Raw genomic sequence first — 57,671 nt, forward strand, 5'->3', positions numbered from 1 at the left:
ATATCGAAAAACTTTTATGAATCGTCGGTTGACACTCTTAACGAGTGCCCACACAGATTGTCTTGTTATAAATTTTTAAAGAACAATTGCTAACCTCGGCTAGCTGCTTCAGCGTTTCTCCCTGAAGCGGGACGCGCATTCTACGCGTTTCGTTTTCAGTGTCAACATCTTTTTGAAATTTAATTTCTCAAGTGTTTTCAGTGAAAACCGTTATAAATAACCATTATTAAGTTCTTATAACGACTTCTTCGTGGTTCGTCTGACGTTCCCCGTCGAAGTGGTGCGCATTCTACGCATCAGAGATTTTTCGTCAACCCCTTTTTTATCCTTTTTGACCTTTTTCTTCGAATTCGAACTCAAACGCCTGGTTTTCCAACAAAAGTCTATTTTTTATTGGTCTTTCGTCTACTATTTCATCAGACCATTGTTCAATTTGTTACAAATGAGTAAACTATGAACAGCCTCCAACGTTTCACTAAAATAATTAAAGGTAGGTTTATGAAAGTAGGCTTTATTCAATGCGCAGTAATTAGCGCGGTATTCGCAATCGCAGGTTATCTCATCGTTTCTTCCGCTAGTCTGGAAGCGAGTCTTCCTGTCACCGTTGCAGTGTCTTTGCTTATTAGCGGTATCGTTACACCCTGGCTTGCATCTCTGCTGAGTTCGTCTTCAACGTCCTCTTCAGTGAATGCTGATGTGACTTCTGATACTTCCGGAGAAACAGCCACTTTATATGTAGGTAATCTTCCATATAAAGCGAACGAAGATGCAGTGAAAGAATATTTCAAGGATTACATCGAAGTTCAGAGTGTTCGTCTTATGAAGGACCGTCGTACTGGAAAACGTAAAGGGTATGGATTTATCGAAGTCATTACCCGCGACGTAGATTCAGCTATTACGGAACTAAACGATAAAGTATTTCTGGAAAGAACATTGAAAGTACGTGCTGCAAGGGAGAAAGGAGAAACCGAGTAGTCGTACTACACAAACATAAAAGAACCCCGGCATGCCGGGGTTCTTTTTTATCTGAATATTGAATTGGGCATCACTACTTTATTAGTCCGCCCGTATCTTTCAGCTTTCGCTTGCCGGAGGATCTACAGGCTGAGTTTTCTGCTGCTCGCCCGGCATTGCGTCAAGTAAACGCTGATTGAAACTATGGAAACGATTTATAGCTGTGACTAAATCCGGTACCTGTACATCCTTCATTTCGTTGATCAGGCCATTTATCAGAGTGTTGAAGTCTTCACCTGAAGCCAGTTGTTGTCTCGCCGATTCAAAGACGTTAAGCATCTTATTCAGATATTGTGCAACAGGCTTCGCTTCATCGCCGTGGGAACCGGACTCGCTGCCGTCACGATAATGCTGAATTGCACCGTAAGTTTTCACAACTTCCGTTTGCTGCGTTCTGTTAAGTTGCAATGCGTAACCCGTAAGTTCTTGATCATCAAAACCCAGTTCCAGCGCTTTCTCAAACGCCTTATCCAGATCGCCACCGAAGAACGTATCAGCCAGATCGTTAACAGATTCCACTAAATCTGCAATGGCCGTTAATTCACCTTCATCCAGCTCACCTTTCAGAGAGAAACTGATCCCCTGACGATCAAAGTACGAGTAAGAGGTGCTGTCTGTAGCGACGACATTCTGATAACCATTACCTTCACCACCCTGTCCCTGTTCAGTCGTATAAGCGACGGTTTGCTGGCTGGCATATTGATAAGCCCTCAGACTCTCAAAGCTCAACTGCACTTCATCACCATCTCTGGTACGAATTGTCAGACTGGCAGATTCTGAGTTGCTGCTGTTAACGTTCAAAGCTGACGCAACACCGCCAGCAGCAAGTTGATCTTCATTCTGAATACCAAGCAGATCAGCCTCCAGTGCATTAATGCGGTTTTCGATGAGACTGCGGCTCCTGTCGATGCCTGTTGATATATCATCATTCATCAGGCCTCCCAGATCTCTTTCTGCCATGGCAATTCCCCGGGAAACCCCTTCTCTCGCCTGCGAAAAAAGATTACCGAGTTTCTCTTCATCCACACCACCTCTTGCAGCGCCCTGGATGACACCACCGACAAAACGCATAACGTTTTTTGCTACTTCCTCAAAATCAAATAAAGAGGTTTCCTTCTCTTTATCTGACGTATCATCTTTTGCAAACTTACCACGCTGTCCGTCAACGGTAACCTGTTGCTCCATTGACGAACTGTAGACTTTCAGGCCAATGGTCGTCTGCGAACTACTGACGCTTACCATTGCGGTTTGCCGCTGTTGAAATTCAGCAGCCTGACGAAGCCCATCCTGCTGTAACTGCTTTTTGATTGCTTTGTTAGGGTCTTCAGGTGCCTTCTGTTCTGCAACAGCCGGCTTCTGCTCACTAACAAATGCCTTAATTTCACCCACGTTCATAATGTTGTCCTCACTAACCTCACATTAGTTATCGGCAGACTTAACGAATTGTTTAATTTTAATGCAATCTCAGAACAGTGTTTGCACAAATAATTTAAGACACTACAATGCGCAGCCCGGCAATCAAGATGAAGCTATTACCATGACAACTCAGACACACAGTCAGCAATATACCGCGCAGTTAGACGAAAAGATCTCGCGACTGTCACAACTACTTGATCAATATGGTCAAACTGAGATGTCTGTGTTTGCCTCAGAAGAAACCGGCTACCGCATGCGGGCAGAATTTCGGGTATGGCATGATGGCGATGACTTGTATCACATCATGTTCAACAGCGAGACGAAAGAAAAGTATCGCGTTGACACCTTCCCGCCGGCAAGCGATACCATCAATGCCGCTATGCAAATTTTAATGACAGAACTTCGTTCAAGCCCGGTACTGAGAAAGAAGTTATTTCAGATTGATTATCTGAGCGGACTGTCGGGTGAACTGGTGATAAGCCTTCTGTATCACCGTCAGCTGGATGATGAATGGGAAACGGCTGCCAGGGCACTGCAAGATACGTTGTCAGACACCTTCGGCACAGTGAATGTTATCGGCCGGGCACGTAAGCAGAAGAAAATTCTGGGCAATGACTTTATCGTCGAATCGCTGCCGGTAAACGGACGACACTATCAATTCAGGCATATCGAAAACAGCTTTACCCAGCCGAATGCAAAAGTGAACTGCCGCATGATCGAATGGGCATTGTCTGTGTGTGAAAACACCAGCGGCGATCTGCTTGAAATGTACTGCGGAGCCGGTAATTTCTCACTGCCTATGGCCAGCCAGTTTCGCAAAGTCATCGGCACTGAAATCGCCAAACCTTCGGTTAACGCTGCGCAATTTAACATTGAAGTGAACAACATAGACAATGTGGAGATTGTTCGTCTGTCTGCTGAAGAGTTTACGGATGCATTAAGAACAGGACGTCAGTTTTCCCGCCTCAACGGCATTGATTTATCAGGCTACAACTTTACGACTGTGCTGGTTGACCCGCCAAGAGCCGGTCTTGATGAAGAATCACTGAAGATGATTCAGGACTATCCGGAAATTATTTATATTTCCTGTAATCCCGATACGCTGGCAGCGAACCTGGCGACATTGTCGCAAACCCACGATCTGGTGGCGTCTGCCTTGTTCGATCAATTCCCTTTTACGCACCACATTGAAGCTGGCGTAAAACTGGTTAAGAAAAACCGTTAATTACTCACTTTTGACTTTCCGGGGGCGATAGACTTTTGCCCCCAACTGTACAAAACGCAATTGCGCTTTTACCCTGTGACCAATTTCCTGCCTCAACGGCACATCCACTTCTAATGCTTCAGCTCCGGCACTGAATACAAGCCGGACCATGGCTTCTGCCTGAAGACTTGCCAGTTGATGCTCTGCCCCCTGACTTTCAACAATATAATCAGCCAGTTCTTCAATAAAATGCTGAATTTCCCTCAGTACTGCCATCCGGTAAGCAGTTGAGGTGCCGGTGTGTTCACGGAGCAGTAATCTGAACACGTTAGTATTGGCGGTAATAAATTCCATGAAGGTATCAACCGACGTATCGATAACCCCGCCGCCACTGGCGATACGGCGTCTTGCCTGACGCATCAGTTGACGGAGTGCAAGACCAGCCTCGTCCACCAGCGTCAGACCGAGTTCGTCCATATCTTTGAAGTGACGGTAAAAAGAAGTCGGCGCAATACCGGCTGCACGGGAGACTTCACGTAAACTGATAGCAGACAAACTGCGCTGCTCATCAAGCAAACCAAAAGCAGCATTGATAATATTCTGGCGGGTTTTTAATTTTTGCTCCTGACGACTCACCGCCAACTCCTTCTTTTCATTCCGGATACCTGTAAAACGGTAACGATTGTACCTTACCCCGGCGATGACGGCACATCAGTTTCACAAAATCTGCACTATACTTAAAGCTGAAAATGTCGCTTTTCCCTTGCCTGCGCCCGGTGAAAACGATAAATTAGCGTACAGTTGTAAGCCGAGTTGTTATCATGAAAAAACCACCAATTATCCTGACCAATGTTCTGGTATTTATTATTACCGGTGCAATTGCGTTACTGGCAGTGCCCCTTTGGGCGGTCACCATGGGATTCGACACCACGGAAGTGGTGACGGCTGTCGTATTATTTTATTTCACCGGTATGTCTATTACTGCCGGCTATCACCGTCTGTGGTCTCATAAAACCTATGACGCTAATATTGTTGTACGGGTCATTCTCGCCATCGGCGGTGCAATGGCATTGCAAAACAGTATCCTGCACTGGTCTTCCGATCACCGTATCCATCACCGTCATGTGGATCAAAACGACAAAGACCCGTACTCAGCCAAAAAGGGCCTTTGGTTCGCCCATATTGGCTGGATGCTGAGAGAATATCAGTCTCATCGCTATGACGATTACAGCAACTGCCGGGATTTACAGAAAGATCCGGTGGTTATGTGGCAACATAAGTATTACCTGCCTATCGTGCTTGTCGCAAACTTCGGGATCACAGGTTTGCTGGGCTGGTTGAACGGCGATGTACTGAGTATGATTCTTTTTGCCGGTGTATTCCGTTTATTCATGGTCCACCATGTCACTTTCTTTATTAACTCGCTTGCTCATTTCTGGGGCAGTCAGCCTTATACCGATAAAAACACAGCCCGTGATAACGGTATCCTGGCATTTTTTACTTTCGGAGAGGGGTATCATAACTACCATCATATTTTTGAATATGATTACCGCAACGGTATTTACTGGTGGCAGTTCGATCCGACCAAGTGGCTGATCCGTGGCCTGTCTTATATGGGACTGGCTACAAATCTGCGCCGGGTTCCGGAAGAGCGTATTGAAAAAGCCCGCGCAGCCATGCAACTTCAGCAAGCCAATGCCAGACTTGCCGCTCTGCCGGATGCCGATGAGTTATTACAAAAAGTGCAGGCCGAGTACGAGTTGTTAGTGCAGAAGATGTCTGCCTATTATGCCGCGAAAAAACGTCTTATGAATGTACGTAAACGGTGCCTGAAGCGCTCGGTTGAGCGACTGGAAATTGACTTTCATTATAAGGAACTCAAACACGCACTGGCCCTTCAGAAAGAAAAGTGGCTCCAGTTACAGACACTTTCACCACAGCTGGCCTGAACTCAGCCCGAAACGCCGCTATTTAGCGGCGTTTCTGTTTCTCCTTCTTGCAAAATCAATAATATAGGCAACACTTAGGTGATGGATTGCTCTTGCTGTTTTCTCTGTATTTTTTGAAATAAGACTCCTCGCTTTTCCTTTATCAGTACGGACGGATGCATGAGTGATGAACAGCTTTTTACCTTTTCCCCGGAACCTGAACCGGACGACAGTAATACTCAGTCAGGAGAATGGTTAGTTCTTAGTGTTGAAGACGATTTGGGCTATCAGCAATCCCTCAAACTGGGCTTAAGCGGCCTTAAGGTCCGGGGCAAACCGCTTAAGTTTCTGACCGCTAATTCTGCAGCTCAGGCCTCAACCATTCTGGCAGAAACCGACGATATTGCGGTGATCCTGCTGGATGTTGTGATGGAGCAGGATAACGCAGGCCTGTTTCTGGTAAATACCATCAGAACCGTGTTAGGTAATTCCCGCGTGCGGATTATCCTGCTCACCGGCCAGCCCGGTATGGCTCCCCGTCAGGACACATTTAAAGAATACGATATTGATGAGTACTGGAACAAAGTTGAGCTGACAGAAGAAAAGCTGAGAGGCATTGTTTCCAGTAACATTAAAACCTGGTCTAATCTGAATGAATTGTACGTGGCCAAGCGCGGACTGCAGATGATTGTGGATGCCTCCAGAGCCCTGACGTCAAAGCAGGATGTGGGCGAGTTTACGTACACCGTGCTCAATGAAGTATCCCGTGTCATTGGCATTCCTGAAACTGGTGGTGTGGTGTGCGCCTACCGTCCGACCATGGCGTCAATGGAACAATGCGAAGTGGTAGCATCAAGTGGTGACTTCAGTCGTTCTGATGCCACTATGCTTTCAGACTTATTAGGTGAATATCAGGCTCACGCGAGTTCCGGATTGCTGAAGGCCATCGACACCGCTCTGCACACCCATGAGCATCAATTTTATGAAACCTGGTCAATTCTCTATTTCAATACGGCAGATGTAGACAACAATCACTATCTTGTCATCGTCCAGTCCCCCATGCCTCTGGAGCAAAGCCACATTACACTGCTGATGGTGTACAGCGAAAACATCGGTAATGGTTTCGTTAACCTGGCATTGCTCAACAAACTGTCCATGCTGGCTTATTTTGACGAAACTCTGCAAATTCCGAACAAAAACTGGCTGCACCGCGAAATCGTCAATATGTCACTGTCTGACTTGCATTCAACCTCACTGGTGCTGGTGAATATGACGGATTTCTCAACCAGTGAAATCACACTGGGCACAGATTTCAGCCATGCCCTGCTTGCCGGCTGTCTGAACGAAATGAAAAAGCGCTGTCAGAAAGCGATGACAATTTGTTATCTGGGAGATGGTTTTTTTGCGCTGCTGTATAAAACGGAAAAAGTGTCTCAGGAACCTTCACTGAGTCAGTTAGCTGAGCTGTCGGTGTATGTCGATAATGTTGAGCAACGGGTCACGAATCGTATCAGCCATCTGGCAGTGAAAGATTTAGAGCTGGATGATTTACGTAAGTCGTTGAAGACGGCGCAACTGGTGCATAACTCACGGAAACGGCGGGACCATTCCGTACAGACCATTTCACGACAATTGCTGGACGAAATGGGCACCCGCCACAAGCTGCTGAAATCTTTGTCTGATGCCATTGCCGACTCTCACCCGTTCTTTCTGGTTTTCCAGCCGAAAGTGGATCTGAAAACCGGTGTGACAACCGGACTGGAAGCGCTTATCCGCTGGCGCACCGGAAGTAACGAAATCATTCCGCCGAATGTGTTCATCCCTCTTGCCGAAGCATCCGGGTTAATCACCCGTCTGGACAGCCTGGTGATGGAGCTTGCTGTCTACGCTGCAAAAGTGCTGAAAGAGTCTGGGCATAACTTCTCCGTGGCGTTTAATGTAACCCATGCCGATGTGATAGCACCCAACTTCATTCCTGCACTGGAAAACGCGCTGGCTACCCATAATGTGCAGCCGGAGCAGGTAGAGATAGAAATCACTGAAACTCAGGCCATGGAAGATTATGAGGATATCAACCCGATACTCAATACGTTGATGAAAATGGGGATCAAAGTCAGTATTGATGATTTCGGCACCGGCTATTCTTCACTGGCTCACCTTAGTACATTATCGGCCTCAGCACTGAAAGTGGATAAGAGCTTTGTCGATACACTAAATACCGTCATCCCGAATTCTCCAGATCATATTCTGGATATGGTACACAGGCTATCTGAACAATGTCATTTTCAGGTTGTTGCTGAGGGCATTGAAACTGAAGGACAGCGGGAAGCGTTGTTAAGTAAAGGGTATGAAACCGGACAAGGTTTTCTGTTTGCCCGCCCCATGGCATTACCCGACCTTATCGACTGGCTTAACGGACAAAGGCGATGAGTGAGAAAAAACACTGGCAAAGGGCCTGCTGGTTATATCTGTGCAATTTTATTTTGTCTGTACTGACTGGGTCACTGGTGTACCAATGGTTCTATAACCAGTCGATGCAGTCACTGAGTGTTGAACATGCGTCCGTCATATCATCGGTCAACACCGCTTTCAGTCAGGAACTGGGTGATATTACCAATGTCGCCAGGCTGGCTAACGAGCACCTGGTAGATATTATGTCTGCCGGGCTACAGGATGAAACGGAAGCTCAATTGTTTCTGCGCATTGGCCGTGTGCTTAATAATGTATCCCAAATGCGATGGCTGAACCCCGAAGGGGTTGAAACGGTACGGGTTAATTTTCTTGCCGACGGTGTTCAGATTGTCCCGACGGAACAGCTACAGGATAAGTCCACCCGATATTACTTTAAGCAGGCTCAGCAAAAGCCGGCCGGGATCATGACGCTTTCTTCCATCGATCTGAATATGGAAAATGGTGTGCTGGTCACGCCCTTTCAGCCGACCGTGCGGGCAATCCTGCACACATTTCCTTCTCATCCTCTTGGAGAAGGTTTCCTGGTGATTAATTTTGACCTGACGTCTTTATTCGACCACCTGAAAACCTTTGAAGAAACGCAAACGCAGCTTTTGATTTCCGAAGGTGCCATTCAATGGATGCTGCACCCTGATGCAGAAAAAGAATGGACCGCCAGCCGCGGGGTCACGCCTGCGAACATTAAGCTGGCTCAACCTGATATTCTCGGGAAACTAAAAAACAACAAAGCTGTTTCCCTGGTCTCCGGAGAAGAAGATGCGTTGTTCAGCGGTGCAGCCTTGCAGTTAAGAATGAAGCATACGCACACGGTTGACCCGTACTTCATTCTCACCCGCACACCCGCCGATTACTACAGTTTGCTGGTAAAAGACGCGCTGTTACCGGGATTAATCTCCTTCGTTTGTTGCTTTTTTATTGCCGGCTTACTGATTACCCGGGACCTGAAACAGCTGTCCCATGTTACCCATCTGACAGATCAGCTGTTAATGGAGAAACAGGATTTGAAATCCGCTCTGGATAAGCAAACCCGCCTCCGTGACGAACTGGTCGAGTCAGAGAAAATGGCGTCTCTGGGCATGCTGGTAGCCGGTGTTGCCCATGAGCTGAGCACCCCCATTGGCGGAACAACCATGTGCGTATCGGCCATTGATAACCAACTCTACGCGCTGGAAAAGAAAATCAGTACAGGACTGACCCGCTCAGATCTCGATGCTTATGTAGCATATACCAGGGAAAGTGTGGCCCTGTCTAAGCATAACCTTGAACGTGTAACCGAGCTCATTAAACGGTTTAAACGGCTTGCGGTGGACCGCGGAAGCGAAACGCCGGTGAAGTTTTCTCTGCACAGAGTGGTGGGTGATCTGGTCCGCACACTGGAAGCTCAGGCCAGCGCCAAACGGGTAAAACTGACAGTAGACATACCGGAAACGCTGGAAATTGTGAGCTTCCCCGGCCTTTACTCTCAAATATTACAGAACCTTATCACCAATGCCTTTGAGCATGCTTTTGCGAATAAACGTCATGGGGAAGTATGCATCACCGCCTGTGAGAAGGGGAACAGTTTCGAAGTTAGAGTCAGAGACGATGGCTGCGGCATTCTGGATGAAATTCAGCACACTATATTCGAGCCTTTTGTGACTTCAGCCCGCAACAAGGGCAATACCGGTCTTGGTATGCACCTCGTTCACCAGTGGGTCACTAATTTGCTCGGCGGCAGGATTGTGTTTACGTCGAAAGAAGGCAACGGCACAGAATTTATCATGACGTTTCCGATGGCGCTGCCCGACGCTAAAAATGCATGATGAAACCGGAAATGGACAACGGAAGCTTTGTCTTTCTTATCAGAATGTTGCTAGACTTTGCATGACACTATTCCAGTCCAGCAACGTATCTACCGGTTCCCGCCGGTACAGCAACCATTGAGTATTTTCGACCATGACAAAGAAAACAGCGAAAGTCGCAGAACCTTCTTATCAGTTTGACGCCATTGTGATCGGCACCGGACCCGGTGGTGAAGGTGTGGCCATGCAGCTTGCCAAAGCCGGTCAGAAAGTCGCCGTTATTGAACGCTACGAAGCCGTCGGCGGTGGCTGTACTCACTGGGGCACAATTCCGTCAAAAGCTCTACGTCACTCAGTCAGCCGTTTGATTGAATATAATACCACTTCACTGTTTTCGGAAAATCAGGTTGCCCGCCACGTTACTTTTCAGGACATCATGAGTCATGCAAGCGGCGTGATTAAGAAGCAATCCCGTTTGCGTACATCATTTTATGACAGAAACCGGGTAAGCCTGATCCACGGTGAAGCCAGCTTTGTTGATAAAAATACAATACAAATTGTGCGTCCCGACGGCTCAAAGGATCTCATTACTGCACGTCAGGTTGCCCTGGCAACCGGTTCACGCCCTTACTCACCTAAGGACATAGATTTTAATCACCCCCGGATTTATAACTCAGACACCATTTTGTCGCTTAAGCATGAGCCGCAGAACATCATTATTTATGGTGCCGGAGTAATCGGTTCTGAATACGCCAGTATTTTCCGGGGTATGGGTGTGAAAGTGGATCTGGTGAATATGCGGGATCGTCTGCTGTCATTCCTTGATGCAGAGATTTCAGACGCCCTGAGCTATCACCTGTGGAACAACGGTGTGGTCATCCGTCACACTGAAACCTATAAGAGCGTACAAGGCCATGACGACTGTGTGATCATGGAACTGGAGTCTGGTAAACGCATGAAAGCAGACTGTCTGCTGTTTGCTAACGGCCGTACCGGTAATACTGACATGCTCAATCTCGATGCGGTTGGGCTCAAAGCCGACTCTCGGGGACAATTGCGGGTAGATGAGAATTACCGTACCGAAATCGATAACATCTTCGCGGTCGGTGATGTGATTGGTTACCCGAGTCTGGCTTCGGCAGCTTACAATCAGGGCCGCTCTGCCGCAGAAGCCATGATTTCCGGTAAAGCAGACTCTGGCCTGGTTGAAGATATACCTACCGGTATATATACAATTCCTGAAATCAGCTCTGTGGGTAAAAATGAGCAGGAACTGACTGCTTTAAAAGTGCCTTATGAAGTAGGCCGTGCCCAGTTTAAGCACCTTGCCCGCGCGCAAATTGCATCCACCACCGTGGGCAGCCTTAAAATACTCTTCCACCGTGAAACCAAAGAAGTATTGGGTATTCACTGCTTCGGAGAGCGGGCTTCTGAAATCGTGCACATCGGCCAGGCAATCATGCAGCAAAAAGATGGCGGGAATACGATTGATTACTTTGTAAATACCACCTTCAATTACCCTACCATGGCAGAAGCATACCGGGTGGCAGCATTAAACGGTCTCAACCGGATTTTCTGAATCCGGTTTCCTAACACATCAGCCCGCTTTTGCGGGCACAAAAAAACCGGCTTCAAAAAGCCGGTTTTTCAATTCAGAACAAATTAGCGGTTCATTGCTAAGCTATTTTTAACCTGAAGCGCGTCTCTGTGAGCTACGATATCGATTTGCATTTTTTCAGCATCGAAAGTCATTGTAGCAATGGCGTAGTCGCCAAAGTTTTCGCTCGCCTGCTCTGTTACTTGTTGTTGTGCATCGCGGTAACGAATGTTGTTGCTGATTTGATCAGTCATACATTGGTTATTCATTTCGAATGTTTTCGCATCCATACAATCGAAAAGCTGGCTTTCACCAGACTCCGCATGCGCAACACCAAACGACGTTAAGAGCGCGAGGCCAATAATTGTTTTACGCATGTGATTACTCCTGTGATACAGTGGATACTGTTATGATAAAGCATACTGTATAAACGGTGGTCAGTCAAATTCAGATCACATCAATATGACAGTAATGTGACACAATGAAATATTTCCGGATGTAATTAGAAGTATCAGGGGGATCCCCCGGTGGTACTGCGTTCAGCTATCGCCTGAGAAGCCTGAAGAGCAGCAAAAACAGACATCTGATAACATTATAATCACAATGTGATAAACCCGCATAAACGAAGATTAGCCGGCCCCAACCTTTTCAGAAGTGATAACCAGCCATTTCCACTCATTATTTAGTATTAATCTGAATACCAAAAATAGCGAAAATATACGTAATTTATCGTGTCACACCGGGACGATGCTATTCATCGTCACTTTCATTATTTTTAGCAATCAGAAATGCTTTCAGATCATCAAAGGGCATAGGTTTGGCAAACAAAAAGCCCTGAGCCTCGTCGCAACCAAGCTTAATCATAAAGCTGGCCTGCTCACGCTTCTCCACGCCCTCAGCAATAGTCACCAGACCAAGCTTGTTACCCAGTGTCACTATAGTCTCTGCAATGACTGCATTTTCGCCTGGCTTAATGTCTTTCACAAATGAGCGGTCGACTTTAAGCCGGTCCAGCGGCAGTTTTTGCAAATAACTCATGGAGGAGAAACCGGTACCGAAATCGTCAATTGCAATGGCAACGCCGAACTCCTTAAGCAGTGTCAGTGCGTCTATGACAATTTGCGGTTCATCCATCACCACGCTTTCAGTGATCTCCAACTCCAGTCGTTTAGGTGAACAGCCATAGCGTGTCAGTGCACTTTTCACCTTCTCTACAAACAGACGGTCTCTGAACTGAGGGATAGACACATTGACCGCTACGCGGATATCATCGAAACCACTGTCCGTCAGCTCTTTTATGCGCCGGCATGACTCTTCTACCACCCAGTGACCGATATCGACAATTAAACCGGAATACTCAGCCATTGGCACGAACTCGGCCGGCGAAATATATCCGCCCTTTCCGTCAGGCCAGCGTAGCAGGCCTTCAACACCGATGACCTTTTCACTGACCAGGTCCACCTGAGGCTGAAACCACAATTGCAACACGCGATTCTGAAAATCGGTGCGTAATTGCCTGATCATATTTAACTGGCGGGTTGTTCGCTGTTCAAACTCAGGCTGATAATACTCAAAGTTGTCTGCCAGCTTTTTCTTCGCCCGGTTGAGGGCAATATTGGTTCTCTTCAGCGTATCGATACCAATGCTCTTGTCAGAGCCAATCCGGTAGAGACCGATGGTCACATTGACAGGTAAAGTATGGTCGCCGGCGGTGAAGCTTTCAGAGAACACAGCGTTTATCGCCTGCGGTGTGACCTGCAATTCAGAACCAATTAAACCGAAAACATCTCCCCCGATACGGCTTTTAATCACCCGCTCGTCAAAACCCGCTTCCAGTCTTTCACCAATGGCCTTCAGCAGCATGTTGCCCGCTTCCTGACCCAAACCGTCGTTGATGTCTGAAAAGTGATTTACATCTACCAGCGCCACACACAGATCGGCAGCACCGGATACAGAAGGCCGGTCCAGCATGTTGATAAATTCATTCCGGTTGGGCAACCGGGTAAGCCAGTCACGGAAGGCTGCATTTCTTAATTCGTGGAAGAGGTTCACGTTCTCATAGCCCACCGAAATACTGGAAAGAAACACCTCGAGCAGTTGCCGGTCGACCTGAGTCAGCTCCTTATTCATATTCATATAAACAGCCGCTTCAAAACCCGAGCTGTTCAGATACAAAATAGAACTGTGATTTTCAAGAATGTGTTTTTTAAGGCGTAAACTGCGATTGATATTCTCAACAATGGCAGGGTCTTCAATGGTTTCTACAGGCTCATTGATAAAGCAGGCAAAGTTACCCGCTGCACCGAGTATGTAGACACCATTGTCGTCTCTGTCGAGCACTGAGCCCGCCCTCGCGCACACCACACCTTCAGCTTCCAGTCCGAGCAAAGAACTGATTTGGGTTACGATTCCCTCACAGAACCCCTTCACTGAGTGTTCTTCAAGCAAGTTGGAAGCAGAGGCGATGATTTTCTGCAAGCCCAGACGGCTTTGGCTGATGGTCAGAATTTGCTGGTACGAGCGGACTGAAGACAAAACGGTAGTGAGCAGCTTACTGCGGGTCAGCTCTGTTTTCGTTTTATAATCGTTGATGTCATAGGTGCGGATCACGTGCTCTTCAGGGGCGTACCCGGGCTGTCCTGTGCGGAGTATTATGCGGGGCTCCGGAAGATCAAGATTTTCACGGAGATATTGCACAACCTGCAAACCGGCATCATCGGTTTCCATTACCACATCCAGCAGGATAATGGCCACGTCCCTGCCATGTTCTTCAAGTAACGCTTTAGCCTGCTCACCGGAATAGGCGTGCATAAAATTCAGCTTTCTGTCACTGACAATCAAATCTGCCAGCGCCAGTCTTGTGACTGTATGAATTTCCTCATCGTCATCGACAATAAGTACATTCCACACCTTGTGGATCTGAGGCTCTAACTCCGGATGTGCTTCTTCATCTAAGAAAATAAGCTCATCATTTTCATAACCAGCCGATGACATCGAATATCTATCCTTATATATCGCCTCATTTAATCGTACTCGCTGGCTGTCTTTTTGCAAGTTATTCGACAAGTTGCTTAACCTTTGCGGCGGGCGTACAGTACCAGCAGACTTTACAAGAACGCTATCTCTATGAAAGTAACGGATTCCGGTCAATCTCCCCCGGTTCAGCCGGCTGTCACGGTGAAAACTGAAAAGCCCGGCAGAACGCAGGCAGAACCCCGTAAAAGCAGCACGGCTTCACGCTCTGCCAGTGACAATGCGCAACGTATACAGTCGCTGTTTGCCCGTGCAGGCATAGGTCACAACATGATTCTGCCGGATGAAGCTGCCCGTCAGCAGGCGATAAAACGCAGAAATGATATTCTGGCGTTGTCGCGCATAAAAAACCTGCAAGCCATCATGGATGTTGCATTGAGTGTCAGCTTAACGGAGACCAGCAATGAACCGGTTGATCCCGACTGGTTTTATGCATTTTCCCGTCTGGCAGAGAATATTCACTCCCCTGCGATGCAGGGACTATGGGGAAAAATTTTTGCTGTTGAAGTCAGTAAGCCCGGCGCGTTTTCACTGCGTACACTGGAAACACTAAAAGTGCTGACCCAACGGGATGCAGCAATGTTTACCCGAGCAGCCTCTTTGTCCTGCTTACGTCAGGGAGATACCGTGCCCCGCCTGATTACCGGCTATCACCGTAAGCCCGGTTTCTGGCGTTTATTTGGTCACCGGCAGCCCGAGCCTGTAAACCTGGCTGCCTATGGCTTGAGTTATCCGGATCTACTTGCCCTTATCGACATGAAACTGATATTCGCCAGTGAGATTGAAAGTGGTGAATTACCGGTGTCTGAAAGTATCAAATGGCGTTGCGGTAACGACACGTTTACTGTAACCCCATCCGGTCAGGGACTTGCCTTTGTATACTATAAATTTACCAGTACCGGTGCAGAGCTTGCCAGACTCGTAACCAGACATAATGCATCGGCATATGTGGATGCACTTAAGCAACGCCTCAGCCAGGCTTTCATTATTGAATAACCGGGTAAATAAAAAAGGCGGCATACCAGCTGACAGCCGCCCTTCCTGATCATCTGTCAACAATCAGATACCGTCACCGAATTCGTGCAGGCCACATTCCCGCTTCAATCCGAAGAAGCGTGTATCCTGCTCACTCATGCCTTCTTGCAGAGACTGAGTAGTATGCCAGTCACCAATGGACACATAGCCTTCTTCCCATAACGGGTGATACGGCAAATCGTTATCTTTCAGATAGTAGTGCAAATCTTTATTCGACCAGTCGATGATCGGATAAACCTTGAACTGATTGCCAACTTTCTGCAGTACGGGTAACTTTTCCCGGGTATCAGACTGACTTCTGCGTAAACCGGCAAACCATGTACCCGCACCGAGCTCTTTCAGCGCCCGTTGCATCGGTTCAACTTTGTTCATCCGGTTGTATTTCTCAATGCCTTCGACACCCTGTTCCCACAAACGGCCAAATCGGGCTTCCTGCCAGGCGGAGGTCATGTCAGAACGATAAACCTTAAGGTTCAGATTGAGCTTTTCGGTAAGCTCATCAATAAACTTATAGGTTTCCGGAAAAAGATAACCGGTATCCGTCAGAACCACGGGAATATCCGGCATTGCTTTAGTCAGCAAATGCAGCATCACCGCAGACTGTGCGCCAAAACTGGAAGACAAAATCGCGTTGCCGGGCAGCATTTTCAGTGCCCGGGCAATACGGCCAGCCGCATCCATGCCTTCCAGCTCTGTATTAATTGCTGCAATCTCCGCCGCACTGGTGTCCAGTGACAGCGGTGATGTGGTGTCGATTAAGGTATCAGTCATAGAAATCTCTTGCTGAGTCAACAACAGGCGCAATGATGCCTGCTCTGACGACGTAGTCACCGAACGCTTCACCGCTTTCACGTTCTTTCGCCCAGCGACCAATCAATGTATCAAGTTCCGAGAAGATCTCATCTTCACTGATGTTCTCCTGATACATTTTCGGAATACGCGTACCTTCACGGTTACCGCCCAGGTGCAGGTTATATTTACCCGGACCTTTACCCACAAGGCCAATTTCGGCCAGCATGGCGCGGCCACACCCGTTAGGACATCCGGTAATACGGAAGATAATGCTGTCATCTGCAACGCCATGTTGTGATAACAGTCCTTCCATGCGGTCAACCGCTTCCGGCAGATAACGCTCAGCTTCAGCCATCGCCAGCGGGCAGGTTGGCAACGACACACAAGCCATGGAGTCGAGCTTCTGGTTAGATGTATCGTCTTCAATCAGCTTGTGAGCGCGGGCGATTTTTTCAATCACAGCTTTCTGATCCGCTGGTACACCTGCAACAATCAGGTTCTGATTTGCGGTCATCCGGAAGTCGCCTTTGTGGATCTTCGCGATTTCCTTACAACCGGTTTTCAGCGGACGGCCCGGGAAGTCAAGAATACGGCCATTCTCGATGAACAGAGTCAGGTGGTACTTACCATCGATACCTTCAACCCAGCCAAAGCTGTCACCACGGGTAGTAAATTCATACGGGCGGCTGTCAGCAAAGCTCACACCTGCACGTTTTTCCACTTCCGCTTTGAAGTTTTCAACGCCCACACGCTCAAGGGTGTATTTGGTTTTCGCGTTCTTACGGTTAACACGGTTACCCCAGTCACGCTGAGTGGTTACCACTGCTGCCGCTACATCCAGCGTATTTTCCAACGGGATGAAACCAAAATCAGTCGCTTTACGGGGATACGTAGACTTGTCACCGTGGGTCATTGCCAGACCACCGCCAACAAGCACATTAAAGCCCACCAGCTTGCCGTTTTCAGCAATAGCGACAAAATTCAGATCGTTAGCGTGAACATCCACATCGTTTTGCGGTGGAATCACAACGGTAGTTTTGAACTTACGTGGCAGATAGTTATCACCTAAAATCGGCTCAACCGGCTTCTCAGTAGATTCAACTTTCTCGCCATCCAGCCAGATCTCGGCATAAGCACGGGTTTTCGGCAACAGGTGCTCGGAAATCTTCTTCGCCCACTCATAAGCTTCTACGTGAAGCTGAGACTCTACCGGATTGGAAGTACACAGTACGTTACGGTTCACATCACCGGCAGTAGCAATAGAGTCGATACCGGTACTGTTCAGCGTCTGGTGCATCAGCTTGATATGCGGCTTCAGTACACCGTGAAACTGGAACGTCTGACGGGTAGTAAGGCGAATACTGCCGTACATGGTGTGCTCTTCAGCAAACTTGTCGATAACCAGCCACTGCTCAGGAGAAATAATACCGCCGGGTAAACGGGCACGCAGCATCACGTTATGCAGCGGCTCAAGCTTCTGTTTTGCGCGCTCAGGACGAATATCGCGGTCATCCTGCTGGTACATACCGTGGAAGCGGATCAGCTGAAAGTTATCAGCCGTGAAGCCACCGGTGAGATCGTCTTTCAAATCCTGCTCAATGGTGCCACGTAAATTATTACTTTCACGCTTCAAACGTTCGTTGTCGGCCAGTTTGCCTTCAACAATAAAAGGAGACTTTTCGTTACTCATTAATAAACATCCTTCTGATAACGTTTCGCTTTGCGCATGGCAACTAAATACTCTTTGGCGTCGTCTTCAGACTTGCCGCCGTGCTGCTGAATAATTGATAACAATGCAGCTTCAACATCTTTTGCCATGTGGGTTGCATCACCACACACATAGAAATGTGCGCCAGCTTCTAACCATTCGAATACGTCTTTACCGTTTTCGATCAGACGGTGTTGCACATAAATCTTTTCTTTCTGGTCGCGGGAGAATGCCAGTGTGATCTTGTCAACCAGACCCGATTTCACGTAGCCCTGCCACTCAACCTGATAGAGGAAATCCTGAGTAAAATTAGGATTACCGAAGAACAACCAGTTCTTACCGTCTGCACCTTGTGCGTCACGCTCTTGCATAAAGGCACGGAACGGCGCAATACCGGTGCCCGGCCCAACCATAATAACTGGCGTATCCGGGTTTTCTGGCAAACGGAAGTTGTCATTTTTCTCAATGTACACTTCCACTTCTGCGCCTTCTTCCAGACGTTCACACAGGAAGCCGGATGCGCCGCCCTGATGGCGTTTGCCAAAGGCTTCATAATCAACATGAGCGATGGTCAGATGCACTTCGTCTTCCACTTCATCCTGACTGGAAGCAATGGAATATAAACGGGGCGTCAGCGGACGTAATGCATCAGCCAGTACCTGCGCATCAATTTTTGCAGGGTGTTCCCGTACGATATCGATGATCTGACGCTCAGCCAGATAGGTCCGTAACTGAGCAGGATCTTCAATCAGCGCAGCCAGAGCATCAGAGCCGGTAGCCTGCTGATACGCCTTGACGAAAGTCGGATAACTCAGCGTCAGTTCCAGCTTCCCGGCGAGGGCATCTGCGATAGTCGTTGTGCCATCTGCCACTTTAACTTCTTCACTGCCGCTTAGGCCGGTGAGCGATAACATCTCTTCAACCAGTGCCGGAGCGTTTTTAAACCACACGCCAAGCGCGTCACCAGCACGGTACTGAATACCGGAATCTTCCAGGCTGATTTCAACATGACGGATGTCTTTAACAGAATCGCGGCCGGTAATTTTTTGCGACTCGATAAGCGTAGCCGCAAACGGTGCCTTCTTGGTATAGGTCTGCTCCGCACTACCAGCTACTGCCGAACCTGACTGAACAGCAACCGCGGCGCCTGCCGGTGCACCGGCGAAGTCGTCTTTCAACGCAGCAATTAATTGCTCACCCCAGCTCTTTGCTGACTCTTCGTAATCAACATCACAGTCCTGACGTGCAACAACAGCCGAACCGCCAAGCTTGCCTAATCGCTCATCAAAGTCTTTGCCTGTCTGACAGAAGAACTCGTAGCTGCTGTCACCCAGACCCAATACCGCATATTTCAGACCATCCAGCTTAGGTGCCTTTTTGCCACCCAGAAATTCGTGGAATTCCACTGCATCATCAGGGGCATCACCTTCACCATGTGTGCTGACAAAAACAGCCACGTGGGTTTCAGCTTTGATCTGACGGGGCTTGTAATCAGCCATGCTAATCAGTTTACTGGTATACCCTGCCGCTTCGGCCTGCGCCTGAAACTGCTGGGCAACACCTTTTGCATTACCCGTTTGCGAGCCATAGAGAATGGTGAGCACCGGGGCATTGCCCGCTGCCGCCGGCGCTGCTAACTGAGGTGCAACAGCACCCCCCTGCGCGGCTGCCATTCCTGCTGCGTAACCACTTACCCAGGTAAGCTGATCACGGTTTAAGCCTGCAATGGCCTGCGTAATCGCATTCCATTGTTGCTCATTGAGCACCGCACCGGGTGCCTGATTTTGATTCGAATTCGCTGACATAACTCATAAGCCTTATTGAGATAGCGTAAAGGTATCGACTTTTTTTGAGAAGAGAAAAGAATAAATCACACTTTTTTATGCTCTAAAGTTTTTAAAAAGCACTCTTGAAATGTGATCACCCTCTAAAAGACAACTGCCGCAAGCAATGCTTACGGCAGTTTTACAATCGCAGATTAGTCCGGCGGTTTTATCTGACCAGCCGGTCAGCGGGATTAGAAGTGGATTTCAATACCCGCAAACGGACCATCCCAGCTCATATCAGCATAGGCACCGTCAAGATCATCCAGATCCACTTCCACATTCCGGTAACCAGCCTGAATCGTCATGTCTACTGCCAGGCTTTCAATAAAGGAATACGTCAGCGCAATCTGATAATCACTGAAGGTATGATCGCCAACCGACAGATAATTCCCTTCGGCATAAGCGCCCAGACCGGTAAACGGCAGGCCTACAGCAACCCGTGAATAAGCCATGGGGATAACACCGGAAAAAGGCAGCTCGCCGCTGGTCTGTGTATCAGCATCATTGACAAACAATGTACCGTCGATGTATTTGCCTGTCAGACCCAAATCAAAACTGACCAGGTCGTTGTCAAACAGCTCGTAATACAGTGTCAGATCGGTGGTGGACATTTCTACCTGCGTATAAATATCACTGCCGGTGGTGTACAAGTCGCCATCAAAGGTGAAACTGGTTTGCAGCGCAGTGGTGCCATCTGAGTCCAGCGTAGTGTAGTTCACCTTCACGTTTGGCAAAAACGGCACCGGATGTTCAACAGCGATATATAAGGAAGAGTTTGCCTGACTGTCAAAGTTGAAGTCAGCCATCGTACTATCATTGGAAAATGTGCCGTCATCAGCGAAGCCGCCTGACGTACTTGTGCGCCATCCCTGACCACCGAGATAAAGACCGGCCAGTGTGTCTGCCATTACAGGCGATGCAGATAAAGCTGCAGCGGTTGCTACTGCCATAATGCATTTTTTCATGAATTATCCTTGATTGAGAAGTTCAGTCAGTTCGATTAGTGCTGCATTAGCACGGGAAATATAATTCGCCATTACCAGAGAATGGTTCGCCATCATACCGAAACCATCCCCGTTTAAAATCATCGGACTCCACACTGTTTGTTGTGTAGCTTCCAGCTCACGGATAATTTGACGCAAACTGACCAGCGCGTTTTTGTCTTCCAGTACATCCGCAAACTCAATTTCCACCGCTTTTAAGAAGTGTAGCATTGCCCAGGTAGCACCGCGGGCCTCATAGAAATTATCGTCCAGCTTCCACCAGCTGGTTTTCACCACTTTTTCATTCACTGTCGGGGTAGATTGTCTGGCATTTTTATCACCGGCAAGGTCTGTATTCATCCGCGACGAACCTACACTGGCGCTCAGACGCTGTGAGTAAGAACCCAGACGTTTTTCAACTTGTTTCAACCAGTCCCGCAGGTTATCGGCGCGGGTATAGAACTGACCGTCGCCGCGGGTCGGGTCTACCAGTTCTGCTCTGTAGGCTTTTAATGCCTTGATACCGTTACGGTAAGATGACTCTGCAGACGGTAACGCCCAGCTCCGGCTGTTTACGTTAAATTCCGGCTGTGCTTTTGTCAGATTCGGGCTTTCAATAGACTGGGACTGAGAACGGCTGAAATCCTTACGCATGGACAACGACAAATCACGGATCATTTCCAGCGCCCCGTATTCCCAGGCAGGCATGTTGTCTAAAAAGAGGCCGGGGGGCATAACATCATTTGACAGATACCCGCCGGGCTTATCCAGCATATGTTCAGTTACCAGAATCAACGTGGTCGTTACAGTGTATCCGGGCACTTCAGTTTGAGTGGGGTTTTCTGCCGTTGCAGCGACAGACTGTCTTACATCAAATGTGTCAGGCTCGACACTCCAATACACGCCAATTAACCAAAAGAGTAAAAACAGGATCAGCACGGCTGCTGAGATCGTTTTGGTGTTTAAGTATTGTTTAATGCTCAACGTTAATATCCTTTTCTAATGACAAAATGGGCGTTGTAAACGCCCATTTATTACCATGTACCTGCACTTTAGCATCATGACGGCGAATTTTCGCCTTAATTTACTTCGCTTTTCCATCACTTAATGATTCGGATACACCGTTCGGGATTGACGGGGACGGCGGAACAGCCAGATGACGGCTGCCACCAGTAACACCGGCCATAGTGCACTCAGCCCCGTCACCAGCAGCGCTGCTACACAGGCAAAGACAGCCAGAGCAAGCGTCCCGAACACACTCAGTGCGACAATGAACCCGATTGCAACAAACACCAGACCCACCGCCGATGCTGCGGCAAAATTCTCTAACGGCGACATCATATCGTCACCCATCATCAAATGAATACCCCACCAGTCGTTAAACAGATTGCCAAAGGCGTAAACAAGGATCAGTGCAATGATGACAGCCATAAATGCATTTTTCATTACGCCCACCTTGGTAACAGAAATGTTGCTGCGATATAAGCTATTAATACCGGCACATGAAACAGGATCAATCCGGTAACAGCGGCGACTCTTACCCAGGTCGCATCCACATCAAGGTATTTTGCCAGGCCTGCACAGACGCCACTTATCACGCTGTTGCTGGTATCGCGGTAGATTCGTTTATCAGTTTGCGGAAATTTCATCATATTCTCCTGTATGGCCGGTACGCGCCATCCGGCGCATAGCCGTATCAATTTCAGTTATCTTTCAGGCAGCGCGTTTTTTCTTCATGGCTGCCAGTTCAGCATCTATGGCATCACTGGTTTCCAGCGCTTTAAACTGAGCTTCCAGAGACTGCCCGCTGCCATCGGTGACATCATAGGCATCAACCTGCGCTTCCAGGTGCTCAATACGCTGTTCGTAGCTGTCGAAACGCGCCATTGCCGATTCAATTTGCTCGCTGTGAGTAACACTGCGGGCTTTCAGACGCACGCCGGCATTCTGTTTTCTTGCCACCAGACTCTTTTGCTTCTGACGGGCTTCAGCCAGTTTTGCGTGCAGACGACCGGTGTCTTCCTGAATACCGCTTAACATTTCAGTTAACTGCACTTTTTGCGATTCAATGGCTGCCAGCTTGTCGCTGAAAGCGTTTTTCTGTACCAGCGCTGCCCGCGCCAGATCATCCTTGCCTTTATCCATCGCCAGCTCAGCTTTTGCCATCCAACCGTCAACATCCTTCTGAAGCTTTTCAGCCTGACGGTCGAGATACTTTTCTTCAGCCAGATACTTCGCAGCCACGGAGCGCATTTCCACCAGCGTTTCTTCCATTTCCTGAATGATCAGGCGAATAACCTTCTCAGGATCTTCCGCCTTATCTAACATGGCATTGATGTTCGCCTGTACGATATCTGACATTCTTGAAAACATACCCATTGTGTTTCTCCTTTAACTGTCTTGTTTGTTCGGTTACACAATAGTTATTACAATGCCCGTGCCAGATATTTAAGATGTTGTTTTAAATGAGATTTTATTATTCCACGAAGGATTGGAGAGGTGCTCGGCACGGTCGTATATAAATATTTAGTCATTTTGACCAGCCAGATTGGTTAAAATGACGATCTTCAAATTTCGATTTTCAATTTCACATAAAAAAACAGGCAACCGTTTAAGATTGCCTGCAACTTCGCACTGATAATGTTTGATGCTGAATTCGCATCTTACAGCAAGCCATAAGCTTACTCTTCTTCAGATTCAGCGTGTTCAGATTTTGATTGTGTCCCGCTTGCAGCAAGATCAGTCACACTCACTGAACCCGTCTTTGTTTCATCCGGCAAACTGAAATTATACGATGCGTTTGCAACAGACTGGCGTACGCCGTTACTGATTTCTTCGCCCGCCATAGACACGGCCTGATCAATCATGCGGCCAAGGAACGATTCAACAGCACTTTCCTGCGCCATCGCCTGTGAACTTAACATCGCAGCAGTTAATACAAGGCTGGTTAATAGTGTTTTCGCTTTCATGGTGTTTCCCTCTGGTAATGTTTTAAATAAAGCCGTACTCACTGCGACGACAAGTTACCTGAGAGATAGCGAGAGACGTGCCAACCTCTAAAAACTTTTTATGCCACTGATTTATATGGATTTAAACTAATCATCGAAAAAAACCGGCAAGCTCAAAAAACGAACAGCACTACAAGTTAGCGAAATAAACCACCTACGTTGGTCTATTCCGCTACCCGTTCTGACAGAGATTCAATATCTCTGTCACCAGGGCTTATTGCTGGAAACCGGAGTTAAGCGATTCGCTTACCGGCCATATTCTGAAGCATGTCAGGATGGCTTTTTAAATATGCCGGGCGCTGCCGCAAACGGGAGATATAAGCTTGTACCTTAAGAGACGGAGTAAACCACCCCACTTTAGATGCAAAGTCCAGCAAACCGCCAAAGATCACATCAGCCGCAGTAAATTGCTCACCGGTTGCCCAGTCAGAATCTGGCGTTAATGCTTCGATTGTATCGATGATCCTCGGCATGTCACCCCAGCCGGCCATTGAAGCATCGGGATACTCAATATTTGCAGCGGCCAGCGTAAACGCCGGTTCAATAGCGCTGCCTGAAATAAACAGGATCCGGTAATACAATCCGCGTTCAGCAGACCCGGCAACCGGCGCCATATCCTTCTGCGGATATTTATCCGCCAGGTAAGCGCAAATAGCAGCGGCTTCTGTAACAACAGTATCGCCATCAACCAGTACAGGCAGTTTCTTCATCGGATTGATACGGTGCAGCTCATCCAGTTGCGAATTCTGTATGCCAAAATCAATACAAACCCGCTCGTGCTTAACGCCCAGTTCTGCAAGCATCCAGTCGGTTATGGCACTTCTGCTTCTTGAATTATAAAAATGTTTCATGATTTACCTTCCCTATAATGTGATTAAACGGCTACCAAACTCTGGCCTCATTACGCGGCCTGAAGGCCCCGCACTCGCCATACCGGAAAGTGTATGGATAATTGTGCCGTTAAATGGCATATTAAAAATATGACGAATAAAAGCTTCACAAACCGGACAGACAGGCGGAGCCGCTTAATTGGCTTATTGCAGTCTGAGGAATACTGGAAAACCGCAGACTTACGGGAACAATTGGGGGTCAGTCAGCGCACGCTTATGCGGGAACTGTCTGAACTCAGGGATGCCGGTTACCCGGTGGAATCTGACCGCGGACGGGGCGGCGGTATACGGCTGTCTGGTCGCTGGGGCATAGACAGGCTGAATCTGACTCACCGTGAAGTCATTGAACTTATCCTCGCGCTGGCCATTATGGAGAACCTTCAGTCGCCATTGCTCACAGGAAATTTAAAACACATCAAACAAAAGCTGTTTCAGGCGTTTCCGCAAAAGCAGCGCCATGTAGTCAGTGATATCCGCAAAAGAATTATGGTGGGAAACAACGCAGCAGCTAATATTGCGACGCATTATGGCGCACCGGCGCCTGACATGTCGGAAGAAATAGCAGAAGGGTTCCTTGGTCGTCACTTACTGGAAATCGACTATCAGGCTGAAAGCAGCGACATGACCAGGCGGGTTATTGAAATCCACTACGTTCTGCTGAACTGGCCAATCTGGTACATCATCGCCTGGGATCATTTAAGGGATGCCACCCGTGTATTCCGCATCGACCGGATAAAACGGGCCGGCATTGTAAAAGGTCATTTCAGGCCCCGACCGAAGGATACCTTCGCGACCATTTACGCGCCGTTTTTTAAAACCATTTAGTACTACTATTCCGTAACACGGGAATCATTAAAGGCTTTCGCGTTGGCTTGCGCCTGCTCTACCTGCTCCAGCGCATTCATAAGAAGATTAGGATCACGCTCTTTACCGGTGCCATTCTGGCTTAAGTAACGACGCCAGATACGCCCGCCAGCTTGTCCCTGATACAAACCCAGCATATGGCGGGCAACGTGCCAGGGTTTAAACCACTCATCGGTTTGACGTTCAATGTACTGCTGCATGATGTGAACAATTTCGCTGCGGGATTTCACCTGTGCGTCGTCACCAAACACCAGTTTATCAACCGATGAAAGCAAATAGGGATTCGAGTAGGCTTCCCGCCCCATCATCACGCCATCAACTTTGTTTAAGTGATCCAGAGTATCGTTCAGGGTTTTCACCCCGCCGTTAATGCTGATATTCAGATTGGGGTGTGTTTCTTTAAGCTGATAAACACGAGGGTAATTCAGCGGTGGAATTTCACGGTTTTCCTTGGGGCTCAATCCCTGCAGCCAGGCTTTACGGGCGTGCACAATAAAGGTATCACAGCCTGCATCTGCAACAATATCAACAAACTTGGCAAAACCTTCGTATTCGTCCATATCGTCTATACCAATACGGCATTTAACCGTTACCGGAATATCCACTGCCGCCTGCATGGCTTTTACGCAATCTGCCACCACTTCAGGTTGCGCCATCAGGCACGCGCCGAACGCACCGTTCTTAACCCGGTCAGACGGACAGCCTACGTTAATATTGACCTCATCATAGCCACGTGCCTGTGCCATTTCAGAACACCGTGCCATATCGGAAGGATCACACCCACCCAGCTGCAGCGCCACCGGATGCTCTTCTTCGTTAAACGCAAGATAGTCGCCTTTACCGTAAATCAATGCACCGGTAGTGACCATCTCGGTGTACAGCAAGCTGTGTTTTGAGATCTGACGCAGGAAGTACCGGCAATGTTGATCAGTCCAGTCGAGCATGGGTGCAATTGAAAACCGGCGGTGGGTAGAAAGCATAGAAAAACCTGTAATCTTTTAACGAATATAGAACTGGTTTTTCAGCGGTCCTGCACTCCAAACCATCAATAAGCCCTTTGCTAACTCAGAAGTTCTCACGGAGAACCGTCGCACGGACCGGATGGCTGTGATTTTATCACAGAATCACGCCCTGTGAACAAAGCGGATATAATGACAATCCGGAGAAACCTACGATTCGAACACCCGTTCAGCCGGCATAACCGTTTTCTTTCTGCGTTTAGATTGCCCCAGCACCACACCACTAAGAATAAGGCCACAGGCCATTAGTTGGGTTTGTGTGAGGGTTTCGTCCAGCAACCAGTAAGCAAAGCCAATGGTATAAACGGGAATGAGGTTACTGAAAATGGTGGCCTTGCTTAAATCCATTTTGGTAATAGCGATGTTATACAGCAGATAAGCACCTAAGGTCACGCATACGCCGAGGAAAACGATAGCGTAAAGCGCAGGGCCGGCATGTAATGGCGGCACATCCTGACTGAATGCCAGTGGCATAAAGAATATGGCACCGGAAAACGCCTGTAAGGACGTCAGTACCAGCGGAGAGTAGCGGGTGGACAGTTTCTTCACACAAACACAGTACACAGCAGAACATGCCATTGCAGCCAGCTCAAGGGTATTGCCCAGCACAGGATTACTGGCGTGAGCATTTTCTTCAGCCGCCCAGCTAAGCCAGACTAAACCGGCAAAAGCTACCACAAAACCTGCCTGAGCCGTGATAGTCATGCGCTCTTTTAAAAAGATAAACGCCAGTGCTGCCGCCATAGGCGGTAAAACCGCTGTGACCATACCGGCCTGTGCAGCCGAGGTGTACTGTAATGCCATGGCTTCAAAAACGAAGTACAAACAAGGCTCTGCGGCAGACATCAGCAGCAGTAACTTCCAGTCGCCTTTCTGATAAGTGAATCGGCTCAGGCCCTTCCAAATCAGCAGAAAACAAATGCTTGCCACCACCATACGCAGAAAAATAACCCACATAGGTGAGTATTCGGCAAACGCGATTTTCAGCGCAATGAAAGAGCTACCCCACAACATGGTAGCAATGAGCAGCAGAATAAAAGGAAGCATAGAGAAACGGTCCGGTAAAAACAGCGGCAAGTTTAACAGAGGACGGCAATAAAACCTCTACCCGGACCGCAAATATTAGCAGTAAACAGTTAAGGTTTCTGTGTCAGCCGGAACTGCATATTCACCTGCAAACCACCTTTATCTGACAAGCTGAATGACATATTGCCGTCGTTCAGACGAACAGCTTCTGCGGCAATAGCGAGGCCAAGACCCAAGCCGCCGGTGTCGCTGTTACGGGCGCTGTCAGTGCGGTAGAACGCATTGGTCAGTTTTGATAAATCTGCCGGTTCCACACCCGGCCCGTCATCTTCGATTACGATAGTCAGTTGACTACCGGCAACAGTGCAAGCCAGGGAAACGGACGAGTTTGCGTATTTAAATGCGTTTCGCACCACATTCTCAATGGCGGTGAGGAATGGCTCTTCGTAAATACTGAGCGTGCCGTCTGCAAGAGTATGTTGCCAGGCGATCCCCAGTTGTTGCGCCTCAAATGCAGCATCTTCACACAAGTCATCCAGTAATGCTTTTACAGTAATGCCTGCTTTGCCCTGCGAGATAGCCCGGGATTCCATGGTGGTGAGATCGGATAAACGCTTAATATGCAGGTTGAGCAGCTCATTTTCTTTTTCTGCCCGTTCCAGCAGCGGGATCAACGAGGGGTCCGCGCATTTTCGGCGTACCAGTGCCAGTGTCATTTGCAGGCGGGTAAGCGGCGTGCGCAATTCATGAGAAATGTCGGCGCTCTGACGTTTCTGATTCTGAATGAGCGCTGCTATTTTACCGGTCATATCATTGAACTGGGCAAACAAGCGTGTAAAAGGTGATTCCCCGCTGCGACGGCCACCTTTGTCTGCAGACTGACTATATTCGATGCGGTGATTTAACTGTCCCTGGCCCACCGCGGTGAATGCGTCACCCAGCCGGTTCAGCGGACGGGCAATAGAACGTACCAGTAACCAGCTCATCAAACTGGTCACTACCATAAAAATACCCAGCATCAGCCACCACGGTACGGCTCTGAAAACATCCAGAGGCCGTGGTCGTTCCGGACGCCACAACACCAGTTTCCAATCTGGCCTGGCGGTCAGAGAGACCGGACCTACTAGCCGGGTCCACTCCAGATTAATTTCCCTTTGCTGTTCTTTTTGAATGAAATACCAGAAGCGCTTGCTGTTGAATTCTTCGGTGAGGGAGCGCCGCAAAGGCATACTGCTTTGCACCACGTTAAGCTGTTTATCAACAATGAGCCATTGATAAGATGTGCGGGTTTCAAGTTGTTCCAGTTGCCGGGGGATACCATGAGGATCTGCCGGGCGGCTGAGAAGAATGGCATCAATTCTCTGTGCCACATTATTCAGCAAACGACTGTCCCTGCCGGACAGGGGCTCGTTTTCATTGATTTCCTGCAGGATAAACGCCGGTATTGCAATGGACAGAATACATACCAGCAGAGTAAGCCAGAACCAGCCCAGTACTTTCAGATTAAAATTGCGGACAGCACCGGTCATCAGGCAAAAATCCCGTAACCGCGCCCGCGCTGACTTTTAATGTCTACCAGTGAATTTGCGGCAGTGAGCTTTTTACGCAGGTTACTGATGTGGGTGTCGATACTGCGGTCGAAGGCCTGCAGGCGTCGTCCCAGACAAGCCTCGGAGAGCTCTTCTTTAGTGATGAGTTCTCCGGGCTGCAAGCACAGATGCTTCAGTAATGCATATTCGCTGCCGGTGAGATCCAACACTTGCGACTGACAGGTCACCACCATTTTCTGCACATCAATGCTGATATCGCCAATCGGGATAACAGACTTTTTCGACAAACTGGCCGGTTCGTCTGTTGCGGCTTTATCGCCGGTACGACGGATAATTGCCCGGATACGTGCCAGTAATTCGCGGTCGTTAAACGGTTTCGCCAGATAATCGTCAGCACCCAGTTCCAGCCCGAGTACTTTATCAAGGTCGTCCCCCCGTGCTGTCAGCATGAGCACCGGTAATTCACTTTTCTGGCGGATGGCTTTAAGTACGTCCAGCCCGTTGAGGCCGGGCAGCATTACATCCAGCAAAACCAGCTCGATATCGCTGCGGGCCAGAGCTTCCGCAAGACCAGACTCGCCATCAGCACAGTGAGTTACGTCGTAGCCGGACATGCCGAGAAACTCAGTGAGTAACTCTGCCAGCCCTTTATCGTCTTCGATTAATAGAATGCTCATGTCAATACGTCGTCTGTCAATGCTATGTCAACTTGCTTATTACAGGGTCAATAATGCCTGACTTTTCATATGTTCACACCAGATTTGCACTTCTTAACGTTACGTGACATTCAGCGCGATAGTATGTATTCGTCCTCATTGTGAGGTAGCAGATTTTCAGGAGAACTTTATGAAACGTTCGATTAAAAAATTAAGCATTGTAGGCGTTGCCGCTCTTTTCATTGGTGCGGGTGTAACAGGCTTCGCGTTAGCAGCAACCGACGCAGCAGCAAAAACTGAGCGAATGGAGAAAATGGATCCCCCGCTGGTACCGCCGCAAATGCACAGAATGATGAAAGATGTCGAGTTAACGGCTGATCAGGAAGCAAAACTTGAAGCGCTGAAAGAAAAGCAGAAAGCATTGCGTGATGAATTCTGGGCTGTATTCACAGAAGAACAGAAAACACAGATGCTGCAGGATATGATGCACAGACCACATAAAGACATGCGCGGACCCCGTGGCGACAAACGTGGTAGTGACAAGTTTGACAGAGGCGACCGTAAAAAACGTGGCGAAGGTAAAGAGGTTGAAGCACCGGCAGAGCCGCAATAATTCCCCCCCTTCATCATGTATTGAGAGGTCGCAGTTGCGACCTCTTTCATTTCAACTTTCTTAAATAAGAATTATTCTCAACCTTTCACTTCATGCCCGGTGCAGGTAAACTGCATGTTCTTCATTTACAGAGTCCCGCCACTGACATGGAAAAAATCTTTATTATCGCAGCGCGCATTGAAGCATTTACCTGGTTCGGTCTGATCACCGGTATGTACTTCAAATACAATCTTGAAGTCACCGACCTGGGTGTCTGGTTATTCGGCCGTCTCCACGGTATCGCCTTTCTGATTTATTTTGTGGTTGCCATTGTTGCAGCGGCCCGCCTTCGCTGGAGCGCGTGGCACAGTATCCTGGCTATTCTTGCTGCTATTCCGCCACTGGCGACTTTGCCACTGGAAGTCTGGTTTACAAAAAAGGGCATTTTATCCGTACCTATAGCAGAAGATCAGGCCACATAATTCGGGTATCATTTCGTACCAACCCTTTTTCACAACGGTACAAGTTCAATTTCCAGTCTTTGGTTCTCTTCCGAAATGCGATGCCAACTGCGTTTCGTATGGTATCCGTTTGCACTGACTTCAATTTCATAGTTACCGGGGGCCAACAACATTTTTTCCCGGTATATCGGTTTGATATTCATGATACGGATTTTTGCTCCCGCTACATTCGATACAATTGTCAGAGTAACCGGTGTATTCGTTGCATCTGAAGACAATTGCTTAGCGGCTCCATGCACTATTGGCAACTTTACATCTAGTGCTGCAAGTTTGTGGGTTAACGGTTCGACGTTTCTATAAATGCCGGTATTCGTTTCAAACGCCAGCCCCAAAGGATGAAGAACAGGTTGAGCATGTAATGTCCATCGTAAGGCCATTGATATAACGGGATTACTATTAGTTTCGACCTTTTCGAGAAAATAGTTAACCGGACTGTCGGAACTGGCAGTAAATTGGCTTTGCACCAGAAGAAAAGGTAAAGTACATAGCAAGAAAACAGGCATACTTTTGATGCCAATCCTAACCAATAACGACTTATTTTTCTGCCAATCCGGCCTCAAAACTTCGTAAGTCTTGATGGGTAATTTTATTATGGTTAGACAGATTAAAAACAAACTCAAAAACATCGAAATTGGCGGTATGAGTACTGAACGCAGCGCTTGTTTACCTGCTTCAGCATATTGACGACCATCTTCAAAGTGTACTCTTGCGCCTGAAATCATATCAAGGTAACGAAGCGTTCTTTTTTCTATATTTGGATCGAGCACATATTGTTTAAAATTTGCCTGGCTCCAATCAGCTTGTACGTTATTAACATACATATCTCCCATTTTATCAGCAATCTTTCTTTGAACACTGGGGTGAAGCTGAAAATCATGCCATTGTAAATTAACCGGAACTGAAAGCCCTTCGCGCTGCATCGCTTCGTTCCAACTTGCATCAGCTTCAGTTTTAACTTTATTAAAAACGGCTTGAGAAAATGCTAAACGTTGCTCAACCCGCCATTCCTCAGAGAGCACTAACCCTTTAACTTTAAGAGAATTTCGGACTCGTTGTTGTGTTTCATCATGATTCCGAAATGCTTCCAAGTCCTGTATATCCATAGGATATCCAGTATCTTTTTGGAACTGAGTCTGAAAATTAGGATGTGCAAGTATTAATCGCTGGTAATGAGAGGGATCATCAGTATATTTATAGCGTTTATTCCTTATTCCTCCATCTCCCCCTGTAGCCCAGCTCAGCAATTGCAAAGCCGTAGAAACGCCCCCAGTGATAACACCAGCGATAGCTGTATTAGCCGCATTTTCAAGTCCGCTAACATCTTCTTCAATGAGCCAGTAACCAGGCTCGACATATCCCAGTCCGGCTTTGTCCATTTCAGATTTATATCGTACATGTAACCGATCAACACACTGGACTCTGCGTTCTTTTTGTGAAGATTTCTGAAAGCGCTCCTGGCAGCCATTTACCTGTTTATGATATTTAAAAATCCCAGGCCCATATTTCTGTGCTCTGGCCTCGGCACGAGCAATATATGATTTCGTTGCTTGCTGATAATCTTGCCAGCCCTGATTGATTTTTTGTTCTATTGCTTGCCAGTACTCCAGCTCTTGTTTTGGAATGTCAGCCAGTTTTTGATTATAGGTATTTGAACCTTTTGCGTAGTCTTTGTAACTCTCCGACAATTGTACATACAGGCTCGAAAAGTCCTGATAATGTCGATCAAAATCCTTATAAGCTTTTTTTTGTACAAACTGCTTAACAATCTGATGTTTGTAGCTCTCTAAATTACCCGCTAGTTTATCGTCGGCATACAGCAGGCCTCCAAATAACGCTAAAAAAGTAAGGTTTTCAGAACTGTCCTGTATCGCGGTATCGTATTCAAGACCTGCCACGGCAACAGCATTTAACGCCAATGCGTCCCTTAAAGCGGCACTAAGCACAGCATGTTCACGTTCTTCCGGTGAAGATGACGCGATATATCTCTCTACAATTATTTTTTGACCGAAATAGACCGTTGGCCATACGAAACAAGCTACACAGACTAACGTCATTAAACCTCGTCCGGCTGAACAATAGAATCTACCGGGAAGCAGGTCAGCCAGCAATAAAGTAGCACCAATTCCTGAAATAGCACGACCATACACTTCTAATTGTTCTAACTGGCTATCTTGAGGTGTACCAAGGCCTATCAGGGAAACAAGTTGCGCGTTGAAGATTGCTTCCGGAACTAAATAGGCTGCACTTAAAATGAGTAAGAATAGCCGCCACGGCTTGGGTTTATAAGAAGGGTGCATCATTTGAATCCCTTAGCTCAACTTCAATTGCCCTGTCAGTTTTCAGATTGACTTCGCGCTCCCGCTCTTTAGGGCCAGCTTCAAGATTCAACATAACAGGGATGAAGGCAGGGCTTGTCACATTTTTATCTATATTTTTAAGCAGACCACCCAACGCGGGATAAAGACCGTTGTCAAAGTATGTATCCACTTCGTCAAGGCGCTCTAAATCAAGATCTACAGGCAAGATTGCGATACGTTTGGTTGAGGCAGTTGAACCGGTATATGCCCGCATATCCGGCAATCCATATTGGGTACAAAACCCATAAAGAGTATCATCAATAATGACTGAATCGGGCCTTGACCTTGCCTCTACTTTTAACAGTGCATTTGCATGATATACGTGATCATTGATCGTATATGTAGCGACGGGTATCTGGTAGCCAGTAACTAAAGGTTTGATGCGACCAGCCTGACCAATGTACTGGCGAATATCAATTGCCATTCCGAAATTTCTTTTAAGCGCTTTTCTAAGAGTATTAATCCCTGCGTGAGAATCGTAGCGCTTCTCTTTGTAGCGACGAAAAGCAAACCCCGCGATGTTCTCAATCCTTTCCTGATTATCCTGATAGAGGTTATCACTCGACGCCCCCTTTTCGATTTGAGCTTTTAAAAGCTTCACTGATTGTTCTGCCGGACTCTGGATAAAAGATAAAAAAACCTGAGAATTGATATTGCGCATCCGTTCGAGGGTTCTGAGTGACAAACTGGAATAGTAGTAGCGACCTTGCCCGATTGTTGTAAATGCCAGATAATCCAGCATTTCCAAATCTCCCGATGAGGCATCGGATTTAATTTCAATATTCAGTTTCTTTCCTGGACCTGCATTTGATGCAAAAGCTTTAGACATAGCACGAAAATCAGGCGGTACTGTATCTGATAACTGTCCCGAATTTAGATCACGGGTGCGCAGGTAGCCCCATTCTTTTGAATAACGTATACGTTCAATTTTCCTTTGAACATTATCTACAGTTCCCGTTTCTCTTCCGGTCCGTTTGTCATGATGAACAACCCAAACCCCATCCCGGGTAACCTGAACATCAATTTCGACAACGTCAAACCCGTTATCTAAAGCATCGACAACTGCGTTTATTGAATTTTCAGGATACCGTACCGATCCACGGTGACTCTGCAACTGATAGTTACCGCATTGCTTTACATTGAGATAATTAATGTTATTAGCAGAAGATAAATAAAAACCGCGAGCCTCAAATACCTCATTAAGGGCTATTCTCTCAGAACTTACGGTTTTTGTGTCGTGAGATAGTGCAGGTGGAGTACTGTTACAACCACTCAGAAATATTATAAAAATGTTGACAACAAATATAAATTTGCGGCTGATAAAGTCCATTTTGAGTCGCAATACTACAGAAAAGAGGAATTTATAACAGAAACATAAGGGAAAATGCAATTAAATCTTACATTTATACCTTTCTAATCATTTGGTGCAATTACTCAAATTACCATCTCAGAAAAAAGCCAGCTCCTGATATGAACAAAAAAGCCCCGGAGGATATCCGTTCGTCTGAGAAGAAAAAAATAGCCGCATAAAAGCGGCTACATAAAATATGGCATTTATATTGTCCGCTGAAATCAGCCTTTAGCGACCCGCTCAGCGTCGAAAATTTCAATCCAGTATCCGTCCGGATCTTTAATGAACGCGATATTGTTCATCTTTCCGTCAGACAACCGCTTCTGAAACGCAACACCCAGTGACTCAAAACGCTCGCAGGCAGCCTCCAGATCCGGTACGTGAAAGCCTATATGACCAAAACCGCGGGGATCGCTATTACCATTGTGATAGGTGGTTTCTCCGGCGGTGTCGCCCCAGTTGTGTGTCAGTTCGAGCATGGCCGGACGACCGAAAGTTTGTGCTGTGCGTCTGGTGTCATCCTCGCTGATATCAGAGAAGTCTTCCCCGTGGGTCAGGAAGTACAGACTGAACTCCATGTCAGGGAAATCGAGCTTTTTGAGTAAAGTCATACCCATAACGCGGGTATAAAAGTCCAGCGAACGGACCGGATCCGCGATGCGCAACATGGTCTGATTAAATACAAATCCGTCAGTTGCGGGATCTTTGCGTTCACACAATCCGTCAGCCTGTTCGAAATGTCGGCTCATAGCAGTATCCTTAATTTACCGGTAATTGAAGTATTCAAAAGTGGGGCTGCGACACGGTTTACCAAGGGGCAGTCACCGCAATTTCATGTGCATTCAGCATCACCACTACTTACTGGTTTACGGGATAACTGGCCAGCAGTTCACCTACGAGTTCGGTCAGGGATTGCTGAATAGAAATACTGTCACTTTTCTCCAGTTCGACGCTGCCGGTGGCGCTGTAAATAAACTGCCCGTCTTTAATCACATCAATCTGCAAATTCTGATAAACAGACACCTGTTCACCTACAGGCACAGTAAAAATACTGCCCAGGGATATTCCTCCTGAACGGCCAAACGAACCGGTTCCCAATCCGAAACTTACAGACTTACCGTCCTCCTTTCTGGCTGTGGAAGGCAGAAATGCGACTTTGACGTCAGCTTCATCCGGGCTCGCCGGTGTCAGCCCCTTTGCGGTCATCACATCAGTAATAGTGGTACGCAGATAATTCTCTATGGTGGGATTCACAGTGTTCAGCGGCGGTTCAACAGAAAAAGTGCGGATAGCAGAAAAGTTCTGCTCTTCGTCCATGTTGATTTGCGGTTTATTGGATGCACACCCCGACACCAGAAATACAAAAGCGGCACAAAGTAGTAAATGAAGTGCCGCATAACGACTTATTAAGGATTTATCCATATGGACTCTGCCAGTTAACCATTTTAAATTTTAACGTGTGCGGTATAAAAACCGATCGCTTTTACAACCCGCTTTGCCGGCAGTTGACTTAACACCGCCAGACGAAATCAAACAGAAACAAGACGAACGGTATTCGCTGCCCCGCGTGATGCTGTATGTTTTCATTAGCCCGGCAGACAACGAGCATCAGGCTTGAACAGTTGCCGGTATAATCATAAGAACGACAAGGAACTCACTATGCTCATTCGTCCATTCGCTCTCGCAGGCGGCCTGGTTTCGGCGTTGACCTTTACTGCACATGCAGCGCAACTGCCCGACACACTGCAATACAAAGACACCTTCAATCTTGAATACGCAGCGTCTCCGTTTTTCAGCAAAGACGGTAAGTCAGTTTACTACGAACGCCGTGCTATGGATATTATGAAGGACCGCACACACAGCACACTGTGGGAGGTCAGCACGGACGGTACAAAGCATCGTCCGGTGATTGCCGGCAGCGCGAATGTGCGTCAGGTTACATTGTCCCCTGACGGCACCATGCTGGCTTATCTTTCAGATGAAGATGGCAGCAATCAGCTTTATGTGCGCTATCTCGACTCCGGCCAGCAGGCCAGACTCACAGAAGTATCAAAGGCCCCCGGTAACCTTACCTGGTCCCATGACAGCAAACATCTGGCGTTTACTCTATTCACACCGGTAAAAACCAAACCGCTGTTTACTGCTATGCCGGAAAAACCCAAAGGTGCAGACTGGGCGCCAGCCGCCAGCATCATTCAGAAAACAGGATACCGTGCTGACGGCAAGGGGTATTTACCGGACGGATTCAATCAGATTTATATTCTGCCGGTATCCGGCGGCACGCCCCGCCAGCTGACTACGGGCAATTACCCTAATGACGGTCGTCTGGCATTCACCCCTGACGACTCGGGGATCTATTTTTCTGCCAACCGTTCAGAAGACTATGAATTGTCTCCTTTTGACAGCGACATATACCGTGTTGATATTCAGTCTGCTGACGTCACAGCGGTTACTGATATGGCCGGGCCGGAAGAGTCACCCATCCTCAGCCCCGACGGTAAATATCTGGCCTTCAAACAAATTAATGATAATAAAAAAGCTTACCAGTTCAGCGACATTGTAGTTTTGAATCTGGAAAGCGGAAAACTGAGCCGTCTGACGGGCTCTCTTGACCGTTCAGTACAACAGGTCGAATGGGCAGATAACAGCAGGTCACTGTATTTCTCTTACCTTGATCACGGCGAAACCCGCCTGGCCAGTGTCAGTCTGAAAGGTGATGTTACCCGTTTCGATGCCACCACCGGCGGTCAGTCTCTTGGCAGACCCTACACGTCAGGAGAATTTGCTGTTTCTGCCAACGGAGAGCTGGCGTTTACTCAGGATGACCCGTTAAAACCGGCGGATCTGGCACTGCTTAAGAAGAAAAAAATCACCACCCTGACTAATCTGAACGATGATGCGCTGGGACATCTGAAGCTGGCGCAGGTAGAGGCATTACCGGTGAAATCATCTGCTGATGGCCGTGATATTGATGCCTGGATTGCATTACCTCCGGGTTTCGATGCAACCCAATCTTATCCGCTGATCCTCGAAATTCACGGTGGCCCCCACGCCGCTTACGGCCCGCACTTCTCAATGGAAATCCAGCTCATGGCAGCGCAGGGTTACGTTGTTGTATGGTCGAATCCCCGTGGAAGTTCGTCTTACGGTGCAGAGTTCGGAAACCTGATTCATCACGACTACCCGTCTGACGACTTTACTGATCTGATGGATGTCACTGATGCTGCAATCGCAAAAGGCTTTATTGATGAAAAGAACCTCTTCATCACCGGTGGCTCCGGCGGCGGTGTACTCACGGCATGGTCAGTAGGAAAAACCGATCGCTTTGCTGCAGCCGTGGTGGCCAAGCCGGTGATCAACTGGATCAGTTTCGGCCTGACTGCTGACGCGTATCCGTATTTCACTCAGTACTGGATGCCGGGCAAACCCTGGGAAGCATTTGACCATTTATGGGCACATTCACCGTTGTCTCTGGTTGGCAACGTAAAAACCCCCACTATGCTGCTTACCGGCGAATCAGACTATCGTACGCCAATCAGTGAATCAGAGCAGTTTTACCAGGCACTGCGCCTGCAAGGTGTAGACTCTGCGATGGTCAGGTTACCGGGGGCATCTCACGGCATCGCTTCCCGTCCTTCACGCCTGATCCAGAAAGTGGGTAACATTCTGGCCTGGTTCGACAAATACCGTAGCGGCAAACCTCAGGAATAAACGCCTGCGATTAACGGTTAATCACGCCCGGCTCGCCGGGCTTTTTTGTCTTTTTTAGCCGCTTTTAAAGAACAATTTAACGTGAAATCACGTATTGTTACGTCTGATAGTCATACTGATTATTTATAAAGATTTATTACATTGATATAAAACATAGATTTAGTTAAATTCTGTGATACCCGACGTTTTCCTTTTTAGCCTCTGAGAGCACCATGGCAGCAACAAAAGACTTACGCCGCACCAAAACGCTTCTGTTTGATATTTTAAAGCCGGAAGCAGGCTTTTTTTACCTGGCTATCGCATATGGCCTGATGATTGGTTTACTGACCCTCGCCGTACCGTTTGCAGTACAAACCCTTATCAACACCGTGGTTTATACCGCTTCAGTCAGCGCGGTTCTGGTGATCAGTACAATCCTTTTCTGTACCTTGCTGCTGTACGGATTATTCAGTGCCCTGAGAACACGGGTTATGGAATATTATGAGCGCCGGATCTATAGCCGGCTGACTGCCGATCTTGTACTGAAAACCATTCAGGCCCCTCATCAGTTTTTTGAAGGCCGGAAAAACAGCACGATAACTCACCGTTTTTTTGAGGTAATGACCTTTCAGAAAAATATGCCATCACTGATGGTAGACGGTTTCGCATTTCTGCTTCAGATGCTGGTAGGTATCACACTGGTTTCTTTCTATCACCCGTTTTTGTTTGTCTTTAATGTGGTGATTATCATTTCTATGTACTTTATCTGGCGGATGTTGAGTACGCCTGCGAAAAATACAGCCATCGACTTGTCTGATTCTAAATATGCCACCGCAAAATGGCTCAGCGAAATTTCCTCTGCTCACGTATTTTTCAAATCCAGCCGGCATCTTGACCATGCTGCTGAGAAAACGGAGGCCATCATCAGTCGTTATGTGAATTGTCACGCCGGACATTTCACTTTTACCTTTTCCCAGACCGTACTCTTCCTGATTGTCTATGCGCTGGCCAGCTCCGCCCTTCTGGGACTGGGTGGTGTACTGGTTGTGCAGGAGCAATTATCTGTCGGTCAGCTTGTTGCAGCCGAACTGATCATGTCTGCGGTGTTTCTTGGTATTTCACGGTTCAGTGTATACCTGAACCTGTATTATGAATTGTATGGTGCGGCAGAGAAGCTCAATGCCGCACTGAATATACCTCAGGAAGATGTACAGTCTTCCGATAACGAAACCTTTACCCGTAACGATCTCCACTTCCGTCAGACTGTGCTGGTTCAGCAAAACGAGTCTGTGGAAATTGATATGGCCTTGCGGGAAAACGGAAAATACTACGTCGTCACCGGGCAGGCATGGCAACAACGAAAACTGATGACGGTACTTAAACGTTATGAAACGCCGGAGTCTGGCTGGGTAGAACTGGGAGGCCTTGCATTAACGGATTACCAGACCAGCGAGCTGCGTCAGGCCATTGCCATTGTTGACCGCTCTCTCATTATTGAGTGTTCAATTCTTGAATATTTGCGCATGGATGCGCCGGATGCTTCCGAAAAAGCGATTCGGGAAATCTTTCGCGAACTGCAACTGGAGCCGACACTGGCGAGACTGGAAGACGACTTGCAAACCAGTCTGTCGCAGTTGGGCCATCCCCTTCAGCCCATGGAGTTTTTGTTATTGAAACTGGCTGCCGCCCTGTTGTCGAAACCGGGGGTAATTGTGCTGAACCAGCACTTTGATGCCATTCCTGAAGCATACAGATATAAAATTCTGAAATACCTCGATACCCAGCCGGTCACGGTGATGTACTTTACCAGCAGTCCGATTCAGGAAGTCTTTGATGCCACCATTGTGTTAAATGGTGATTCACAGCTGCTTTCCCATGATGTGCTCGCTGACAAGGAGGAATTGTGATGAATTACTCTGATCAGCAGGAATTCATGAGTAAAATGAAGACGCTTTCGCAACAGACTGTGCCGACCTGGTACAGAAAAGTGGCGTATATGCTCTTTCTTCTTATCGCAGTCACCGCCGCAATATTGTACTTTGCGCCCTGGCAACAAACGGCTTACGGTACGGGAACTGTAAGCACGCTTAATCCGGCTGACCGCGCTCAGCCCATATCCGCACTGGTCCCCGGGCAAATAAAAACCTGGCACGTGCGGGAAGGACAAAAAGTAAAAGAAGGCGATCCCATTGTAACCCTGGTCGACACAGATAAAGCGCTGGTTGAACGCCTTCAGGCCCAGGTAAAAGCCGCGGAGCTGAAACTGGATGCTGACCTGATGGCTGTGGAAAATGCCCGCATAAACCTGGATCGTCAGAAACGGTTGAATAAAGAAGGTCTGGTTTCGGTCCGCGACATTGAAGTGGCGGAAAATACGTTACAGGAAAGACTGGCGACAGCCGCTCAGTCTGAGCAAAGCCGGAACTCGCTGAACTCGTCGCTGGCAAGGCAATCTACTCAGACCAAGTACGCACCTCAGGATGGTACTGTGACCCAGTTGCACTCCGGTGGTTTATCCACGCTGGTCAGTGCGGGCGCAGTACTCGGGTATTTTATTCCTGATGGTGTCGAGCGCATGGTAAGAGTGAAAGTAAATGGACTGAATGCACCACTGGTCACAACAGGCCGGAAGGTGCGTCTGCAATTTGAAGGCTGGCCAATCTTCCAGTTCAGCGGCTGGCCGGGCACATCAATAGGTACATTCGGTGGCAGAGTGGCGATTGTTGAACCGGTGGCAGACCGCAACGGACTGTTTAATGTATGGATTGAACAGGATCCGCAGGAAAAGCCCTGGCCGGAAGAAACCTTTGCCCGTCTGGACAGCCGGGTTAATGCCTGGATCTTGCTGGAAGAAGTCAGTATTGGCTACGAACTCTGGCGACAGCTGAATAACTTCCCGCCTGAAAATGTCAGGTCAGATACAGAACAAACACCACGGTAAGTATGCATGTTGAGGTATTTTTATTTTTTTACTGCCAGTTTTCTGCTGCTGTGCCTGAACGCTCAGGCGCAACAACAACCACCGACTGCAGAAACAGTACTGCAGTCTATTCTGCACAATCATCCTAAGCTGCTTGAGCTTGAAGCTAAAGGTGGCCAGCGCCGGCAGGAACTGGCTTACGCTGAAGCGGCATTTGATGTGCAACTTGAGCAGGATACAGCTCTCCGCACCAGCGGCTACTACAGCGGTGACTATCTGTCTCAGCGGGTTGTCAATCCGCTGGGAACCGCCAATGCTAAGGTGAAAGCCGAATACCGTATCGGTAACGGTACCTTCCCGTATTACGAGCGTTACTATGAAACGCTGACCGGTGGTGAGGCCAGTATCGGTTTTGCCATGTCATTGCTGCAAAACCGGGAGACGGATAAAAAACGGATGGCCATCGAAGATGCCAGAGTGAGTATGTCTCAATGGGATGCAGAAGCCGCCCTGGCCCTGAATGAACTAGTTTACAACGGCTTATCGGCTTATCTGGACTGGTACGAAAGTCATCTGAATGAGCAGATATACGCAGCCCTGGTGAAGACCACTGAGACCCGTGGAAATGCCATTAATACCCGGGTTGAAGAAGGAGATCTTGCGCGCATCACCCAGACAGAATTTGAGGTCACGGTGATGCAGCGTAATCTGGCTTTACAGGATGCCAGAAGGAAGGCCGCACAGGCGAGAGAGAAGCTGGCTTATTATTACCGCGATGCGCAATTCCGTCCGGTCAGCACGGCAACTCTGAATACTGTCCCCGGTGATATTCAATGGCCCTGGATGAGTGCTGCGGTTAAGCCCGCGTTGCTGCAGAGCCTGATTGCACAGCACCCTGCTCTCACCAGTTTGCAGGCAGAAATGCAATTGGCGAAAAACAAGCTGCGACTGGCAAAGAACGCGCTCTTACCCACGCTGGATATTGAAGCAAAGCTGGCGCGGGATATCGGCAGCGGGCCGGAGAACCTGACCGGTACAGAAACAAAAGTCGGCCTGCAATTTTCCATGCCGCTGGGCCGTCGCCAGGCGAAGGCTGATGAGGCAAAGGCTTCGTTAAAGTTGCGTGAAATTGAAGCCGTGGTTCAGACCACACAGGATGCACTTGAACGGGATATGGCAGTGGGTTTACAGGCATTGCAGTACGGCAAGACCATGTCTGAACTGCAACAGCAGCAGGCGGTTTTAACGGAAAAGCTGTTCAGTCAGGAACAAAAACGGTTTGAGATGGGTGACAGTGACCTGTTCTTACTTAACAGCCGCGAATCACAGGCAATATCAGCGCGTCTTAACGCGGTGAAAGCAGAAATAGAAATTAAGCGGATTGTACTGGGAATCTACTACCAGACCGGTTTGCTCGCCCAAACGCCTGATACCTCGCTGTAAAAAAGAAAAGCCACCCCGCAGGGTGGCTTTGAGGTTGCAGGAAGAAGGGCATCACTTCCTGCAAGAGGTTACTGTACAGACAGCTCCCTCAACCGTGGTGCAGGATTCATCGCTACACTCACTTTTTCAGCCACTACAGGCGAGTCAAGGGAATAACTGGCACCAGACTGAATGTTGTCAGAGGCAGCGCCAACGTGGATATTGTATTCACCCGCATCGGCCACCCATGCCCGTTGTGCTTCATTAAATGAAGCCAACAGCTTAGGTGTTATTGCAAACTCAAGGGTTTGCGACTGTCCCGGTGCAAGCTCGTTTGTTTTCTCAAATCCCTTGAGCTCTTTGACCGGTTTTTCACTGCCCGGCGCAGAGATATAAAGCTGAACCGCTTCCTTCCCTGCTACTTTTCCTGAATTAGTGATGGTCACCGAAACGGTGAAATCACCAGCGTTCTTTCCGGCCTTCACAACGGCATCGCCATAGTCAAAACCGGTGTAAGATAAGCCGTAACCGAATGCATAAGCCGGTTTCACATTGAATGCATCGTAATAGCGGTAGCCGACATAAATGCCGTCGTTATAGTCGAGTTGTGACTCTTTACCTACGAACAAACCAATGTAAGGGTCTTTCACGTCGTCTTCAGATGTGGGGGAGCCCGGAAATGTGCTGGCTGATGCCAGGTCGGCATATTTAACCGGAAAGGTCGTTGCCAGTTTACCTGACGGATTGACTTTACCGGTGAGCACATCAGCCAGTGCATTACCGGCTTCCTGACCGCCCTGCCAGGGCAACACAATCGCGTCGGCCTTGTCACGCCAGCTGGCCGTTTCAATAACGTTTCCGATATTCAGCGCGACAACCACTTTCTTGCCTTTAGCATGAAACGCAGCGGAAACACGGTTTATCAAATCCTGTTCAGTCGCATTCAGGTCAAAATCGTTATCAACGATACGGTCCTGGAACTCACCGGAATTCCGGCCAATGGTGATAAGCGCCACGTCGTTTGACTCTGCCATGCTGGCAATCTGTGCATCAGACGGCGTGTATTCCGGTAACGGAGGTTGCAACTCGAAGAAATTTTTCTTCGGCGGACGTTTGGCGTCTTCCGCTTTCATGAAGGCTTCGTAGTCTGCCTGTAATGCTGCATCTACTTTCAGCGAGCTGTTTGCCAGCCCTTCCACCAGCGATACGGTATACGCTTCGTTCACATCGCCGCTGCCCGTGCCGCCGGCGATAAAGGCATAAGACGTGTTACCGAATGCGGCTACATTCTGAGCACCGGTAAGCGGTAAGGTTGCCTGCTCATTTTTAAGCAGAATAACCCCTTCTGCAGCAGCACGGCGGGCCACTTCAGCATGCGCTTTCAGATCAGGCTTATTGCTGTACTCATATTCATTAAAGGTGGGAGACGACAGCATTACAGTAAAAATTTTGCTGAGGTTGCGATCAAGCACGGCTTCTTCAAGCTTGCCGCTTTCCACCGCCTGTTTAATGTTTTCACGCTGATCCGGCATGCCGGGCATAATCAAATCATTGCCCGCCTGCATTTGCGCGGCAGCGTTATCACCAGCGAACCAGTCAGTCATAACCAGGCCTTCGAAGCCCCACTCTCCGCGCAAAATATCTGTCAGCAGCTTTTCGTCCTGAGAGGTATAGACGCCATTCAATTTGTTGTAGGACGTCATGATTGCCCATGGCTGCGCCTGCTCAACGGCGATCTCAAATCCACGCAGATAAATTTCGCGTAATGCACGTTCATTGACGTGGGAATCCATCCACATCCGGCTGGTTTCTCCGCTGTTCGCCACAAAGTGCTTGATGGTTGCACCTACACCATTCGACTCAATACCATTCACAATCGAGGCAGCCATATTGCCGCTCAGATACGGATCTTCAGAATAATATTCAAAGTTCCGGCCACCCAGCGGGTTATAGTGAATGTTCATTCCCGGTGCGAGAAACAGGTCAATGCCATATTCTTTAACTTCCTCACCCATGGCCGTGCCAACGGCGTTCAGCAGCTCTTTGTCCCAGCTGGAAGCCAGCAGAGTTGCAATAGGAAATGCAGTGGCGTAGTACTTATTTTCATCCCCTTCACGCTCGGGAGAAATACGCACACCGGCAGGCCCGTCAGCCAGTACCAGTGCGGGAATACCTAATTCATCGATGGCGAACGTTGAACCGGCAGCGCCGGGCACTTTTTCCGAACCGCCAATATTATCTACTCTGAAGCCCGTGCCGGTAACCAGCTTGATTTTCTGATCCAGCGTCAGCCTGCTGATCAAATCAGCCACACGCTGTTCAACGGGCAGACTGGCATTTTCATAGATGTCCTTCTGACCGTTACCATTTAAATCACGGAATGCTGCCGTTGTTGACGTAGAGTCTGCAGGTTGCTCATTTGCACAACCTGCTAAAGCCGCAATCACACATGCCAGCACAGTTTTCTTCAGATTTATCTTCATTTCACTCACTCATGGTTAAAAAAGGGAACTGCGGAACAGCCCCCGGTTAGCCATTACTGAAACTTGTACCCGAAGCGGACACCAACAAGACGGGGATCAGCAAAGGTTGCTGTTCCTGTGTTGAAATCGCCGCTCGGGCCAACGTTTGACAAAGTAATGTTGTTTTCGAGATTCTTAACAAAAGCCTGTGCATACCAGTCTCTGTCAGGACTGTTGTATGTCATGGTCAGGTCTGTTTTGGTAAAGCCGGGCTGGCGGAAATTCGCGCGCAGTGCACTGCTTAATATTTCATACTCTGCACTCCAGCGGGTGTTCAGAGCGAAACTCAGCTCACCACCGCTTTGCATTTCCATGGTGTACTGATAACCGGCAGTAACGGTCCATTCAGGAGAGCGCGACAAACGTTCGCCGGCGAAGCTCACACCGGCTTCCTCATCTAAAATCCACTCATCATAAGAAGCATCCAGTAATGTCACTGCCGCATTGAAACGGTGATTTACATCCGGACGATAGAAAGTATCCAGTTCGGCACCGTTAATGGTGGCTTCTGCCGCATTAGTGGTTACCTGACAAGGGCCGCCACATACATAACTTAACTGCGAAAGCTGCAGATCCTGATAGTCGTAACTGAACACGTTGGCATTAATAGTCATCTTGTTGTTCAGCACGCGGGTTTTGATACCCAGCTCTGTAGACGTCAGCGTTTCCGGGTCATAGTAGACTGCGGCTTCAGGCAGCGGACTGTTACAACCTGTTGCGCCTTCCACACAGCCGTCATTAAATCCGCCGGCTTTGTAGCCGGTGGCAATACTGCCGTAGAGCATGGTGGCATCACTGATATCGTAATCTACGCCAAGCTTCCAGGTAGTTTTTGAATACTCACGGTCTGCGTAATTAAGCGAATCAGGTAGCGGATTGTCGTCGCTGGCCTGGAAGTTCAGCTCTTCGCCAAGGTTTTTGTGGAAAATCGTGGCACCGGCACGGGACTTTTGATCCTTCGTTGTGCGGATACCGGCAGTCAGGCGTAAGTCATCAGACACGTTGTAAGTCGCCTGACTGAAAAAGCCCAGCGAATCGGCTTTGGTAGGGTTTTGCGGAAAGCCGAAAATATAGCCGTCTTCACCCGGTGTCGGGTTGATCAAACCGATAATGTCGAGACGGATCCCGGACTGTTCTTCAAAATAATACAAACCCGCCTGCGCCAGCCACTTGTCGCTGTTATACGCTATACGGAATTCGTGAGACTGCTGCTCATAAGTACCTGAGAAAGGCCCGTCAACCCAGTAATCGGTTTTGCTTGCCGAATCGCCACCCAGCAATAGAGGTAACATTTCGTCACGGTCAAACTCGCGGTAGCTGCCAAGATAGTTGAAGGTCAGCGCATCGTTTAACAGCCAGGTGAAATCCCCCATCACACCCCAGGTAGAGTTATCTGCATACACATCAGGGAAGTATCCGGCAGCCAGTGTTTGCTGATTATCTGTGCCGCGGTTTACATAGACAGGCGATACGCCCTCGCCGGTTTCTGTCGTCGACGGGTCGGTGAAGGGTGTTTCAAAAAAATTGTGTACCGGTACAGATGCCATATTGTTGCCTTTCATCTGCGAGTAATCACCGCGAACCAGCAAGGTCATATCTTCGGTGAAGTTGAACAACCCTGACAGACGGATTGACCGGTTATCTTTGAAATCGGAGATATCGACAGCCTCAGTACCATCAAATGCTTCGTATTCGACATAGTTGTCGCGTTGATCGATATTCACTGCAGCACGGAAAGACACGCTGTCGTTTACCGGCATATTCACAATGCCGGTGAACTGGCGGGTATTGTAATTACCCAGCGTCATATCTGCAGAGGCCTCAAAAAACTCATGGGGTTTGGCCGAAATAACATTTACGAGACCGGCAGTGGTGTTTCGTCCGTAAAGCGTGCCCTGCGGACCACGCAGTACTTCTACGCGATCTATATCGAAGAACGACACTTCCTGCGCCTGAGGTCTGGCAATGTAAATGCCGTCAAGCATAAATGCTGCAGAAGGATCTCCCTTCTCGGTGTTATCCGTACTGGTAACACCACGGATAGTAATTTGAAGTCCGTTGGTCCGGTCAATAGAAACGTTCGGAACCGTTTCTGCGAGTTGTGTAGGGTTGGTTATCCCCTGATCACGCAGTTGTTGCGTGCCTAATACCGACAACGCTACCGGCGTTTTTTCTGCGGCAGTAGCGGTACGGTTCGCTGTAACCATGATTTGTTCGTATTCAGGCTCTTCCTCTGCGGCTGCCGGCGCTTGCTGTGCAAACACCTGGGAATGGAATAAGCCGCCGGCGATAACTAAGCCAAGTGTTATTTTGTTTATTTGTTGTGGTTTCATTGTGTGTCCCTCAATCCTGTAACGGTTGTCTGATTGAGCAACGGCAGGAACGCTGACCGGCAGTTTGACTACCCATAACACTTTGCCGGATGAAATCACTGCTGTTCTGCGCCCGATATCCGCAGACAGTGAACATTTCCCGAGTCGTTGCCCTGAATAAAATACCACCAAAAGAGACATCGATGTCAACATTAAAAATAACATTTTTTTAACTAAAAACGATTGAATTAAACATTATTTGTGTGCAATAAATAACAACATATCGCGCCAGGACGCTTATACATCGCAGATTATGCAGTATTTTACATTCACATTCATTCTTTAAAAAATACGATTGTAAATTTTTTTAAAGAATCATGACATCGATAGACATTCAACTTCCGGCTAATACCGGAAGGAAGAAATAGGGAGAGTTCATGTTAAACCCCGTCTTATTGCTGGCATGTTTGCTGGTCATTCCTGCCGCGCAGGCTGGTGTACCTGAAACACTTAAGCAGGATGCTATCTGGTACGGGGTAGCGTATTACGACGAGTACATGCCCTACGACCGTCTGATGAAGAAAAACGTTAAATTTTGCCCTGAATGCGCTTACAATTGCTCAGAACAATAAGAAAAGTGGTCGGGCGCATTGTTTTCCGGGGCATCCCGTACCCTACACGCGGAAGTGCAAAAGATGAGTAAAGCGACAATTGGTGATGTAGCAAAAGCCGCCGGTGTTTCAAAGAAAACGGTCTCCAGGGTGTTAAATAACGAACCCGGTGTGCGCAAAGAAACCCGTGATGCCGTTACCACCGCGATCAAAAAATTAGATTACATTCCTAACCTGAATGCCCGCAGGTTAAGAACCAATCAATCTTATCTGATTGGTGTACTTTATATCGATTATCCTACCAACTTTTACGGCAGTCTCATCCTGAACGGCGCGATAAAAGCCTGCGATAAACTGGGCTACGATTTATTGATACGCCCTTTTGCATCAGAAAATCCCGCAGGTGAAATTACCACTACCTTGCGGCACATGGTTGAACGTTCCAATGTTGACGGATTTATTGTCGTACCACCTTTGTGTGAAGATCAGGCTGTTATCGCAGCACTGGAAGAAACAGGCACGCCTATTGTAAAAATCGCTTCTCTGGACGATATATCCTCGTATTGCCTGCACAGTGATGAGGTAGAAGGAGCGCAACTGGCTGTGGAACACCTGATAAACCTGGGCCACAGCAAAATCGGCTTTCTCAACTACCTGGTAGGCCACGCAGCCGGTAAATGGCGTTACGAGGGCTATCAACAGGCGCTGACAAAATACGGCATCGAAGAAAATCCGGACTGGGTTGCACAGTTTGTATATGGTGAGAACACGTTGGAACAGGCCTGCCGGAAATTACTGTGTCAGGAAAACCGCCCCACCGCTATTTTTACCGCCAACGACGCTTCTGCGGCCGTGGTGTACCGGATTGCCTCCCAGCTGAAATTGCGTATCCCGTATGATTTGAGTGTGGTGGGTTTCGATGACGACCCTGCAGCCCTTAACCTGTGGCCACCGCTTACCACTATTAAGCAACCTGTTGCCGAACTTGGCTACAATGCGGCGACCATACTGATTGAACAGATCATCCGTCACCAGGCGAAACGGGAATTACCCCTTTCACCTTCTGAACTGGTCGTCCGCAATTCAACCGGTCCGTTGCTGGAGTGAGCACAATCAGACAACAACCTTCGGAACTGGAAAATGCATTAAGCCGTAAGTCCCGATGTCAGTACCGGCTGATATGGGTTCAACTATTTACGTTGCTGACTCTGGTGGTAGTGTTCGGTTATACCTGGCTGCATTTTGATGATTTGTATGTGCCTTACCGCAGCGCCTACCCCAATCTCAGCACGCTTTTTTCACCTCTTAACATGGTGATTATCACCCTGCTTGTTGCGGTAAACGGATTTGCTGTCTATCAAATCCGCCATGCCCGTGAGCAACTGGCAATCAGCGCCTATGTTTTACTTAATAAAATGGATGAACCGCAACAATCGTCGCATCCCGACTGGCTGAATGCTTTTCTTGCCGCCGCAGGACTTCCCGCTGATTATTCCTTTGTTCTGCTTAAGAAAATGAAAATGCGGCATTTCATGACGATGTCCGGCGCTATCAATAAGGCGGTCAGCGAACACAAAGCCGCCTGGATTGCACTCAGCCGCCAATATTGACGTCGCCTGAACCTCTCAAACTTATCCATTAGACCAATATACTGCTACCGGTGGGCAATGCTGCTGGATCAGGTTTTTCTTTCAGGGTACATTTGTACCAGGTAAGGACGCCGCACTGTCAGGAGGAGCGGACAAATGGCGAAAGATAAGAATAATGATACACCTCAGGCATCAACAGCTGACAAATCTGAATTAGGTCAGCTCCGTGAAATTTTGTTCGGCCAGTCCAGCCGGGATTTTCAGCTGCAACTCGCCTCTCTGGATGAAAAACTGGAAAGTAATTTTTCAGCATTGAATCAAAAGCTGGAAAATCATGTTGCTGCGCTGAATAAGACCATTGAAACACAGTTTGCTGCACTGTCTGAACAACTATCAGCCGACAATACACAACACCAGCAAGCCCAGGAAAATCTGAAAGGCCTTCACGATACGCTGAAATCTGAGCTGGAAATGGCTGAAGCCGCCGCGCAGGACGACACCAGTAAACTGGAAAGCAAGCTATCCAAAGAAATGGATGCCATGGAAACCTTGTTCAACAAACGTCACGAAGCGCTGTTAGAGCGTTTGCAGCAAGTGACCGAAGAACTGTCTTCCAGCAAAACCGACCGCAAAACCCTGGCAAGCCTGCTGTCTACCATGGCCTCAAATCTTGCCACTGATCAACCCTGACGCCCATGAGCAATTTTGTGCCGCCAACGGATGAGGATGCGCACACAATGGACGACGTCAGATCGTTAATCATTGGTGGGGATGAAAAATTCGTAGAAAATATTGTCAGACGCAATGCAAAAGGCATGGTGTCTGATGTGGTATCTGAAGCACTGAATGAGCGTGAGAGTCAGGATGGCTCAGTGAACAAAGTGCTGGTGCCCCTGATCGAAAAATCACTGCACCGCTCAGTGGAAGCTAACAGTGATAAGATTGTCGGCGCACTCTACCCCCTTGTCGGCTCGCTGATCAGAAAAGCCGTGTCAGCGTTTCTCATCGAATTCATTGAGCGTACAAACACCCTTATTGAACACAGCTTTTCAGCTAAAAGTGTGAAGTGGCGCTTTAAAGCCTGGCGCTCTGGTGTCCCCTATTCTGATTATGTTGCTTCGCAAATTTATCAATTTCAGGTGCATCAGGTGCTGGCTATTCACCGTGAAACCGGCACCCTGTTAAATAGTGTCACCAGTCATCCGGGAAATGCGAAAGACGGTGACCTGATTTCTTCCATGCTGGTTGCTATCAGCGATTTTGTCGCTGATGCATTCAGTCAGGATAATCAGGCAGAAGAAACCGAACTGGGAGAAATTAAAACCGACGACTTTACCCTGCTTATCAAGGTCGGTCCCCAGGTGATCCTTGTCGCTGCCGTCAGCGGTCATGTGTCGCCACGCATGCGACATAAACTGCAGGACACTCTGGAAGAATTTCATCGCTTTTATCAGTCACCACTGCAAAATTATCAGGGCGACAACGGGCCGTTTGCCACCAGCGATGCTATGCTGCAGGAATGCCTGATCAGTGAGCAAAAAACGACGCAGGAAAAGAAAAAACGGGCCGGTGCCGGTGCATTTATTCTCGCAGGACTATTGGTTGTTGCCGGCTATCTGGCATTTTTACGCATCGACCTTGCCATCACGTCATCCGCCATTGCTAAAAGTGAGCCTCCGGCCGGTATTGTGATGCTGAACACACAAACAGACGGCAATCAGATTATTCTCTCGGTATTAAGAGATCCGGCTGCCACCGGGGTCGCGCAATGGCTTGCAGGGCTCGACATTGACTCTTCCGTTATCGACATCAAAGAAACGCCGTTTGAGTCAAAAGATGACCGTCTTATCCCGGCGAAAATACAACAGCTGGCCGCACGTTTTCCTGCACTGACGTTCACCAACGATGAACAGCCGGCCCTGTCCGGCACAGTCAGCAGCAGTGACTGGCAACAATTCCTCCGTGCTCTGCACAGTATTGCGGGCATTGAAACCGTTTTCCCCGACACCACCAATGTAGTTCTGGAAGAAAGTACTCCCGTTAACGATGCATTAGCACTGAATGCTCTGGCCGGGTCTCTGGTAACTACACTGTCCGGTTACACGCTGTTCTTTGACATGAACCAGTCCCGGTGGTCGAAAGAAAATGATGCGACTATTGGCGATATTGCCCAAACCATCATTAACCTGCAAAATATCGCTGAACAATCAGGACAAACCCTCAGTGTATTTATTCTTGGTGGCAGCGATAATTCGGGTACATCAGTCAAAAATATGCTATTGAGTGAATCACGCGCCCAGTCAGTGAAACAAGCTCTGACCGGAGCGGGCGTGGAAAACTCTGTGCTGCACACCAAAGGTTTGGGACAACTGGATTTAGCCCGCGGCAGTAATAGCCGGATGGTATTCTTTCATGCTCTGTTAACACCTGCAGAGGCTGGTAAAGGGAAGAAAACAGGATCAGAAGAAGGTAACCGTCAGTGATACAAAAAAAGATCTGTCTGCTAGGCCCTACCGGAGTGGGTAAAACAAGCCTGGTAAGACAGTTCGTCGATGGCATTTTTTCAGAGAAATATCTCACTACTATCGGCGTGAAAATCGACAAAAAAGAAGTCACCGCGGGCGATAAAACGGCCCAGCTGCTTATCTGGGATATTGAAGGCGTTGACCGCTATTGTGGTTTTAATCCACGCTACCTGCGTGGTGCCGCAGCCTTTGTCATTGTGGTTGACCAGACCCGCTCCCAGTCGTTGCTTGAAGGTATGGATATTTATGAGTCGGCGCGGGCAGAATTTCCTGATACGCCGGCCTTTTTTGTCGTCAATAAAGCAGACCTTCCCAGTGAATGGTACTGGAGTGAAGACGAAGTCGCTGAACGGGAGAATTTGTTCAGTGCCGCCATTAAAACCAGCGCCAAAACCGGCGAAAATGTTGAGCGACTCTTTCAGGAGTTAGCGGAACTTACGGTGTAGATATGGACATTTTCCACCTCAATGCACTTGGCATCACGGACTGTGCATTATTTGAGCTAAATGAGCGTAATGAGCTGAATTGCCTCACACCAACGGTGCATTGGGTAACCGACCTTGTGAAGGTCAATGAACTGTCACTGGATATTGAATCCGTTCGCAGTCTGTTTCTCGAAGATTTTCTTATTGATGCCGGCGATTGCTGGGCAACTTCCCTTCCTGCAAATCTGACTTCAGGCTTCTGGACCGAAACCACAGAACATGAATCCCTGCGCCTTGAGGCTATCGCTATCAACGATGGAAAAGGCGGACGATTCCTGGCCATCAAGAACGTCAATAAAGAATTTGCCTACCGCCAGCAATCCCTGCAATCTGCCAGAGAATTACTGCTGACCCACCATGCGGTGATCAGCCAGCAGGACTACCTTACTGAAAAATTACAGAAAGCGCTGAAAGAAGCGCGTGAATGTAAGGGCCAGCAGCAGGCCATACGCCAGACAATTCACCATCTCAGTACAGGCGTGGTGATACTGGACGCTAACAAACAACTGTTTCTGGATAATGGTGTGGCACGGCAGTTTTTCCGTGCACAAAATGCAGATGTCTGTGTTCACCGTTTGTTGCAACTGATAAAAGATGTTCAGCTGGATGAGATGTTTTTATCGACGCTGGAAGAAAGACAAACCGCCTGGCGCGGCGAAGTATTCTGGATGAACTCTCCTGATGGTGGCCGGTGGCTGCAACTTACCATCGCCCCTGTGATGCAGCATGTTCATGTTTCTCACTGGGTATTTTTGCTGACCGACATGTCACATATCCAGCACACCAGTCAGTACAGTCCGGTGCAGCTGGACAAAGATTCACTCACTCAAACCCTTTCCCGTCAGGCATTGAAAAAAGAAATGACAGCCTGGGTCGAAAAGGACGAAAACTTTGGCCTGTTTGTCATTGATATCTGTGAATTCAGAAAGGTCAATGAAAGCCTGGGCTACCGCTCCGGCGACGATATTTTAAAGAGTGTGGCAAAGCGTTTACACGGCTTTGTTGGTGAAGAAGGCCGTCTGGCCAGAATTGGCGGCAACGAATTTGCGGTGATGACACCGGTGAGTGCAGGTAATGAGACTGCGTTGTACGATATCGCCAGAGGCATAACCGGTGTTCTCGAACACACCTACCTGTCTTTAGGCAGTATTCAAACCACCTTATCCACCAACATTGGCATGGCGACGTTCCCTGCACATGCCAAATCGCCCGAAGGTTTGATGCAGAACGCCGGCTACGCTCTGCAATTTGCCAAATACGCAGGTAAAAATATAGTCACACTGTTCCACCCCATGCACAAGCAAAAACAGGTTGAACTGGCCGAAATGGAAGCCGCGTTTGCCAGAGCGATTGCAGAAGATACGCTGGATATTTACCTTCAGCCTATTGTCGACTTATCTTCCGGCAAGCTGCTCAAGTATGAAGCCCTCGCCCGCTGGAAGAGAAACGATGAATATGTGCCGCCGGATGTATTCATTTCGCTGGCGGAACGTTCTGAGCTTATTTTCCCCTTTGGTGAATGGTTGCTGGATAAAGTGTGCAGCACGGCCAGACGAATGATTAGCTATGTGCCTGATGTGCGTATTGCCATGAATATTTCCGGCCGCCAGATCATATCGCAGGATTTCACCGGCAACATTCAGGCAGCGATTAAAAGACACGGTATTTCAGCATCTAACCTGGCCATCGAGATTACTGAAACCTCGTTCATCAACAATTTAAATACTGTTGCAGCGGTGCTGAAAACGTTGCGGAATATGGGTGTTACCATATCGATTGACGATTTTGGTACAGGATTCAGTTCGCTAGTTTACTTAAAACAGTTGCCTCTGGATGAGCTGAAAATTGACCGCTCATTTATCCAGGATGCCATGACCAGTGAAGGCGACCGGGCGATAATCAAAGCCATTTTAGGGCTTGCCGGTAATCTGAATTTGCAGGTGGTGGCTGAAGGTGTGGAAACCGGCGAACAACAACACTTCCTGCTTGATGAACAGTGCGTGTCCGGTCAGGGCTATTTATTCGACCATCCCTTACCGGTAGAAGAGATTGAAAAGCGCTTCGCAGCCGGCTGATCTGCCTGCTGCGAAGAGCTGATTATACCTCTTTATAACCCGCCTATGCCCAAATGGCTGGCATGAAATTGCAGGTGTTCTTCGATAAAAGACGCGATGAAGAAATAGCTGTGGTCATAGCCTTCATGCATATTCAGCGTCAGTTGCGTATCACTCTTCTGAGCTGCATTAATCAAAGCCTGAGGCTTTAATTGTTCTTCAAGAAACTGATCGGCACGTCCCTGCTCCACCAGTAACGGAATGTAGTGTTGCTTCTCAGCAAGCAGAATGGCTGCATCATAAGCTTGCCATGCTGATTTATCGTCACCCAGATAGCCGCCCAGCGCCTTTTCGCCCCAGGGGCAATCTGACGGATTCGCAATCGGACTGAACGCTGACACAGACACATACTGCTGCGGATTACGCAAGCCGATAACCAGTGCGCCATGTCCGCCCATGGAATGCCCGCTGATGGCCTTCTCACGTGTCACCGGCAGGTTTGCTTCAATCAGAGCGGGTAACTCCTGCGTGACATAGTCATACATCTGATAATGTTCATTCCAGGGTGCCTGTGTTGCATTAACATAAAAGCCGGCCCCTTTACCCATGTCATAGGCTTTGTCTGCATCGTCAGGCACATCATCTCCTCTGGGGCTGGTGTCCGGTGCCACAATCGCCATACCCAGCTCAGCAGCCATCTTCATTGCGCCAGCTTTCTGCATGAAGTTTTCATCAGTACAGGTTAATCCTGACAGCCAGTATAAAACCGGAACGGGATTTTCTGCGCTGGCAAAAGGCGGCAGATAAACCGCAAAGGTCATTTCACAATTTGTTGTTTTTGCAGCATGGCGGTAGCGGCAATGACGTCCACCAAATGCACGATTTTCACTGATTAATTCCATATTTTTCTCTATTGTGCTGCCAAATTACGTGTAAATCCTTATTTCCCGGTATAGGGTGTATCGGATTTTAGATCAACATCGTTTACACTAAGCACCAAAATTCAGAGGTGAATGACGATGCTTAAAGCTGTTGGCTATCATTTGCGTGGCACTGTGTCAGTGCTGGGCTATTTTTTCAATACGGTTTTCTGGTTTATCCCTATTTTTATACTATCCCTGTTAAAACTGCCACCGGTGCAGTGGTGGCGGCGAATTGTGTCTTATCCTCTGGATGCCTGTGCGACAGCATGGATAACCGTTAACAATCTCAACCAGCGTCTGCTCAGCCGCACCCGCTGGTCTGTTAACGGGATCAACAGCCTGGCCCCTGACGACTGGTATCTGGTGATCGCCAATCATCAGTCCTGGGTCGACATTCTGGTATTACAGCGTATTTTTAACCGTAAAATACCGTTTCTCAAATTCTTTCTGAAACAGGAACTTATCTGGGTTCCGGTACTGGGTCTGGCCTGGTGGGCGCTGGATTTTCCGTTTATGCGCCGCTACAGCAAATCGTTTCTGGCGAAAAACCCGCACCTTAAAGGCAAAGATATGGAAACCACCCGTAAAGCCTGCGAGAAGTTTAAGTCGAAGCCGGTAAGCATCATGAATTTTGTAGAAGGCACCCGTTTTACAAAAAGTAAGCATGACAGACAAGCCTCGCCTTTTACCCACCTGCTCAAGCCGAAAGCCGGTGGTGTTGCCTTCGTACTCAGCGCCATGGGCGAACAACTGCACAAGCTGATCGATGTCACTATCGACTACCCTGCAGGCGTACCAAGTTACTGGGATTTCGTGTGCGGTAAAGTAAAAGAAATTCGCGTAAATGTGTCGGTAATGCCTATCAAAGATATTGTGCAGGGCGGATTTTTCAACGACACCTACTTCACTGATCCCGCGCAAAAAGCCCGTTTTCAGCAATGGCTGAATGAACGCTGGCAACAGAAAGACCAGCACCTGGCTTCATTAAACTCAACACAGGCTCCGCTATGAGAAAGTTACTGGCGCCCCTGATATTTGTTATTCACACGCCGTTGCAAATTATCAATCTGGGGTTCTGGGCGTCGATTATTATCAGTTGCGGACTGCTTAAGCTGGTGCTTCCGGTACCGGCCATCCGTCATTTGCTGATGGGCTTTATGCATTTTGCTATGCAGTGTTTTGGTTGCATCAGTGTATTAATGATCAAATTGTTTAATCCGGTAAAAGTGATTTATCGCATCGACGGCTCATTATCGGTGGAGAACTGGTATCTGCTGATTGCTAATCACTTAAGTTACCTCGATATCATTCTGCTTATCGACTTTTCCCGTAAACGTATTCCGCCGCCCAAGTTCTTTCTTAAACAGGAACTGATTTGGCTTCCTTTCGTCGGTCTGGGCGCATGGGCGCTGGATATGCCGTTTATGAAACGGTATTCGCGGTCTTATCTGGAGAAATATCCTCACAAAAAAGGGCAGGATATTGAAACCACCCGCCGCTCCTGTGAGAAGTATAAAACCTCGCCCACAACGGTCATCAATTTCGTCGAGGGCACACGCTTCACCCGCGCGAAACACCAGCTCAGAAAAAGCCAGTTTGCCCATTTGCTGCCACCAAAAGCCGGGGGAATTGCCTTTACACTTGCTACCATGGGCGATCTTTTTACCAATCTGCTGGATATATCGTTATTGTACCCTGATAACGAAGCCCATCCGATGATGTCCATGCTGAGCGGCCAGATGACCCGCATCATTATAGACGTCAACGTACTGACTGTACCGGTGGAAGCGCAGGGAGATTACTTTGCCGACGATTCATTCCGGATCCGGTTTCAGCACTGGCTGAATGAGTTGTGGACAAATAAAGACAGCAGGATTAATCAGTTACTGGAGCCCTGAACGTGCAGATTGCATCTTCAATCAGAGATACCTTTGTACACACTGTAAAAGACATATTTCCGGACCTCACCACAGATACCCTTTTATACAACACCCT

The 57,671-nt window shown here is 48.2% G+C and carries 49 protein-coding genes (1 of these 49 running past the window's edge); 24 read left to right on the forward strand and 25 right to left on the reverse strand.

What is annotated here, in order from left to right:
- Window positions 1-498 precede the first annotated feature (498 nt).
- Complete coding sequence (locus ACXAH4_RS19580; RefSeq protein WP_119502498.1) at window positions 499-975, forward strand: RNA recognition motif domain-containing protein; 477 nt, start codon at window positions 499-501, stop codon at window positions 973-975.
- A 99-nt stretch (window positions 976-1,074) separates the two neighbouring features.
- Here the strand turns inward: ACXAH4_RS19580 and ACXAH4_RS19585 are convergent, their stop codons facing one another.
- Window positions 1,075-2,409: a DUF5610 domain-containing protein gene (locus ACXAH4_RS19585; protein WP_474883078.1), complete on the reverse strand. Its 1,335-nt coding sequence runs from the start codon at window positions 2,407-2,409 to the stop codon at window positions 1,075-1,077.
- Window positions 2,410-2,551: 142 nt separating this feature from the next.
- On the opposite strand from ACXAH4_RS19585, the gene trmA reads away from it, so the two are divergent.
- The gene (trmA, locus tag ACXAH4_RS19590; protein WP_474883079.1) at window positions 2,552-3,655 is read left to right on the forward strand and encodes a tRNA (uridine(54)-C5)-methyltransferase TrmA; all 1,104 of its coding nucleotides are present in this window, start codon (window positions 2,552-2,554) and stop codon (window positions 3,653-3,655) included.
- Here the strand turns inward: trmA and fabR are convergent, their stop codons facing one another.
- Complete coding sequence (gene fabR, locus ACXAH4_RS19595; RefSeq protein ID WP_119502500.1) at window positions 3,656-4,270, reverse strand: HTH-type transcriptional repressor FabR; 615 nt, start codon at window positions 4,268-4,270, stop codon at window positions 3,656-3,658. It lies immediately after the preceding gene.
- Between the two features lie 185 nt (window positions 4,271-4,455).
- Between fabR and ACXAH4_RS19600 the strand changes: the two genes are divergently transcribed.
- From ACXAH4_RS19600 to sthA, 4 genes are all read left to right on the forward strand, one after another.
- A complete protein-coding gene (locus tag ACXAH4_RS19600; RefSeq protein WP_474883081.1) occupies window positions 4,456-5,583 on the forward strand; it encodes an acyl-CoA desaturase in 1,128 nt (375 codons plus the stop codon).
- Between the two features lie 159 nt (window positions 5,584-5,742).
- Complete coding sequence (locus ACXAH4_RS19605; RefSeq protein ID WP_474883083.1) at window positions 5,743-7,992, forward strand: EAL domain-containing response regulator; 2,250 nt, start codon at window positions 5,743-5,745, stop codon at window positions 7,990-7,992.
- Complete coding sequence (locus tag ACXAH4_RS19610; protein WP_474883085.1) at window positions 7,989-9,836, forward strand: sensor histidine kinase; 1,848 nt, start codon at window positions 7,989-7,991, stop codon at window positions 9,834-9,836. The genes ACXAH4_RS19605 and ACXAH4_RS19610 overlap by 4 nt, the downstream gene beginning before the upstream one ends.
- Before the next feature lie 133 nt (window positions 9,837-9,969).
- Window positions 9,970-11,394, forward strand: coding sequence for a Si-specific NAD(P)(+) transhydrogenase (gene sthA / locus ACXAH4_RS19615; protein WP_474883087.1), 1,425 nt, complete (start codon window positions 9,970-9,972; stop codon window positions 11,392-11,394).
- Window positions 11,395-11,477: 83 nt separating this feature from the next.
- Here the strand turns inward: sthA and ACXAH4_RS19620 are convergent, their stop codons facing one another.
- Both ACXAH4_RS19620 and ACXAH4_RS19625 read right to left on the reverse strand, forming a co-directional pair.
- Window positions 11,478-11,789 (reverse strand): pyridine nucleotide transhydrogenase, encoded by a 312-nt coding sequence (locus tag ACXAH4_RS19620; protein WP_474883089.1) that lies wholly within the window; start codon window positions 11,787-11,789, stop codon window positions 11,478-11,480.
- A 373-nt stretch (window positions 11,790-12,162) separates the two neighbouring features.
- On the reverse strand, window positions 12,163-14,406 hold the full coding sequence (locus ACXAH4_RS19625; RefSeq protein WP_474883091.1) for a bifunctional diguanylate cyclase/phosphodiesterase: 2,244 nt from the start codon (window positions 14,404-14,406) through the stop codon (window positions 12,163-12,165).
- Window positions 14,407-14,538: 132 nt separating this feature from the next.
- Between ACXAH4_RS19625 and ACXAH4_RS19630 the strand changes: the two genes are divergently transcribed.
- Window positions 14,539-15,441 (forward strand): TIGR03899 family protein, encoded by a 903-nt coding sequence (locus ACXAH4_RS19630; RefSeq protein WP_474883093.1) that lies wholly within the window; start codon window positions 14,539-14,541, stop codon window positions 15,439-15,441.
- A 63-nt stretch (window positions 15,442-15,504) separates the two neighbouring features.
- Here ACXAH4_RS19630 and ACXAH4_RS19635 read toward each other — a convergent pair whose 3' ends face one another.
- From ACXAH4_RS19635 to ACXAH4_RS19680, 10 genes are all read right to left on the reverse strand, one after another.
- On the reverse strand, window positions 15,505-16,251 hold the full coding sequence (locus tag ACXAH4_RS19635; protein WP_303574826.1) for a phosphoadenylyl-sulfate reductase: 747 nt from the start codon (window positions 16,249-16,251) through the stop codon (window positions 15,505-15,507).
- Window positions 16,244-17,962, reverse strand: coding sequence for an assimilatory sulfite reductase (NADPH) hemoprotein subunit (cysI, locus tag ACXAH4_RS19640; protein ID WP_474883095.1), 1,719 nt, complete (start codon window positions 17,960-17,962; stop codon window positions 16,244-16,246). Before cysI ends, ACXAH4_RS19635 begins: the two co-directional genes overlap by 8 nt.
- Window positions 17,962-19,785, reverse strand: coding sequence for an assimilatory sulfite reductase (NADPH) flavoprotein subunit (locus ACXAH4_RS19645; RefSeq protein WP_474883097.1), 1,824 nt, complete (start codon window positions 19,783-19,785; stop codon window positions 17,962-17,964). Before ACXAH4_RS19645 ends, cysI begins: the two co-directional genes overlap by 1 nt.
- 212 nt (window positions 19,786-19,997) lie before the next feature.
- Complete coding sequence (locus ACXAH4_RS19650) at window positions 19,998-20,771, reverse strand: TIGR04219 family outer membrane beta-barrel protein (protein ID WP_119502511.1); 774 nt, start codon at window positions 20,769-20,771, stop codon at window positions 19,998-20,000.
- Window positions 20,772-20,774: 3 nt separating this feature from the next.
- Complete coding sequence (locus ACXAH4_RS19655; RefSeq protein WP_119503480.1) at window positions 20,775-21,767, reverse strand: DUF2333 family protein; 993 nt, start codon at window positions 21,765-21,767, stop codon at window positions 20,775-20,777.
- A 126-nt stretch (window positions 21,768-21,893) separates the two neighbouring features.
- Entirely contained in the window at window positions 21,894-22,235 is a 342-nt protein-coding gene (locus tag ACXAH4_RS19660; RefSeq protein WP_474883098.1) for a hypothetical protein, read from the reverse strand.
- Window positions 22,235-22,441: a PspC domain-containing protein gene (locus ACXAH4_RS19665; RefSeq protein ID WP_474883100.1), complete on the reverse strand. Its 207-nt coding sequence runs from the start codon at window positions 22,439-22,441 to the stop codon at window positions 22,235-22,237. The genes ACXAH4_RS19660 and ACXAH4_RS19665 overlap by 1 nt, the downstream gene beginning before the upstream one ends.
- 61 nt (window positions 22,442-22,502) lie before the next feature.
- On the reverse strand, window positions 22,503-23,168 hold the full coding sequence (gene pspA, locus ACXAH4_RS19670; protein WP_474867581.1) for a phage shock protein PspA: 666 nt from the start codon (window positions 23,166-23,168) through the stop codon (window positions 22,503-22,505).
- Between the two features lie 302 nt (window positions 23,169-23,470).
- Window positions 23,471-23,758, reverse strand: coding sequence for a hypothetical protein (locus ACXAH4_RS19675; protein WP_474883102.1), 288 nt, complete (start codon window positions 23,756-23,758; stop codon window positions 23,471-23,473).
- A 272-nt stretch (window positions 23,759-24,030) separates the two neighbouring features.
- Window positions 24,031-24,648: a glutathione S-transferase family protein gene (locus ACXAH4_RS19680; RefSeq protein ID WP_474867576.1), complete on the reverse strand. Its 618-nt coding sequence runs from the start codon at window positions 24,646-24,648 to the stop codon at window positions 24,031-24,033.
- Between the two features lie 93 nt (window positions 24,649-24,741).
- Between ACXAH4_RS19680 and ACXAH4_RS19685 the strand changes: the two genes are divergently transcribed.
- Window positions 24,742-25,512 carry a helix-turn-helix transcriptional regulator gene (locus ACXAH4_RS19685; protein ID WP_474883104.1) on the forward strand — a complete coding sequence of 257 codons (771 nt, stop codon included), beginning with the start codon at window positions 24,742-24,744 and terminating at the stop codon, window positions 25,510-25,512.
- A 5-nt stretch (window positions 25,513-25,517) separates the two neighbouring features.
- Here the strand turns inward: ACXAH4_RS19685 and dusA are convergent, their stop codons facing one another.
- The 4 genes from dusA to ACXAH4_RS19705 form a co-directional block, all read right to left on the reverse strand.
- A complete protein-coding gene (dusA, locus tag ACXAH4_RS19690) occupies window positions 25,518-26,531 on the reverse strand; it encodes a tRNA dihydrouridine(20/20a) synthase DusA (protein WP_474883106.1) in 1,014 nt (337 codons plus the stop codon).
- Between the two features lie 189 nt (window positions 26,532-26,720).
- On the reverse strand, window positions 26,721-27,617 hold the full coding sequence (locus ACXAH4_RS19695; protein ID WP_474883108.1) for a DMT family transporter: 897 nt from the start codon (window positions 27,615-27,617) through the stop codon (window positions 26,721-26,723).
- Window positions 27,618-27,706: 89 nt separating this feature from the next.
- Complete coding sequence (locus ACXAH4_RS19700; protein WP_474883110.1) at window positions 27,707-29,125, reverse strand: ATP-binding protein; 1,419 nt, start codon at window positions 29,123-29,125, stop codon at window positions 27,707-27,709.
- Complete coding sequence (locus ACXAH4_RS19705) at window positions 29,125-29,823, reverse strand: response regulator transcription factor (protein WP_119502519.1); 699 nt, start codon at window positions 29,821-29,823, stop codon at window positions 29,125-29,127. Before ACXAH4_RS19705 ends, ACXAH4_RS19700 begins: the two co-directional genes overlap by 1 nt.
- Before the next feature lie 169 nt (window positions 29,824-29,992).
- Here ACXAH4_RS19705 and ACXAH4_RS19710 point away from each other — a divergent pair, with 169 nt between their 5' ends.
- Window positions 29,993-30,415, forward strand: coding sequence for a hypothetical protein (locus ACXAH4_RS19710; RefSeq protein WP_474883112.1), 423 nt, complete (start codon window positions 29,993-29,995; stop codon window positions 30,413-30,415).
- Between the two features lie 146 nt (window positions 30,416-30,561).
- Window positions 30,562-30,876, forward strand: coding sequence for a DUF3817 domain-containing protein (locus ACXAH4_RS19715; RefSeq protein ID WP_474883114.1), 315 nt, complete (start codon window positions 30,562-30,564; stop codon window positions 30,874-30,876).
- A gap of 29 nt (window positions 30,877-30,905) precedes the next feature.
- Here ACXAH4_RS19715 and ACXAH4_RS19720 read toward each other — a convergent pair whose 3' ends face one another.
- The 4 genes from ACXAH4_RS19720 to ACXAH4_RS19735 all read right to left on the reverse strand — a co-directional run bounded on the left by ACXAH4_RS19720 (window position 30,906) and on the right by ACXAH4_RS19735 (window position 36,045).
- Window positions 30,906-33,215, reverse strand: a complete 2,310-nt coding sequence (locus tag ACXAH4_RS19720) for a peptidase associated/transthyretin-like domain-containing protein (protein WP_474883116.1) — start codon at window positions 33,213-33,215, stop codon at window positions 30,906-30,908.
- Window positions 33,196-34,602 carry a glycerophosphodiester phosphodiesterase gene (locus tag ACXAH4_RS19725; protein WP_474883118.1) on the reverse strand — a complete coding sequence of 469 codons (1,407 nt, stop codon included), beginning with the start codon at window positions 34,600-34,602 and terminating at the stop codon, window positions 33,196-33,198. The genes ACXAH4_RS19720 and ACXAH4_RS19725 overlap by 20 nt, the downstream gene beginning before the upstream one ends.
- Before the next feature lie 242 nt (window positions 34,603-34,844).
- On the reverse strand, window positions 34,845-35,372 hold the full coding sequence (gene gloA / locus ACXAH4_RS19730) for a lactoylglutathione lyase (RefSeq protein WP_474852562.1): 528 nt from the start codon (window positions 35,370-35,372) through the stop codon (window positions 34,845-34,847).
- Window positions 35,373-35,481: 109 nt separating this feature from the next.
- Entirely contained in the window at window positions 35,482-36,045 is a 564-nt protein-coding gene (locus ACXAH4_RS19735; protein ID WP_474883120.1) for a DUF4136 domain-containing protein, read from the reverse strand.
- Window positions 36,046-36,282: 237 nt separating this feature from the next.
- On the opposite strand from ACXAH4_RS19735, the gene ACXAH4_RS19740 reads away from it, so the two are divergent.
- The 4 genes from ACXAH4_RS19740 to ACXAH4_RS19755 all read left to right on the forward strand — a co-directional run bounded on the left by ACXAH4_RS19740 (window position 36,283) and on the right by ACXAH4_RS19755 (window position 42,676).
- Window positions 36,283-38,334 (forward strand): S9 family peptidase, encoded by a 2,052-nt coding sequence (locus ACXAH4_RS19740; RefSeq protein ID WP_474883122.1) that lies wholly within the window; start codon window positions 36,283-36,285, stop codon window positions 38,332-38,334.
- A 212-nt stretch (window positions 38,335-38,546) separates the two neighbouring features.
- Window positions 38,547-40,220, forward strand: coding sequence for an ABC transporter transmembrane domain-containing protein (locus tag ACXAH4_RS19745; protein ID WP_474883123.1), 1,674 nt, complete (start codon window positions 38,547-38,549; stop codon window positions 40,218-40,220).
- Complete coding sequence (locus ACXAH4_RS19750; protein ID WP_474852568.1) at window positions 40,220-41,254, forward strand: efflux RND transporter periplasmic adaptor subunit; 1,035 nt, start codon at window positions 40,220-40,222, stop codon at window positions 41,252-41,254. The genes ACXAH4_RS19745 and ACXAH4_RS19750 overlap by 1 nt, the downstream gene beginning before the upstream one ends.
- A gap of 6 nt (window positions 41,255-41,260) precedes the next feature.
- Complete coding sequence (locus ACXAH4_RS19755; RefSeq protein ID WP_474883124.1) at window positions 41,261-42,676, forward strand: TolC family protein; 1,416 nt, start codon at window positions 41,261-41,263, stop codon at window positions 42,674-42,676.
- 68 nt (window positions 42,677-42,744) lie between these two features.
- On the opposite strand, the gene ACXAH4_RS19760 is transcribed toward ACXAH4_RS19755, so the two are convergent.
- Window positions 42,745-45,138 carry a glycoside hydrolase family 3 N-terminal domain-containing protein gene (locus ACXAH4_RS19760; protein ID WP_474883126.1) on the reverse strand — a complete coding sequence of 798 codons (2,394 nt, stop codon included), beginning with the start codon at window positions 45,136-45,138 and terminating at the stop codon, window positions 42,745-42,747.
- A 53-nt stretch (window positions 45,139-45,191) separates the two neighbouring features.
- Complete coding sequence (locus tag ACXAH4_RS19765) at window positions 45,192-47,510, reverse strand: TonB-dependent receptor (RefSeq protein WP_474883128.1); 2,319 nt, start codon at window positions 47,508-47,510, stop codon at window positions 45,192-45,194.
- A 416-nt stretch (window positions 47,511-47,926) separates the two neighbouring features.
- Between ACXAH4_RS19765 and ACXAH4_RS19770 the strand changes: the two genes are divergently transcribed.
- The 7 genes from ACXAH4_RS19770 to ACXAH4_RS19800 all read left to right on the forward strand — a co-directional run bounded on the left by ACXAH4_RS19770 (window position 47,927) and on the right by ACXAH4_RS19800 (window position 54,774).
- Complete coding sequence (locus ACXAH4_RS19770; protein ID WP_474883130.1) at window positions 47,927-48,121, forward strand: hypothetical protein; 195 nt, start codon at window positions 47,927-47,929, stop codon at window positions 48,119-48,121.
- Window positions 48,122-48,184: 63 nt separating this feature from the next.
- On the forward strand, window positions 48,185-49,207 hold the full coding sequence (locus ACXAH4_RS19775; protein ID WP_474846063.1) for a LacI family DNA-binding transcriptional regulator: 1,023 nt from the start codon (window positions 48,185-48,187) through the stop codon (window positions 49,205-49,207).
- Complete coding sequence (locus tag ACXAH4_RS19780) at window positions 49,204-49,710, forward strand: hypothetical protein (protein WP_474883132.1); 507 nt, start codon at window positions 49,204-49,206, stop codon at window positions 49,708-49,710. Before ACXAH4_RS19775 ends, ACXAH4_RS19780 begins: the two co-directional genes overlap by 4 nt.
- Before the next feature lie 135 nt (window positions 49,711-49,845).
- Entirely contained in the window at window positions 49,846-50,379 is a 534-nt protein-coding gene (locus ACXAH4_RS19785; RefSeq protein WP_474883134.1) for a hypothetical protein, read from the forward strand.
- A gap of 47 nt (window positions 50,380-50,426) precedes the next feature.
- Window positions 50,427-52,172: an OmpA family protein gene (locus tag ACXAH4_RS19790; protein WP_474883135.1), complete on the forward strand. Its 1,746-nt coding sequence runs from the start codon at window positions 50,427-50,429 to the stop codon at window positions 52,170-52,172.
- Entirely contained in the window at window positions 52,169-52,660 is a 492-nt protein-coding gene (locus ACXAH4_RS19795) for a Rab family GTPase (RefSeq protein ID WP_119502534.1), read from the forward strand. Before ACXAH4_RS19790 ends, ACXAH4_RS19795 begins: the two co-directional genes overlap by 4 nt.
- 2 nt (window positions 52,661-52,662) lie before the next feature.
- On the forward strand, window positions 52,663-54,774 hold the full coding sequence (locus tag ACXAH4_RS19800; protein ID WP_474883138.1) for a putative bifunctional diguanylate cyclase/phosphodiesterase: 2,112 nt from the start codon (window positions 52,663-52,665) through the stop codon (window positions 54,772-54,774).
- Window positions 54,775-54,806: 32 nt separating this feature from the next.
- Here ACXAH4_RS19800 and fghA read toward each other — a convergent pair whose 3' ends face one another.
- A complete protein-coding gene (fghA, locus tag ACXAH4_RS19805; RefSeq protein ID WP_474846075.1) occupies window positions 54,807-55,655 on the reverse strand; it encodes an S-formylglutathione hydrolase in 849 nt (282 codons plus the stop codon).
- A gap of 117 nt (window positions 55,656-55,772) precedes the next feature.
- On the opposite strand from fghA, the gene ACXAH4_RS19810 reads away from it, so the two are divergent.
- The 3 genes in view from ACXAH4_RS19810 to ACXAH4_RS19820 are tightly spaced (at most 2 nt apart) and all read left to right on the forward strand, a layout consistent with a single transcriptional unit that may run on beyond the window.
- Window positions 55,773-56,687, forward strand: coding sequence for an acyltransferase (locus tag ACXAH4_RS19810; RefSeq protein WP_474883140.1), 915 nt, complete (start codon window positions 55,773-55,775; stop codon window positions 56,685-56,687).
- Window positions 56,684-57,574, forward strand: a complete 891-nt coding sequence (locus ACXAH4_RS19815) for an acyltransferase (RefSeq protein ID WP_474883142.1) — start codon at window positions 56,684-56,686, stop codon at window positions 57,572-57,574. The genes ACXAH4_RS19810 and ACXAH4_RS19815 overlap by 4 nt, the downstream gene beginning before the upstream one ends.
- A 2-nt stretch (window positions 57,575-57,576) precedes the next feature.
- Window positions 57,577-57,671 carry the 5' end (the start) of a mechanosensitive ion channel family protein gene (locus tag ACXAH4_RS19820; protein WP_474883144.1) on the forward strand. It continues 1,255 nt past the right edge of the window, so the window shows 95 of its 1,350 coding nt (coding positions 1-95); its start codon is at window positions 57,577-57,579; its stop codon lies off the right edge, out of view.

Source organism: Alteromonas sp. ABV2_168, from assembly GCF_056161165.1.

What these genes read in the sequence shown, in the direction of transcription:
- ACXAH4_RS19790 (WP_474883135.1), top strand. Translation starts at nt 50,427, where the DNA reads ATGGACGACGTCAGATCGTTAATCATTGGTGGGGATGAAAAATTCGTA.
- ACXAH4_RS19630 (WP_474883093.1), top strand. Translation starts at nt 14,539, where the DNA reads ATGAAAGTAACGGATTCCGGTCAATCTCCCCCGGTTCAGCCGGCTGTC.
- ACXAH4_RS19800 (WP_474883138.1), top strand. Translation starts at nt 52,663, where the DNA reads ATGGACATTTTCCACCTCAATGCACTTGGCATCACGGACTGTGCATTA.
- ACXAH4_RS19725 (WP_474883118.1), bottom strand. Translation starts at nt 34,602, where the DNA reads ATGGACTTTATCAGCCGCAAATTTATATTTGTTGTCAACATTTTTATA.
- fghA (WP_474846075.1), bottom strand. Translation starts at nt 55,655, where the DNA reads ATGGAATTAATCAGTGAAAATCGTGCATTTGGTGGACGTCATTGCCGC.
- ACXAH4_RS19810 (WP_474883140.1), top strand. Translation starts at nt 55,773, where the DNA reads ATGCTTAAAGCTGTTGGCTATCATTTGCGTGGCACTGTGTCAGTGCTG.
- ACXAH4_RS19635 (WP_303574826.1), bottom strand. Translation starts at nt 16,251, where the DNA reads ATGACTGATACCTTAATCGACACCACATCACCGCTGTCACTGGACACC.
- ACXAH4_RS19665 (WP_474883100.1), bottom strand. Translation starts at nt 22,441, where the DNA reads ATGATGAAATTTCCGCAAACTGATAAACGAATCTACCGCGATACCAGC.
- cysI (WP_474883095.1), bottom strand. Translation starts at nt 17,962, where the DNA reads ATGAGTAACGAAAAGTCTCCTTTTATTGTTGAAGGCAAACTGGCCGAC.
- ACXAH4_RS19785 (WP_474883134.1), top strand. Translation starts at nt 49,846, where the DNA reads ATGGCGAAAGATAAGAATAATGATACACCTCAGGCATCAACAGCTGAC.
- ACXAH4_RS19755 (WP_474883124.1), top strand. Translation starts at nt 41,261, where the DNA reads ATGTTGAGGTATTTTTATTTTTTTACTGCCAGTTTTCTGCTGCTGTGC.
- trmA (WP_474883079.1), top strand. Translation starts at nt 2,552, where the DNA reads ATGACAACTCAGACACACAGTCAGCAATATACCGCGCAGTTAGACGAA.
- ACXAH4_RS19695 (WP_474883108.1), bottom strand. Translation starts at nt 27,617, where the DNA reads ATGCTTCCTTTTATTCTGCTGCTCATTGCTACCATGTTGTGGGGTAGC.
- ACXAH4_RS19740 (WP_474883122.1), top strand. Translation starts at nt 36,283, where the DNA reads ATGCTCATTCGTCCATTCGCTCTCGCAGGCGGCCTGGTTTCGGCGTTG.
- ACXAH4_RS19605 (WP_474883083.1), top strand. Translation starts at nt 5,743, where the DNA reads ATGAGTGATGAACAGCTTTTTACCTTTTCCCCGGAACCTGAACCGGAC.
- ACXAH4_RS19745 (WP_474883123.1), top strand. Translation starts at nt 38,547, where the DNA reads ATGGCAGCAACAAAAGACTTACGCCGCACCAAAACGCTTCTGTTTGAT.
- ACXAH4_RS19685 (WP_474883104.1), top strand. Translation starts at nt 24,742, where the DNA reads ATGGATAATTGTGCCGTTAAATGGCATATTAAAAATATGACGAATAAA.
- ACXAH4_RS19625 (WP_474883091.1), bottom strand. Translation starts at nt 14,406, where the DNA reads ATGTCATCGGCTGGTTATGAAAATGATGAGCTTATTTTCTTAGATGAA.
- ACXAH4_RS19760 (WP_474883126.1), bottom strand. Translation starts at nt 45,138, where the DNA reads ATGAAGATAAATCTGAAGAAAACTGTGCTGGCATGTGTGATTGCGGCT.
- ACXAH4_RS19775 (WP_474846063.1), top strand. Translation starts at nt 48,185, where the DNA reads ATGAGTAAAGCGACAATTGGTGATGTAGCAAAAGCCGCCGGTGTTTCA.
- ACXAH4_RS19675 (WP_474883102.1), bottom strand. Translation starts at nt 23,758, where the DNA reads ATGAAAGCGAAAACACTATTAACCAGCCTTGTATTAACTGCTGCGATG.
- ACXAH4_RS19815 (WP_474883142.1), top strand. Translation starts at nt 56,684, where the DNA reads ATGAGAAAGTTACTGGCGCCCCTGATATTTGTTATTCACACGCCGTTG.
- ACXAH4_RS19600 (WP_474883081.1), top strand. Translation starts at nt 4,456, where the DNA reads ATGAAAAAACCACCAATTATCCTGACCAATGTTCTGGTATTTATTATT.
- ACXAH4_RS19580 (WP_119502498.1), top strand. Translation starts at nt 499, where the DNA reads ATGAAAGTAGGCTTTATTCAATGCGCAGTAATTAGCGCGGTATTCGCA.
- ACXAH4_RS19645 (WP_474883097.1), bottom strand. Translation starts at nt 19,785, where the DNA reads ATGTCAGCGAATTCGAATCAAAATCAGGCACCCGGTGCGGTGCTCAAT.
- ACXAH4_RS19660 (WP_474883098.1), bottom strand. Translation starts at nt 22,235, where the DNA reads ATGAAAAATGCATTTATGGCTGTCATCATTGCACTGATCCTTGTTTAC.
- ACXAH4_RS19705 (WP_119502519.1), bottom strand. Translation starts at nt 29,823, where the DNA reads ATGAGCATTCTATTAATCGAAGACGATAAAGGGCTGGCAGAGTTACTC.
- ACXAH4_RS19715 (WP_474883114.1), top strand. Translation starts at nt 30,562, where the DNA reads ATGGAAAAAATCTTTATTATCGCAGCGCGCATTGAAGCATTTACCTGG.
- dusA (WP_474883106.1), bottom strand. Translation starts at nt 26,531, where the DNA reads ATGCTTTCTACCCACCGCCGGTTTTCAATTGCACCCATGCTCGACTGG.
- gloA (WP_474852562.1), bottom strand. Translation starts at nt 35,372, where the DNA reads ATGAGCCGACATTTCGAACAGGCTGACGGATTGTGTGAACGCAAAGAT.
- ACXAH4_RS19620 (WP_474883089.1), bottom strand. Translation starts at nt 11,789, where the DNA reads ATGCGTAAAACAATTATTGGCCTCGCGCTCTTAACGTCGTTTGGTGTT.
- ACXAH4_RS19765 (WP_474883128.1), bottom strand. Translation starts at nt 47,510, where the DNA reads ATGAAACCACAACAAATAAACAAAATAACACTTGGCTTAGTTATCGCC.
- ACXAH4_RS19700 (WP_474883110.1), bottom strand. Translation starts at nt 29,125, where the DNA reads ATGACCGGTGCTGTCCGCAATTTTAATCTGAAAGTACTGGGCTGGTTC.
- ACXAH4_RS19710 (WP_474883112.1), top strand. Translation starts at nt 29,993, where the DNA reads ATGAAACGTTCGATTAAAAAATTAAGCATTGTAGGCGTTGCCGCTCTT.
- ACXAH4_RS19650 (WP_119502511.1), bottom strand. Translation starts at nt 20,771, where the DNA reads ATGAAAAAATGCATTATGGCAGTAGCAACCGCTGCAGCTTTATCTGCA.
- ACXAH4_RS19680 (WP_474867576.1), bottom strand. Translation starts at nt 24,648, where the DNA reads ATGAAACATTTTTATAATTCAAGAAGCAGAAGTGCCATAACCGACTGG.
- ACXAH4_RS19720 (WP_474883116.1), bottom strand. Translation starts at nt 33,215, where the DNA reads ATGATGCACCCTTCTTATAAACCCAAGCCGTGGCGGCTATTCTTACTC.
- sthA (WP_474883087.1), top strand. Translation starts at nt 9,970, where the DNA reads ATGACAAAGAAAACAGCGAAAGTCGCAGAACCTTCTTATCAGTTTGAC.
- ACXAH4_RS19750 (WP_474852568.1), top strand. Translation starts at nt 40,220, where the DNA reads ATGAATTACTCTGATCAGCAGGAATTCATGAGTAAAATGAAGACGCTT.
- ACXAH4_RS19735 (WP_474883120.1), bottom strand. Translation starts at nt 36,045, where the DNA reads ATGGATAAATCCTTAATAAGTCGTTATGCGGCACTTCATTTACTACTT.
- ACXAH4_RS19585 (WP_474883078.1), bottom strand. Translation starts at nt 2,409, where the DNA reads ATGAACGTGGGTGAAATTAAGGCATTTGTTAGTGAGCAGAAGCCGGCT.
- pspA (WP_474867581.1), bottom strand. Translation starts at nt 23,168, where the DNA reads ATGGGTATGTTTTCAAGAATGTCAGATATCGTACAGGCGAACATCAAT.
- ACXAH4_RS19610 (WP_474883085.1), top strand. Translation starts at nt 7,989, where the DNA reads ATGAGTGAGAAAAAACACTGGCAAAGGGCCTGCTGGTTATATCTGTGC.
- ACXAH4_RS19770 (WP_474883130.1), top strand. Translation starts at nt 47,927, where the DNA reads ATGTTAAACCCCGTCTTATTGCTGGCATGTTTGCTGGTCATTCCTGCC.